Origin of the sequence: Donghicola mangrovi (assembly GCF_013377535.1) — a bacterium.
In the GTDB taxonomy this organism is placed as follows: Bacteria; Pseudomonadota; Alphaproteobacteria; order Rhodobacterales; family Rhodobacteraceae; genus Donghicola; species Donghicola mangrovi.
This window is the reverse complement of sequence record NZ_JABCJE010000002.1, coordinates 170,476-226,089: the sequence shown is the minus strand read 5'-3', so window position 1 is coordinate 226,089 and position 55,614 is coordinate 170,476. Positions and strand designations below refer to the sequence as shown.

Here is a 55,614-nt window from a genome sequence, read left to right as displayed (position 1 = left end):
GTGGCAGTATTTTACCCACAAGCTGGGCAACAGCGAAATTGGCGGACACCGTCAGAGGCAACATGGCAGAGCAGCGTCCCGGTGTCGGGTTTTTGATCTATTTTACCCTTGCGTTTACCGCAGGTTTGTACTTTACCTTTGCAGCAGTGCAAGGCGACTATGGCATTTTTCGCCGCGCCGAGATCGAGGCAGAGACGGATGCATTACGTGCCGAGCTCGCTTCGCTTCAAGCTGAAGTCGACAGGATGGAGAATATGACTCGCCGCCTGTCAGATGGATTTCTGGATCTCGACCTGCTGGACCAGCAGGCCCGCGAGGTTCTGGGGATGGTCCGCGCAGACGAGATCATCATCCGCTAAAGTTTCTTGTCACCACTCACACGACAAGGCCGCTCCCTTCGGGGGGCGGTTTTATTTTGTATACACATTGCCTCAAATCGGGACTCTGCGCATACAGAACCTTACCCCCCCATACACCTTTGGTGAACGCGCACAAATCCGCTCCCGTTTTTCGGGAGCGCACGATTTTCTCTCGCATCGCGCGAAGAGATCGGATATGAATAGTTTAACGCTAAACTATTTGCTTGAAATGGGAGGGGACGGACTATGGCCACCCGCAAAAGTGCAGCAAAACCGAATGTATCGGCAGAAGACCTGCTGAAATACTATCGCGAGATGCTGTTAATCCGCCGGTTCGAGGAAAAGGCCGGCCAACTGTATGGTATGGGTCTGATTGGCGGTTTCTGCCACCTGTACATCGGTCAGGAAGCTGTGGTTGTCGGCCTTGAGGCAGCGACCGAAGAAGGCGACAAGCGCATCACCTCGTACCGTGACCACGGCCACATGCTGGCCTGCGGCATGGACGCCAAGGGCGTGATGGCCGAGCTGACCGGCCGCGAAGGCGGCTATTCGCGCGGCAAAGGCGGCTCGATGCACATGTTCAGCAAAGAGAAGCACTTCTACGGCGGTCACGGCATCGTCGGCGCGCAGGTTCCGCTGGGGGCCGGTCTGGCATTCGCAGACAAATACAAGGGCAACGGCCGCGTGACCTTTGCCTATTTCGGCGACGGCGCTGCCAACCAGGGTCAGGTCTACGAGACCTACAACATGGCGCAGCTGTGGGAACTGCCGGTGATCTTTGTCATCGAGAACAACCAGTACGCCATGGGCACCTCGGTCGCGCGTTCGACCAAATCGCCCGCTCTTTGGAAACGCGGCGAAGCGTACGGCATCGCAGGCGAAGAAGTTGACGGTATGGACGTTCTGGCCGTGAAAGAAGCCGGCGAGAAGGCTGTCGCACACTGCCGCGCAGGCAAAGGCCCCTACATCCTCGAGGTGAAGACCTATCGTTACCGCGGGCACTCCATGTCTGACCCCGCAAAGTACCGTACCCGTGAAGAAGTTCAGAAAATGCGCGAAGAGCGCGACGCCATCGAACACGTGCGCGAACTGCTGCTGAGCGGCGGTCACGCAACCGAAGATGATCTGAAGGCCATCGACAAAGACATCAAAGCGATCGTCAACGAGTCGGCCGAGTTCGCCAAAGAAAGCCCGGAACCCGCGCTTTCGGAACTCTGGACCGATATCTACGCCAAGGCCTAAGGGAGAGGACACACTATTATGGCAACCGAAGTATTGATGCCCGCCCTGTCGCCCACGATGGAAGAGGGCACGCTGGCCAAGTGGCTGGTGAAAGAAGGCGATAAAGTCAGCTCGGGCGACGTGATCGCCGAGATCGAAACCGACAAAGCCACCATGGAATTCGAAGCCGTGGACGAAGGCATCATCGGCAAGATCCTGATCGCCGAAGGCTCCGAAGGCGTGAAGGTCAACACCCCCATCGCCATCATGGTCGAAGAGGGTGAATCCGTTGACGCCGCCCCTGCCCCCGCCGCAGCCCCCGAGGCCGCAGCACCGGCAGCCGCCGCGCCCGCCAGCGTTCCCGCCGCGGCCAAAGGCCCGGTCGAGATCGTGGTTCCCGCAGAGCCCGAAATCCCCGAAGGCACCGAATTCAAGTCGATGACCGTTCGCGAAGCGCTCAACAGCGCCATCGCCGAAGAACTGCGCCGCGACGAAGACGTGTACATCATGGGTGAAGAGGTTGCCGAATACCAAGGCGCCTACAAAATCACCCAAGGTCTCTTGGACGAATTCGGCGCCAAGCGCGTGATCGACACCCCGATCACCGAGCACGGCTTTGCCGGTGTGGCCGTGGGTTCGGCAATGGCCGGCCTGAAGCCGATCGTCGAATTCATGACCTTCAACTTCGCGATGCAGGCGATTGACCACATCATCAACTCGGCCGCGAAGACCCTGTACATGTCCGGTGGCCAGATGGGTTGCCCGATCGTGTTCCGCGGCCCGAACGGCGCAGCGGCCCGCGTTGGCGCGCAGCACAGCCAGGACTATGCGGCTTGGTACGCGCAGATCCCCGGTCTGAAAGTTGTGATGCCCTACTCTGCAGCGGACTACAAAGGCCTGTTCAAGACCGCCGTGCGCGATCCGAACCCGGTCATCTTCCTCGAGAACGAGATCCTGTACGGTAAATCGTTCGAAGTTCCGGTTCTGGACGATTACACCGTGCCCTTCGGCAAAGCCAAAATCTGGCGCGAAGGCACAGATGTGACCATCGTTTCGTTCGGCATCGGCATGACCTATGCTCTGGAAGCGGCGGACAAACTGGCCGCAGAGGGCATCAGCGCCGAAGTCATCGACCTGCGTACCCTGCGTCCGCTGGACAAAGACACCGTAATCAAGTCGGTCATGAAGACCAACCGCTGCGTCACCGTCGAAGAAGGCTTCCCTGTCTGCTCGATCGGTAACCACATCAGCTCGATCCTGATGCAGGAAGCGTTCGACTATCTGGACGCCCCCGTCATCAACCTGACCGGCAAGGACGTTCCGATGCCCTACGCCGCGAACCTCGAAAAGCTGGCGCTTGTGACCACTGACGAAGTGATCGAAGCCGTCAAGCAAGTGACCTACCGCTAAGGAGATCGAAGAATGCCTACCGAAATCCTGATGCCCGCCCTGTCTCCGACTATGGAAGAGGGCACTCTGGCCAAGTGGCTGGTCAAAGAGGGTGACACCGTATCGTCCGGCGACCTGCTGGCCGAGATCGAGACCGACAAAGCGACTATGGAATTCGAAGCCGTGGACGACGGCGTGATCGGCAAACTGCTGATCGCCGAAGGCAGCGAAGGCGTGAAGGTCAACACCCCCATCGCCGTTCTGCTGGCTGATGGCGAAAGCGCAAGCGACATCGGGGCGGCTTCGGCTGCTCCGGCTCCGGCGGCGGCACCTGCTGCGGCCGAAGCGGCTGCACCTGCCGCTGCTGCCGCGCCCGCCCCTGCAGCCCCCGTGGCTGCTTCGGGTGATCGCGTGTTCGCATCGCCGCTGGCCCGCCGTATCGCTGCGGACAAAGGTCTGGATCTGGGTGCCATCGCTGGGTCCGGTCCCCGTGGCCGCATCGTCAAGGCCGACGTTCTGAACGCAACCGCCGCGCCCAAAGCCGCCGCTGCCCCCGCAGCCGCTGCCGAAGCGCCGAAGGCCGCTGCGCCTGCCGCTGCCGTCGCGACCGGTCCTTCGACCGACGCCGTCCTCAAAATGTACGAGGGCCGTCAGTTCGAAGAGAAGAAGCTGGACGGTATGCGCAAGACCATCGCTGCGCGTCTGACCGAAGCCAAGCAGACCATCCCGCACTTCTACCTGCGCCGCGACATCAAGCTGGACGCCCTGCTGAAATTCCGTGGCCAGCTGAACAAGCAGCTCGAAGGCCGCGGCGTGAAGCTGTCGGTGAACGACTTTGTCATCAAGGCCTGTGCGCTGGCGCTGCAAGCCTGCCCCTCGGCGAACGCTGTTTGGGCCGGTGACCGCGTGCTGGAAATGAAGGCATCGGACGTGGCTGTCGCCGTTGCGATCGAAGGCGGTCTGTTCACCCCCGTGCTCAAGGACGCAGAGATGAAGTCCCTGTCCGCTCTGTCGGCAGAGATGAAAGATCTGGCCAAGCGCGCCCGTGACCGCAAGCTGGCACCCCATGAATATCAGGGCGGCAGCTTCGCGATCTCGAACCTGGGGATGTTCGGCATCGACAACTTTGACGCTGTGATCAACCCGCCCCACGGTGCGATCCTGGCAGTCGGCGCTGGCGTCAAGAAGCCGATCATCAACGACGCGGGCGAGATCGAAGTGGCAACCGTCATGTCCGTCACCCTGAGCGTGGATCACCGTGTGATCGACGGCGCACTGGGTGCCGAGCTGCTGACGGCCATCGCATCGAACCTCGAAAACCCGATGTTGATGCTGGCATAAGCAAGCGGACCTATCCTAAAGATATAGCGGTATACCAGAGGACAGTTTGAACTTCATATACGAAGTATCTACGGTCTCCTTAAGGAAGCCGCTCACTTTCTAGGAAAACAGGGGCGAAACGGATGGACCGTTTCGCCCCTTCTGCTTTTAAGACCCCGATCTGTTTGCATTTTTTATTGATCAGTCAATTAATCGCTTCATTCTGCCTTGGTTGAATGTCCTTTGACGGCAGAAAATTGGGACCCCTAAAAACGAAAAAGCGGAGCCGCATTATCGCGACTCCGCTTTTGCATTATTAACCGGAAGTGACCTGCTTATCCGTTAGACGGAAAGCTGTGGTCCATGCTGAGCGCAGGCTGGCTGCATCCCGCTTCGCCGACGATACGGGCGGGAACACCCGCCACGGTCTTGCAGGGCGGAACTTCGTGCAGAACGACGGAACCCGCCGCAATCCGCGAGCAATCGCCAACCTTGATGTTGCCCAGAACCTTGGCACCCGCGCCGATCAGAACGCCGTTGCCAATCTTGGGGTGACGATCCTCTTCCTCTTTGCCAGTCCCGCCAAGGGTGACCGAATGCAGCATCGAGACGTTGTCCCCAACAACAGCGGTTTCCCCGATAACAATCGAGTGCGCGTGGTCAATCATGATGCCACGGCCGATATGGGCCGCCGGATGGACGTCCAGACCGAACTGCTCGGAAATGCGCATCTGAAGGAAATAGGCCAGATCCTTGCGCCCGCTGTTCCACAGCCAATGGGCGACGCGATAGCTTTGGATGGCCTGAAAGCCTTTGAAGAACAGCAAGGGCTGGATGTAACGCAAACATGCGGGGTCACGGTCGTAGACCGCAACAATGTCCGCACGCGCCGATTCCCCCAGCGAAGGCTCGCTGGCATAGGCTTCGTCCGCGATCTCGCGCAGCAACTGCTCGGACATCTCGGGCGAGGACAGCTTCATCGCCATCCGGTAGGTCAGCGCGCGTTCCAGCGACCCGTGGTGCAGGATCGTCGAGTGGATTAGGCCACCCAGAAGCGGCTCGTCCTTGATGGCTTGCTCGGCTTCTTCGACGATGCGGGTCCAGACGGGATCGATCGAAGCAATCTTTGATTGTGTCTCAGGCATTCGGGCTCTCCGCTCTTTCGAGGTACCATAACAGATAGGATTGCTGTGCGAAACACAAGGACGCGATTGTGATCGGGGCGCAAGAAAGTGCTCCTGCGCCCCGAACTGGGTTAATGATCGACGTAAAGGCTGATCGCAGGACCTGCGCCAAACAGGTCTGAAACCTGTGCGATTTCAATGCGATATCCATTCTCAGCGCCGTCTTGGGCACGCATCGCTTGGGTATAGGTAAATGACGGGTCATTTACCGTCGCCTCGCGGACCAGAGTTCCCTGTGCATAGATGCGCAGAAGATATTGCTCTGATGTTTGAGCCAAGGGCACCTCGGGGCGGGACCAGTCATCCCCGCCAAGGCGCGTCCGCCGCACCCACCCGACCAGATGGGCATCCCCGTGCAGCTCGCACACCGGATGGCACGGACGGTAAGGCGCCAGCCCCTGCCCAGAGAACGTCCGTTCTACCGTCTCATAGGATCGGTCGTCATAAGGCCGCCCCACCGGCCCGGTCCGCAGGAACCACGGCTGCCCCAGTGTTTCCGGCGGCAAGTCCATCTGCAGCAATGCGCCATCTATCAGCACAACATAGCTGCCCACCGGCCATTCATCGGGGATCAACCGATCTGTGCCCGCCTGCCCACGCAAGAACCCCGACAACGCATAGCGTCCACCGCCCAAAGGTTCCGCATTCCGGAACTGGAGCAGTTCCCACCCGTCAGGGGTGCCGTCCCCCATCGCAATCAGGTTGCCACCAGCCAGGAATGCCTCCTCTGTCACCGAAGTCAGAACGCCCGACACCAGATCGACCTCCAGCGTCACACCCTTCTGCTCGATCCCAGTCGGAGCGAACGCGAGCGCCGTAGCCAAGGTGCCGATGGTAGCCTGAGCCTCCAGTGTCATTGCCAGTCGATATCCCGCATCGACGCGACTGCGATAGATGTTCACGCCACCGGGCCAAGGGTCCGCAGTTGCGGCCAGATAGGGCGCATGTGGCACCTCGTCCCCGCGCAACAGCGGCAGGTCCAGCGCCATACACAGCGCAGGCATTGGCGGCACGAAGGGCGCTGTGATCGCTTGCTCGGCAACCTCTGGCGCGGGCCGATAGACCGATGGGTCCACGCGCACTGCTTCGATCTCTCGCTCCAGATCCGAGGTCACATGCTCGACCCGATAAATCACCTCTGGCGCGGTCTCGAAGGCGATCAGATCCCCCGCAACCACATCCCCACGGGACGGAGGCAGCGCAAAGCTCACTGTTTCACGTCCCAGACGCAGCTCTGACATCCAGCGATCAAGGGCCTGACGCGCCTCGCCTTTGGTCAGAACCGCCTGAACCTCGGAGGCAGCAGGGCGTTGAACCGACTGCCATGGGGCGCGAACCTCGACCGACACGGGCTCGAACCCCGCATCCGCCTCGGCGAAAGACAATTGCGCCGCATTCGGCAACTCCTGATCCGAGGCGCGATTACGCCGGATATCGCCGTCATCATGGGCCAGAACAACCTCCGGATTGATCAGTTTGACACCAGATACACCGCGCGATCGAAAAACCAGATCGCCCCCTTGTTCCACCGCATCGAACCCGTGGGTCATCATCAGGCCCTGCAAGGCTGCGCGAACACTCTGGGGACCGTCTTCGAGATAGCCGCGCACAACACCATATAATTGCCGCGTATCAACCTCGGTCACCCCCACGGAAGCACACAGTTCAGCCACCACAGATGCCAAGGACCGATGCCCACTGCGGCCCGTCACCCAATGCCCGCGCGTATAGTTGGGGGCGTCTTTCCAGACCGTCCCATGGTTCGGAAATGCCGGATAGGGCCGCGCATCCCAAGCCCAAACGAACATGCGCTCAGCGTCGATCATCGGCCCAGCGTAAACCGGCGAGACGGGGTTATTCCCCGCATCCTGCCAATATTCGCGCATGGCCCGCAGATACTGCATCTGCATGAATTCGTCCCGCTCACCGGTCGAGTAATAGGGCAGCGCAGACTCCGAGGATTTCGGATCGACGAATTTGTTGGGCTGATTGGTCCCCTTGTCCACAGCGGCGCACCCGATTTCGGTGAACCAGATCGGCTTGGAGAATGGCTCCCAAGCCGTCGAGGTCTGACTGCGTTGGCCAGCTATGCGTTCGTGGTGATGACTCGTCCACCAGCTACGGATATCCTTATAGCGATAAACCCAAGGTTCCCCATGGGCGCCATCGGTGATCGGTGCGCGCTGTTGGCGGTCACGAGCGGCCTCACTGGGGTAGTACCAATCGAACCCCTCACCGCCTTCGATGTTCGACTGCAGGTACTCCAGATCATAGATCGAGCCCCAATTTTCATCCGCGTGCCCCTCTTCGTCGCGCCAGTCTGACAGGGGCATGTAGTTGTCGATTCCCACGAAATCGATTTGGGGATGCGCCCAAAGCGGGTCGAGATGGAAATAGCGATCCCCGCTGCCATCCTGAGGCTGATACCCCCAATATTCGCTCCAGTCCGCCGCATAGCCCAGCTTCACATCCGGCCCCAAAATGCAGCGCACGTCATCGGCCAAGGCCATTAAAGCTTCGACCACCGGAAAACCGCTCGCACCCCGTATCTGGGTCAGCCCCCGAAGCTCTGAGCCGATGCAGAACGCGTGCACGCCGCCAGCCGCCTGACACAGCATCGCGTTGTGCAGCACAAAGCGGCGCAGCGACCATTCCTCGGGGCCGGAATACACAACCTGCCCGTCCACAAGCGCGAAATCGGCGACACTGGCCTGCCCCACGAATGCAGAAACTTCATCATCCGCAAGGCTGGTGCCGTCCGGCGATCCTTGTTGGCCCGGTGCAACCGACAGAGTAATCCGTCCCCGCCAAGGCAGAGGTGGTTGATCATCCGCGCCCGTCCAAGGGTCCGTCAGCCCGTTGTCCCCCAGTTGATCCATCAGGATGAACGGATAGAACATCACTTCCTGACCCACCGCATTCAGGTGACGGATCGCCTCGATCACCGACTGATCCGTGGGCGTACCGCCATAAACCGGACCGTCATCCAGTTGTGGAACCGGTTCGGCCAGATCGCGGGTCAATCCGCTGACACGCCAAGGCATTCCAGCGCCCTCGTGCAGGGATTGCTCGACTTTGGGCTGAATCTGGCAGAACCCGCACCGCAAGTCACTGCCGAACCACGAAACCACCAATGAGGTCGCCCGGCAATTCGGCGCCTCCTGCACCAGCGCCTCGACCGAGGTTTCCAGATCACTCACGCCGCTGAAGCTGTTCACATTGGCCGAAATATTGCGCCCTTGCCCCGCCCCGTAATGCACCGGAGTGGTCGCCAAAGCGTACTCTCCGGTGCCGGGGATCATCGCCACGGCAGTCAGATCGCGCGCGATATCGCCATAGTCGCCTGCATCTTCGGACGCAGAGCGCACGACCTCGAAGCTGAATTGGGGAATGCGGTTACCAAAGGGCGCCAGCGCCAGATCTTCAAACACCACATATGCCGTCCCGCGATAGGCCGGAACCGCACCAGAGCCTTCGATCGCCTCGATCAAGGGATCAGGCAGTTGGTCCATAGCCCCGCGATAGACACGGTAGTTCAGCGTAGAGCGGTCCAGCTCTGCCCCATCGGCCCAAATCCGGCCAACACGAGAAACCTCGCCCTCGCACAGGGCGATCGCCAGACTGATCGAATAGGAATACTTGCTGGTCTTGGTCTCATGGCTTGGGCTGGTGCCCTTGCCTCCACCGGATGTTGTGGTCGACGTCCGCACCGTTTCCGTGAACCGCGTGGCCCAGATCACCTGCCCGGCCACGCGGGTGCGGCCATAAACCCGCGCCATACCGGCCCCCTCGGACGAAGAGCCAATGCGCAGACGGTTCATCCGACCAACTTCGACCGGGGCAGAGCCGCCCAGCGCGCGCGAAAACAGTCGTTGATCCAAGGCCCGCCCCAACATAGCGCCCCCCGCACGGCCAAGCGTTGCCATGCCCAGCCCCGCGATGCCTCCACCGATCGCGCCGCCCAGAGCACCACCTGCAGCCGAAAGAATAATCGTCGCCATCACGTTACCTCGTTTGGAAATTCAAAGCGCGCCACCATGCGGCGCGACCAGGGTTCACTAAGGGGGCTTTCGAGAACCGCATGATTGCCGAATGCATGGACAAAGCTTGGTGCCTTACCCACGCGACCTTGCAGCCCGACATGTTTCGCCACAGCGCCCGAGCGCATCCGGAACAGCAGGACATCCCCCGAATCCGCATTAGCCAAAGGCTTCTCGATGAGGTGCCGACGGGCAGCGTGCCACAAGGCCTCTTCCCCTTGGGATTCGGACCAATCAGCGGTGTAGGCCGGGATCATCTCAGGCTCGGCCCCGTAAAGATGCCGCCACACACCCCGCAAAAGGCCAAGGCAATCCGTGCCCGCCCCCTTGCGGCTGGCCTGATGCAGATAGGGCGTGCCGATCCAGTCCCGCGCCTCGGCCAAGGCCTGTTCCGCAATCGACGTCATCGGCGGCTCTTCCCATCCATCGGCTCGGCAGTCCCTGGATAGCGCAACATCCAGTCGTCACCGGGAATATCCGGAAAACCCATGAAGTTCTGCGCGTTTAAAAACTTGTAGCGGCAAGTATCGAACCGCTTGTCACAGCCCGCGAACAGCACCACAACCTCACCGATCACTGGCACACTAGACAGCGGTTCCCACAACTCTATCCGCCGCGCGTCTCCGTTTACCTTGTCCGACTTTATCGCGCCTTTCAGGGGATACCCGCCCGCGCCAATCAGCACTGACCCGCGGGTAAACCAGCCGCTGTCATGCAACCCGTCAGTGGAAACCGTCAAAACACGGGCATCCTCGATACCCGTCAGCGTACCCTCCAGACGGAACAAGGCCTGATCCAGATCCACCCCGCAGCACGCATCCCCGAGCAGCACAGAACACCCCTTCTGGTAGCTGCGCCCTCTGGGTTGGTTCAGAGCATCCGTTAGCCCGCGGATTTCGGTTATAAACTGGCCATCGGCGTATTGGATATCGCCCAGCCTTCCGCGAAAGGTGATTTCGCGCTGTGTCGGGTCTGCCCAATTCACCTGCCACGCGGTGAGACGAGCGCCATCAAAAAGACCTGCGCCTATATCCGCCTCGGTCAAACCTACGTCACTCAGCACACCGACTGCTTCGGCATTGTTCACGGCCAGACCAGTGGTTTGCTCCAGCGCCGTCGCGGTCATCCCGCCCTGAGGGCGAAACGTGATCCCGTCGAATTCCAGCGAACAGTCATGGTCGGTGAAACCGAGTGCCACCCCGTCCAGGCGCTCAATGGCCCAAGCCTGACACACCGTCGTGATCCCGCCCACCAAATGATGTGACAGCGCGCTCATACCCGAACCTCCACCACGGGCACATCTGGCACCTCACCCGCGTTGAAACTGGCCATCGAGATGCTGATCCGTTCCGTGTCGAACCGCACAGGAACGTCGAATTCAAAGCCTGCGGTGATCGTTGCACCAGCCTCGGGCGGGGTCACGAAGGTGATCAATCCCGATCCATACTCAAGAGACCAATCGATGCCTTCGTGCATCTCAACCCCATCAGCGGCGATGCGAACGGTGGCGCGCACCGGCTTGGTGATGGGCCGTAAATAGGTCTGACTGCCCGAGCGATATTCCTTGGCCAGCGCAAACTGGCGGGTCGCACCATCAGCAACGGCGATCTCGACATCCTCGGGGGTCAGCTCACCCTGCCCCATGACCGAGCGATAATCGCTCCAGTCCTTCCAGCGAAACCCGTACAAAGGGCCACGGCGCGCCTCGAAAAAACCGATTAGCGCCTCCAGATCCCCCAGCGAGCGCAACCCAAGACCCGCGTCATAACGGCGGCGCGAATGCTGCCAGGATGTGTTGCGCTCCTCGTACCCGTTGGCCAGCGTCACAATGCGCGTGCGGCGTTCGGGGCCACCGGCGGACCCGAAACTCAGATCAGCGGGAAACCTTACCTCGTGGAAATCCATCCTATCTTCCTTTGCGGTCTTAGCGGTTGCGTTGGGCCTGACCAATGACACGCCCCATACGGGCGGCGATCTGGCTCTGGCTGCGGCGGAACCCTTCGGCGTCGGGCGTCTGGATGTTCATAACCACCTGCACCGAAAGGGCGCCCCCGCTGGCCCGGACCCCCAGCGCGCCATCCGGCCCACGGGTCAGCGGCATGATCGCCTCCGGGCCAGCCTCACCCATCAGGCCAGTCGCGCCTTTCATCGGAAAGCTCGTCGGCGCGCTCACCACGCCCCCCTTGGCAAAGGGCATCACCCGCCCCTGAACAAACGCCCCGCCATTGGCAAAGGGTTTGACGCCGGTCATCAGCGCCCCGATGCCACCCGCCAACAGGCCTCCGACTTGGTCGGTCACAGGTTTCACCGCGCTGGTGTAGGCAGCGTTCACCATGGACTGCCCCAAGCCCGTCAGACTATCGCTCAGCCGGGCGCCATCCAGCACCACCGCGTCAAAGGCCTTTCGCAAACCACTGGACATCCCCCGTTCCATCCGGCGCATATCCAGCGTGGTTTCGCCCAGACCCTCTCGCATACGGGTCAACTCGGCCTCGAAGCCGCGGGTCAGGCTGGCAGCCCCATCAAGGCTTTGTTCCAGCCGATCCAGATCGTCCTGCAAGGCGTCCAAATTCTCAGTCATCGCTCTTCTCCTGCCCATCAGGGAAAGCACGGCCCAATTCCTCGAGCCGCGCGCGGACCATGGGGCGGGACGCTGGGATGCGCCCCGACATGGTCATCAGTTCAAAGGGGGTAAGCGCCCAGAACTCCGCAGGTTTCAGGCGCAATTCGGTCAGGCCGACGCGCAGGAGCCCCGAGTAATCCAGAACCGCCATCAAGCGCCCTCGGGCGGAGCAAAGGCCAAAGCCAGCGCCCTTGCAGCAACAGCCGTCGCATGGGCAAAACCGCCAGCGATTTCGGCCTGCGCCAGTTCGGCCTCGGTCCCGTGCCAACCGCCGCCCTGCAAACCCGCGTGGATCAGCGCCAGCAGATCAGCCGCGCGATAGGCACCGCCCTCGAAGCGCTCGATCAGCCCGACCAGGCTGTCAGCGCCCAACCGCGCCTCCAGCCCCGCCAAGGCCCCAAGGGTCAGCTTCAGCACCACAGGGACACCGTTCACCTGCAGTGTCACCTCTCCGGCCCAAGGGTTCGCCATCATAGCGCCGTGAAGTCCATCGCGCCCGCCGAGGCCAGCGACAGCTCATAGGTCGCCTCGCCGTCATAGGTTCCCGCGTATTCGATCGAGGTGATCTGGAACGCCCCCTGAACCACACCGAAATCTGGGATAATCACCTGAAATGCGGGCGTCTGACCGTCAAAGAAAATCTGGCGCGCGCGTTCGTCACCGGCTGTGTCCTTGAACACACCGGACCCCGAAATCGACGCGGACTTCACCCCGGCGCCCGACAGCAGCTCGCGCCAACCGCCCTCGCTCTCCAAACTGGTGACATCAATGGTTTCTGCGTTGAAAGACAGGCGCGTCGCCCGCAGCCCCGCCAGAGTTTCAAAGACGCCGTCGCCGGTCTGATCGATCTTGATCAACAGATCCTTGCCTGCCTGTGCAGCCATACTTCACCTCTTAGGATTTGGTTATTCAGCCGAGACATGCGCCCGATAGCGCAGGTCGATTTGTCTGTGGGTGTCGGTGCGTTTCGCCTGCGCCTTCTGGAACTTCAGCCAGACGACGCGGCCTTCATTCAGGGTCAGATCACCCGCTTCCAAGGCCCGCCCGATCGCCGCAGCCACCAGCTTGGCCGTCAGAAACCCGCTCGCGGTAGAAACAACCGAAACCGAGAAATCATGCAGCGCCGCTCGGGTCTCGCGGTCGGACAGATCGCGGACAACTTCACTGCCCAAAAGCACATAGGTCTCGGGCAAAGTCCCTGCGGGCACCGCGTCAAAAACCGCATCCCCGATCAGCGCCGCCATCGGCGCATCCCCCGCCAATCGGTCATAGAGCGCGGTCTGTAGTGCCGCCGCCATCACGTAACTCATGGCCCGACCTCCTCGGTGGCGTGGCAGGTCAGGTAGCGGCCATCGGTACCCAGTTCAGTCACTGCTTCGATGTCCCAAACGCGGCCATCCATCGTGAACCGCTGGCCAGCCACGGGCCGCTGAACATCCCCCACCGGGGCCGCACGAACCACAAACTGAAAGCGGCTCAGCGACACCTCCCCCGCGGGGCCCGAGGCCGAACGCCCCGACCCCGCACGCATCTCTGCCCAAAGCTGGCCCAACGCTGTCCAACCAGACTGAAAGCCCCCCGCACCATCAGGCACCTGCGACCGAGCCTCCAGCGTTACCTCATGGGTCAAGCGCGGGCTCATACGCCGATCCTCCCAAGGCTGCGCACCGTGCGGAACCTCTCGATCAACGTGGACACGCCAAAGGGAATGTCGCTTGCACCACCCGCGCTCTGGTGACGGTATTCGTAGTAATGCGCAGCCAGCAGCATCACCGCCTGAGCCAGATCGGCCGGAAGCTCCTCCCACGTCGCGGCATATCCGGCGACAAAGAACACCTCGGCATAGCCACCTGTGGGAATGGTTGGCAGCTGGGTGCCGCGCGGAATAACGCGGGGCCGTTGGTCATCCCCCGCCAAGCGGTACCGATCCGCGGGAACGATGGTCAGATTGTCGTCCACATCGATCAGGCTGAACTCCAGCATCTGACGCACCGGCGCCATCGGCAGGGTCTGGCCACCGCAATCGCGCCATTCTTCGATCCGGCAGGAAAATTCGCGGGCAATCAGCGCCTTGCCGGTGCGCCCTTCGATCGCGGCCAGAGCCGCCCGCAGGTAGCCTTCCAGAACCGCCTCCTGCACGGCATTCTCGCCAAAGCCGGTCCCAAGTCGCAGATGCGCCTTGAACGCCTGCACCGGAAGCGCCGCCAGAGGCACCTTTGTTTCTTCGTTCAGGATCATTTTGTTCTCCGAAATCAGCCCGCCTCGAAATCCGAAAACCCGCGCCACCGCCCTCGTGCGGAGGATTTGGCCAGACAGCAGCAGCGCGGGATCATGCCCGCCCCATCATTCAGGGCGAGCCATCGCGCCGCGCTTAGGCGGTCGCGAATTTCAGCAGCTTGATCGCCGAGAAGTCGCTGACATCACCGCCGACGCGCTTGGTCGCATAGAACAGAACGTGAGGTTTCGCGCTGAAGGGGTCGCGCAGAACGCGCAGATCGGGACGCTCGGCCACGGTGTAACCCGCCTGGAAATCACCGAAGGCAATCGCACAGGAACTGCTGACGATATCGGGCATGTCCTCGGCGATCAGGACGGGATAGCCCAGAAGACGCGCAGGCTCACCCGCCGCCAGACCGTCCGACCACAGGAAGCGGCCATCATTGTCCTTCAGCTTGCGCACCGCGCCTGCGGTCTTGGAGTTCATCACGAACTGCGCACGGGCGCGGTACTGGGCCCCCAGCGCGTACACCAGATCAATCAGGCACTCCGCCCCGCCAAAGGCCGCATCCGCGCCGGTGGTCACATAGCCCAGATTGCCCCAGGTCCAGATTTCGTTGTCGATGCGGTTGTGGGTCAGGAAGCCCTTGGGCTTGTCCACGCCATCACCGTTCACAAAGGCCGCAGCCTCGGCACGGGCGAACTTGTCGGCGATACGGCCCGCCAGCCAGCCCTCGATGTCGAACGCACTGTCGTCCAGCAGACGCTGCGACGCCTTGGGCAGCGCCGACAGTTCGTGCAGCGGGATGGTGATACGGTCGATCTGGGGCGACGCGGTCTCGGCCATGGTCGAGGTTTCGTTCGCCCAGCCGTGGCCCAGTTCGGCGCGGTCGATCAGCACGTCATAGCTGGTCGCCTCAACGCTGACGACATTGGCAATCGCGCGGATCGACGCGGTGCTCGACAGCACGCCCGAAATCCGCTGGCTGGTCTGAGGGTCCACCAAATAGCCACCATCGGCCGCCACTGCGGTGGACATGCCCTTGGCTTCGATATCCAGACCGCGCAGGCCCTCATCGTCGCCGCTGCGCAGATAGGCGTCGAATGCCTTCTTGTGGGGCGCTTCGACGTCATAGGCCATCGACAGAGCGGGACGTTTTGCGGTCAGGGATTTACGGTCAAGCATGGTCAGTCTCTCTTCCTGCTTTTGAAATTTCGAATTCACATCGGCCTTGAACGCTTCAATCGCGCCCAAGAAGTCATTGATTGCGCTGTGCATTTCGCCTAGCTCAGGCATAGCTCCTCCGGTCCGTGGCATGGCCTCGGTCAGATCCATCCGGGTCTCTCCTTGATTGGGGTTACGCTTGGGTCAGCACCTGACCGGCCCGCCGCAGCGCCTGAACAAAGGCCCCCGCGGGATCGTTTGATTTGGCCTGAACGGTCGCGTCAGGCAGCATGGGAAAGGTCACAAGCGACACCTCCCACAGATCGACTTCGTGCAGAATGCGGCGCCCCTTGCCGTCCTTGGCCGCACGCACGGTGCGATAGCCAATCGACAGTCCGTCCAGCGCACCCGCCTTGACCAAGGCCGCAGCCTCGCGTCCCTTGTCGACGCTCTCCAGCAGGCGGCCCTTGACCCATAGACCATGGTCGTCTTCGCGCAGCTCGTCCCATACGCCGATAGGCTGGTTGGGATCGTGCTGCCACAGCATCCGGACGCTGCCGCTCTTGGCCTTTAGACGCTCCAGACAGGCCGCATAGGCGCCCTTGGCCACCACATCACCGCCGCGATCCACCAAACCAAAGACCGAAGCATAACCGCTGATCTCGGCCCCATCGGTGCGCAAACCGGCCTCGGGGCGATGGAATTTACGTTCAAGCATCTGCACTCTCCTCGGGCATGGCGGGGAACCCCAACGCCACGCGCTTTTCCGCATCGGTCAGGAAACCGGCATTGGCCACACGGCGCCACCGGGCCTCGCGTTCCTCGGCCAAGGCGGGGATCTGGTCCATGTCTGGCCCCAAACTCAATTCCTCACCCGACAGCACCGACAGCCAGTTCGACAGCGCCCCCAGCACCTTGCCCGCCAAAGGCAGCACCGTCAGGCGATAGAACGCCCTATGCGCCTCTTGGTAATTGGCATAGGTCGCGTCCCCGGGGATCCCCAGCAGCATCGGCGGCACGCCAAAGGCAATGGCGATGTCCCGCGCGGCGGCCTCTTTGGTCTTCTGGAACTCCATATCGCTGGGGCTGAAGCCCATCGGCTTCCAGTCTAGACCGCCCTCCAGCAGCATCGGACGCCCTGCATTGCGAGCACCGGTGTGGTGGGCCTCCATCTCGGATACCAAACGATCATACTGATCCGCGCTCATGGTGCCTTGCCCTTCGGCCCCGGAATAGACGATTGCCCCCGAGGGCCGCGCCGCATTATCCAGCAACGCCTTGGACCAACGCGCCGCCGAATTGTGCACATCAATCGCGGTTCCCGACGCCTCTAGGGGCGACAGACCATAATGGTCGTCTTGCGGGTGAAAGCTGCGGATATGGCAAACGGGCTGACCGCCGACCATGTCGAACCGGTGCTTTTTCGCCCCGACCACATAGTCATAGGCCACCGGCCAACCATCCGCCCCCGGCACCACATGCATCCGGTCCGAGCGCAGCACATGCAGCTCCTCCGGCACACCCTCGGCACCGACCGCCTCGATATACCCGTTCCCCGAAAGCAGCATCTGGCCATACAGGGTCTCCAGAAACTCGGACCGCCCCTGCGCCCCGTTGGGCCGGTTCAAAAGCGCCAGCCAAGGGTGCTCCGAATACCGCGCCGCGCGATCCTGCAGGATCAGCGGCAAAGAGGCCGCCGCCTCGGCGATCACCTTGACCGCACGAAAGCCCACCGGATTGCCGACAAACCCCGCACGGGTCAGGGAAACCGTATCCCGCGGGGTCCAGGCAATCCGTCCGCCCCCCGACCAGTGCACCACCGGACCGGCCGCGCTGGCCTTGGTCTCTGGCACAGGCTGGGGCTCTGCCCGACCCCGGAAGAGATCGAAAACCGCCATTGTCCCTCCGTTCCGTTCTGGCGAGGGACCATCCCGCGCCGTCTGTGTGACACTTATCCGCCGTAAAAGTTAACCCCCGCTGGGACCACCGTGCGCTGCCCCCTAGAGGCTGCGCACCTGAGGATGCCGGTACCCCGCCGCCGCCTGAATCAGCAGGTCGGTCACCCCCCAAACAAGCGCATCTACACGGTCGGGGCTGCCTTTGCCTTCAAACCCACGCGGCCCCATACGGCACATCTGATCCTCCAGATCGGCGAGCCCGCGCACATGGCGCACCCGCCCTTGTTCGTATAGCGCCGCCACAGGTTCAGCCCGAGCAACCTTCCCGCGCGATGCATGAACCTTGCGATATGCCACCAAAGGGTCCACCTGCCGCAAAACCGTCTCGACCAAATCGCCGCCCTGATTGACCTCGGCCACAATCCGGTCGGCGCTATGCCGACGCATCGCCGCCACCGCCGCCTGCGCCCAAGCCATCGGGCTGGCTGCCGACACCGAGGCATCCTCCAGCACATAGGCCCGCCACGATTGCGGCGGCCCCTGCAACACAGCCCCCACCACGACGATCCCGCAGGTGTCCGACCCCGCGTGCCCCGTCACAGGCGGGTCCACCGCCACCACAACGCGGTCGCACTCGGGCACCCGGTCCACCCGCGCCCGCTCCAAATCCGCCGCCCGCCAAAGCGCCCCTTCGGCCTCTTCCAGCAGCACGCCATCCAATTCCTGCCGCCCCAGCCGCGTCCCCGCATAGCGCGCCTCGACCTCGGCCAGGAACGACCCCGCCAGATAAGCCGAATTGTCTTGCGTCCGCGCATGGGTCACCACCGTGGACGACGCCTTCAGCAAATCCTTCAGCACCCCGACATTCCGCGGCGTCGTCGTAACACAGACCCGCGGGTCATCCCCCAGCCGCAGCGCAAACTGCAGCATGTCCCAAGCCTCCTGTCCGTTCTTCCACTTGGCCAATTCATCGACCCAAGCACCATCGAACTGCGGCCCCCTGAGGCCCTCGAAGTCATGCGCAGAAAAGGCCGCCGCCTCGGCCCCATTGGGCCAAGTCAGCCGCCGCCTAGTCGCACTCCATTCGGGCCGTCTGTCCGGCGGAGAGCAGGCCAAAATCCCGCTCTCTCCGAAAATCATCACCTCGCGCACCTGATCAAAAGTCTCCCCGACCAGCGCGATGCGGGAACACGCGCCCGGATCATGGGGCCTACTGCCCTCGACCCGCGCGCGCACCCATTCGGCACCGGCGCGGGTTTTCCCCGCGCCGCGCCCGCCCATAATGACCCAGCTGCGCCAATCCCCCGAAGGCGGCAACTGGTGTGGCAAAGCCCAGAACTCGAACAGCCACGGCAACGCCGCCAGCTCTCCTTCACTCAGACTGTCCAGAAACTGCTCCTGCACCTCCAGCGGCGCGGAGGCGAGCCAACCGGCCCCCGATCGAAGCGCGTGCTCCGGCAAGGTCCAGTTCTCCGGCGCACCCGCGCACCCGTCCAGTCCGTTCATTATGAAGGTCCTCCAGTTCATAGGCCCGTTTCAACCAGACCCGCAGTTCCGCCAGCTTCTTCTCGCTTTTGGTGGCAGCTCCGGCCTCTTCGGCGCGGATCTCCCGCTGCAACGTCTCGATTTCCGTGATCAGATCGCCAACGATCCCCGCCGTGGTTTCAATACGGCGGAAAATGCGGTCTTCACGGGTCTCTTCGATTGTCATGCTCATTTGGTCTGCCTCTCATGCGTGAGCCCGCACGAGAAAACGCAATCAGGCGGCCGGAACCCTCCAGACCGCCTGACCCATTTCGTCCAGCTTGTCATAACCTATACAGCAGACCGTCCGATCCACCTAGGACCCACCAAAACCCGCGCCCGCACCGGATACCATCCGTTAACGAACCAGCCCCTTCAGCTTGGCCTAAATACCCCCGGGCCGGAGGCCCATTCCCTCAGCTGCCACTGGGATTGCACCCATGAACAGCGCGGTAACTCCGCGCAAAATGCGCGCGTGACGCATAGCCCACCGACAGCGCAACCGCCCCACTGGACATCCCGCCCGCTAGCAGATCACGCGCCACGCCCATCCGCTCGGTCCGCAGCAGATCGCTGAAACCCGCGCCCTGCCCCCGCAATTTCCGGCGCAAAGTCGCATCCGACAGCCCAAGCGACCGCGCCACCTCGGCGCAGCGCCAGTCCCGATCAGGCCGCGCCCGGAACATCCGCCGCAGCCGCTCTTCCAACGGCAACGCAAACAAAGGCGCCGCCGCGGGCTCCTCGGCCAGCAAAGCCAGCAGTTCTGTCATCCGCGCCTGACGCACATGCCCCGATCCCGCGCCGCAGGCCACTTCGGTCGCCGCATGGCGAAAGGCTTCGATCAACGCAGCACTCAAGGGCACCGTATGCCCCGCCCCCTGACGCCGACCCACCGCAGGCAGATCATCGGGCAGACGGTCTGGTGTGATCTCCAGAATCATCGCCTCATAGACGCCAGAGCGACTGTCGGGATCATTCACGATATCCAGATCGACCCCGGCCGGCAGCACGAACACCGCCCCCGTGGTCAGGCGCTCTTGGCGGTCGCCCTGCCAGATCTCTTTGCTGCCCGACAGCACCACCGCCAGCACCGGATGGTCCAGCCGCAACTGCCGGAACCGCTCTCGGTTGACCGTGCAATAGGTGAACAGCCCAGCCCCATGAGGGGACACAGCCTGCCCGCCCGCCTGACGAAAACCAGAGAGCTGCGACAACAGCTCCAACCTTAGGGGATCACCGTAAAAATCTCTCATACCGCTGATCATACCCCACAACCGCCCCACGCCTAGGGCGGGAATGACCGAAACGGGTTCAACCTTGATCAAATCCGGCCCAAGCCGCCGCCCCCGATCCCGCAATCTGCACAGGACATTCCCGTAGACAGGAGATTGAGATGTCCCTTAGCAACTGGCTCACCCTTGGCGCGGTTCTGGCTGGATCGGCCGCCGCCGCCAGCCCCGTCACCATCGAAGGCTTCGCCACCCCCGAAAGCGTCGCGCTGACCGACACCGCCGCCTATGTCTCGAACATCGGGGCACAGCTGGACCCGTTCAGCCATGACGGAGACGGCTTTATCAGCAAGCTCGGCCTTGATGGCACGGTCACCAAGCTGCACGCGATCGACGGCCTCGACTCGCCCAAAGGGCTGACCGTCCTGAACGGCACCCTCTATGTGGCGGATATCGACCGAATTCTCGGGTTCGACCTGACCACGATGGCGCAGGTCTTTAACGCCCAAGTCCCGGGCGATGCCCCCATGCTTCTGAATGCGATCGAACCGATGGGCGACACCTTGCTGGTGTCGGATACCCTGCGCAGCACGCTCTATAGCCTCGCCCCCGACACCGGCACCTATACCGAACTGGCCACCGGCATCGACGGCGCGAACGGCATCACGTGGAACGCCGAGCAGAACGCCGCCACCATCGCCGGAGTCGGCGCCGATTTCGGGGGCAGCACCATGTACCGCTGGTCCCCGACCGAGGGGCTGAGCCAGATCCCCGACGCGCCCTTCGGCTTTTTGGACGGGATTGTGACGCTGGATGACCAGACCGTGCTGGTGTCCGACTGGCACCAGTTCGATCCGGTGCCTGGCGACATCTATGCGGTGAACACCGCGAATGGCGACACGAAACAGCTCGACCTTGGCACCACCGTCCGCGCGCCTGCGGACTTTGCCTATGACGCCGCAAACGGCAAAATCTGGGTCCCGCAAATGCACGATGGCCGCGTGAGCATCATCGACTTACCCACTGAATAAAAACAAAAAAGCGCCCCGCGGGGCGCTTTTGACTTATTGGCTCTTGGCCCGTTCGGCCTCGATCTTGCGCCACTTGGCAACGTTGGCGTTATGCTCGGCCAAGGTCGCCGCAAAGGCATGGCCACCCGTCCCATCCGCCACAAAGAACATATAGTCCGTTTGCGCAGGGTTCACCGCAGCCATCAGGCTTTCCAGACCGGGGTTGGCGATCGGGGTCGGCGGCAGGCCGCGGATCACATAGGTGTTCCACGGGGTCTCGCGGCGCAGCTCGCTCTGACGCAGGCCACGGCCCAGAACGCCCTCGCCCTTGGTGATGCCATAGATCACGGTGGGGTCGGTCTGCAGCGGCACGCCCTGTTTCAGACGGTTGGTGAACACGCTCGACACCCAAGGACGTTCCTGCGCGATGCCGGTTTCCTTTTCGATGATCGAGGCCAGCACCACCATCTCTTCGGGGGTCGAGACCTGAATGTCATCCGCACGGTTCGCCCAAGCTTCGGCCACGCGGGACGCCTGCAAGGTTTCCATGCGGCCCAGAATGGCAGAACGATCCTCGCCCTTGGTCACTTCGTAGCTGTCGGGGGCCAGAGTGCCCTCTGCGGGAACTGCGGCAACCTCGCCTGCCAGAATGTCGACCTTTTTCAGCGAATCCACGATCTGCCAGCTGGTCACACCTTCGGCCAGCGCGATGCGGTAGCGGGTGTCGGACATTTCCTTGACGCGGGTGACCTCGGCGGGAACTTCGGCATCGGTGCCCGGATAGTATTCCGCCACTTCGCTGAACTTGCCGGTCGCTGGGTCCAGCTCGCGAACCTCGCCGACCAAGGCGTTCACGCCCACACGGTAGACCACTTCGGTGCCGCAGGTGCTGGCGCCTCCCTTGGTCACGATATCAACGATCTGCTCCATCGACGCATGGGGCGGCACCAGATAGGCACCCGCCTTCAGATCGGTGGTTTTGTCGCTGTAATCGACGCCCACGCGGAAAATCTGCGCGTTGGTGATCGCACCATCGGCAGCCAGACTTTCGGAAACGCGGCTAAAGTTGCTGCCGCGTTCCACACGAACACAGATTGCCTCGTCCAGCGGACCGGCTTCGGTGTACTGGCGCTGCCCCCAAAGGACGACGCCAGAAACCAGAAAGATCGCCACGATCAGAAAGGTGATCGCGTTCGAGGCAACGCTACGCCACATTACTTCACTTTCCCGAAGATCACGCTCGCGTTGGTCCCGCCAAAGCCAAAGCTGTTGGACAGAGCCACGTCGATCTTGCGCTCGACCTTCTTGTTGGGGGCCAGATCGACCTTGGACTCAACCGCGGGATTGTCGAGGTTGATGGTCGGCGGAGCAACCTGATCGCGGATCGCGAGGATCGAGAAGATCGCCTCAATCGCGCCAGCAGCGCCCAAGAGGTGGCCGGTCATCGACTTGGTCGAGGACATGGTGACATTGGCCGCGTGATCGCCAAGCAGACGCTCGACCGCACCCAGTTCGATCACGTCAGCCATGGTCGAGGTGCCGTGCGCGTTGATGTAGTCGATCGCGCTGGCGTCCAGACCGGCTTTGCCCAAGGCAGCGCGCATCGAACGCTCGCCGCCATCGCCATCCTCGCTCGGAGCGGTGATGTGATAGGCATCGCCCGACAGGCCATAGCCCAGAACTTCGGCATAGATTTTCGCGCCGCGCGCTTTGGCGTGCTCGTATTCTTCCAGAACCACGATGCCTGCGCCCTCGCCCATGACGAAACCGTCACGATCGGCGTCATAGGGGCGGCTTGCGGCCTTGGGATCGTCCGCGCGCTTGGTCGACAGCGCCTTGCAGGCGTTGAAACCGGCAATCCCGATTTCGGAAATCGCGCCCTCGGCGCCACCAGCGATCATCACGTCCGCATCGCCGTCCTTGATCAGACGGGCCGCATCGCCAATGGCGTGCGCGCCGGTCGAACAGGCGGTCACAACAGCGTGGTTCGGCCCTTTGAAGCCGAAACGGATCGACACCTGACCAGAGATCAGGTTGATCAGCGCGCCGGGGATAAAGAACGGCGACACACGGCGCGGGCCCTTTTCCTTGATCAGCACGGCGGTTTCCGCGATCGAGTTCAGACCACCGATGCCAGAGCCGATCATCACGCCAGTACGCTGACGGCTTTCTTCGTCCTCGGGCATCCAGCCCGAATCCTTGACCGCCTGAACCGCTGCGGTGATCCCGTACAGGATAAAGTCGTCGACTTTGCGCTGCTCTTTGGGCTCCATCCACTCATCGGGATTGAAGGTCCCGTTGGTGCCATCACCGTAGGGGATTTCGCAGGCATAGGTGGTGCCCAGTTTGCTGGCATCGAATTTGGTGATCGGACCAGCGCCCGACTCTCCTGCCAGAATACGCGACCAAGTTTCCTCGACCCCGCAAGCCAGCGGAGTTAACAGTCCCAGACCGGTGACGACGACGCGACGCATGCAGCTGCCCTTCCTCGTTAATGCTTTGCCGCTCAATAGCCCGCAATTCGCGTTGGGGGCAAGGGCTTGGCGCATCCGAGGGGGTTTTTGCGCCCTCCTCCGCCGCTCTGCGATGCGGCAATTGACGTTACGCAAGGCAGATCCGACAAGAAACCGCTTTTCCCAAGCGGACAAAGCAAAAGCGGCGCTCCAACCGGAACGCCGCTCTGCATGATTGGTAAATCAGTAATAAATTACTGGTTTGCCGAAATGAAGTTTACCGCGTCGCCGAACGACTGGATCTTCTCGGCTGCGTCGTCGGGGATCTCGATACCGAACTCTTCTTCGAACGCCATTACCAGCTCAACGGTGTCAAGGCTGTCTGCGCCCAGATCGTCGATGAACGAAGCACCTTCGACGACTTTGTCTTCGTCTACGCCGAGGTGCTCTACAACGATCTTCTTCACGCGTTCTGCGACATCGCTCATGTCAATTCCTCATCACTTCTTCTGGGCTCTTGGCCCGTTTACTGCCCGTGCCCCGAGGGCTGGACGTCTTGTTGCCCGAACGGGCGGCTCTTGACCCTACGGAAACCTCCGCAGGCCGAACAGCCGACGCGCCATTGGCACCCTCGGCTAAAATCTGCGCCGCCTATAGCACATCGCTCAGGCAACGCAAACGCTTTCAGCGGTCCCCTTGGGGAACCTTACAGCATTGCCATGCCGCCGTTCACGTGCAGGGTGGTTCCGGTCACATAACCGGCCTCTGCGCTGGCCAGATACAGGGCCGCAGCGGCGATTTCCTCGGGGTTGCCCATGCGGCCCGCGGGGATTTGCGTCAGAATGGCTTCTTTCTGCTTGTCGTTCAGCTTGTCGGTCATTGCGGTGGCAATGAAACCGGGCGCGATCGCGTTCACGGTGATGCCACGGTTCGCAACCTCATAGGCCAGCGATTTGGACATACCGACCAGACCGGCCTTGGCTGCGGCATAGTTGCCCTGACCGGGGTTGCCGGTCGAGCCAACGATCGAACCGACGTTGATGATACGGCCCCAACGCGCCTTCATCATCGGACGCAGAACGCCGCGGCACAGACGGAAGGTCGAGGTCAGGTTGATCTCCAGAACCTGCGCCCACTCTTCGTCCGACATGCGCATGAACAGGTTGTCACGGGTGATGCCCGCGTTGTTCACCAGAATATCGACGGAACCCATGGCCTCGACCGCCTGCTTGGGCAGCGCCTCGACAGCCTCTGCATCGCCAAGGTTACAGGGCAGCACATGCACGCGCTCCCCCAGCTCTGCCGCCAGCGCCTCAAGAGGCTCCACACGGGTGCCGCTCAGACCAACGGTCGCGCCTGCGGCGTGCAGGGTCTTGGCGATCTCGCCACCGATACCACCCGATGCACCGGTTACCAGCGCGTTCTTTCCGGTCAAATCAAACATACCTGTCATCCTTCTGTCGGAACCAATCTTCATCTTGGTCCAAATACCCTGCGGGGGTCCGGGGGCGCAAAGCCCCCGGTGCCTCGGGCAATCACTCGGCCGAAAGGGCCGCTTTTACATCCTCGGGGGTGCCAAAGGCACGGGTCGCCACAGCCTTGTCGATACGTTTCACCATACCGCTCAAGGCCTTACCGGCGCCGATTTCCCACACTTCGGTCACGCCATTGACCGCCATCCACTGCACGCTCTCGCGCCAGCGCACGCTGCCGGTCACCTGCTCGACCAGCAGGTCGCGGATCAGCGCCCCATCGGTCACGGCCTCGGCGCGGACGTTGGCCACCAGCGGAACCGCGGGGTCCTTGATCTCGACCGCGGCCAGTGCTTCGGCCATCTTGTCCGCCGCCGGCTGCATCAGAGCACAATGGAAAGGGGCGCTCACGGGCAGCAGCAGCGCGCGCTTGGCGCCCTTGGCTTTGGCGATCTCGCAGGCGCGTTCCACGGCGGCTTTCGCGCCGGAAATCACGACCTGGCTCGGATCGTTGTCGTTGGCCGCCTGACAAACCTGATCGCCTGCCGCCTCGGCCGCGACCGCCGCAGCGGTTTCAAAGTCCAGACCCAGCAGAGCCGCCATCGCGCCCTCGCCCACAGGAACCGCCGCCTGCATTGCCTGACCGCGCAGACGCAGCAGCCGCGCACAATCGGCAATGGTCAGCGAACCGGCAGCCGCCAGCGCAGAATACTCACCCAGCGAATGACCGGCCACAAAAGCCGCATCGGTCACCGACACGCCCTCGGCCTCCAGCGCACGCATCGCCGCCAGCGAGGTCGCCATCAGCGCAGGCTGTGCGTTCTGGGTCAGGGTCAGGGTCTCAATGTCGCCTTCCCAGATCAGTGCGGACAGGCTCTCGCCCAAAGCCTCGTCAACTTCGTCGAAAACGGCTTTTGCCGCCGGATAAGCCTCGGCCAATGCCTTACCCATCCCGATGGTCTGGGCCCCCTGTCCCGGAAACACGAAAGCGCGTGTCATGGAGTTCTCCGTTTTTACAATTTTGCAGATGGTCTAGACGGATCGGCCCCGCGCCACAAGCTATGGCACAAACTCTGTGCATCGGCGCGAATTGTGGCAAACTGCCTTTACGTTACTTTGACCCGTGAAAACCCTCCTCTTTTTTCCCGTAGCCGGAGCCATTGATGCCCCTTACCAATAACGCCACCCATTACGGCGGGATCGCCAAGACCCTGCACTGGCTGACCGCCCTATTGATCCTGACACTGATTCCCCTTGGGATTATTGCCACCGACGCGCCGTTCTCCTCCTCCGAAGAGCTGGCGCAGAAGGCGTGGCTGTTCTCGCTGCACAAAACCCTTGGGGTGACCGTCTTTTTCGTCGGTCTGATCCGTATTCTGTGGGCCCTGACCCAGCCCAAACCCGCGCTTCTGAACGTGGACAAGCCCGTTGAATCGCTGCTGGCCGAAACCGCGCACTGGCTGCTTTATGGCTCGCTGGTGCTGGTGCCCCTGACCGGCTGGATCCACCACGCCGCCGCCGAAGGCTATGCGCCCATCTGGTGGCCCTTTGGCCAGAACCTGCCCTTCGTGCCCAAATCGCCGGAGCTGTCGCACACCTTCTCGGCGCTGCACGGAATTCTGGAAAAGGTGCTGATGTTCACGATCATCGCCCACGTCCTTGGCGCGATCAAACACCACTTTATCGACCGTGACGCGACGCTTCTGCGGATGCTGCCCGGGTATCCCGCAACCGGCCCCTTGGACAAACCGCGCCACAGCTTTGCCCCCTTGGGCGTTGCGCTGGTAATTTGGGCGGCAGCATTAGGCGCTGGCGCGGGCCTTGGCCTGTTCAAAACCCCCGAAGGCGCGGCACCTGCCCCCGAACTGGCCGCAGTGGCCTCGGACTGGACCGTGACCGGCGGCGACATCAAGATCAGCATCAAACAGATGGGATCGACCGTCGAAGGCCATTTCGCTGATTGGACCGCCGCCATCACCTATGATGAGGCCGCCGAGAGCGAAGTCAAAGGCAACACCGAGGTCACGATCTCGATCCCGTCGCTGACCCTTGGGACCGTGTCGGATCAGGCCATGGGCCCCGACTATTTCGACGCCACCACTCACCCGACCGCCGTGTTCAAGGCCGATCTGGTGCAGACCGACGCGGGCAACCAAGCCGTCGGCACCCTGTCGATCAAAGGCTACGAGCAGCCGATCACCCTGCCGTTCGACCTGACCATCGAGGGCGACACCGCCACCGCGAATGGCACCGTCACGCTGGACCGCCGCAATTACCACGTTGGGGACGCGCAGTCCGACGAAGGCACCTTGGGCTTCTCGGTGGACGTGGCGATTAGCCTGACCGCAACCCGCTGACCCAACCGCCCCTTCGGGGGCCAACCACCACACACAGAAAAGCGGCCAGAGGAAGTCCTCTGGCCGCTTTATCTTTTCCCGATAGGTCTCAGAAATTATTCAGCTTTCATCGCTTCGATCGAGATGAAGACTTTGACTTCGTCGCTGACGTAGGGCGCGTACTGGCCCATGTCAAAGTCGCTGCGTACAACGGTGGTGGTTGCTTCGAAACCAACCCAAGGCTTGCCCGCCATCGGGTGGTCACCCATCTGGGTCATGGTCGCTTCCAGAGTGATCGGCTTGGTCACGCCGTTGATGGTCAGATCACCGGTGATGTTGCCGGTCTTTTCGCCGGTCACTTCGATTGCGGTCGATTTGAACGAAATCTCGGGGGCTGCTTCGGCATCAAAGAAGTCAGCGGTCAGGAAGTGCGCGGTACGCTCGTCCCAGCCGGTGTACAGGCTGGCGGTCGGGAACGACACGGTGACCGAGCTGTCAGCAGGCGCTTCGGCGTCGAACATGATCTCGCCTTCAAAGCCCGAGTACATGCCATAGGTGGTCGAGAAACCAAGGTGGTTGTAGTTGAACACGATCTGGCTGTGGCTCGAGTCCAGAGTGTACTTCTCGGGGGCAGCGTAAGCGGTGGTTGCGGCGGTGCCAGCGATAAGTGCGGCGATAATGGTCTTGTTCATGTCGAACTCCTGCGAAAGGGGTTGGCGTTACAAGACACTAAATTGTCCGAAGCGGGGCTCCGGACAATTCACGTTGGTTCAACATGTTCTGTTCGCAATCGAACAACTCGCGGGAAATTCGGCGCAATTCCGCGCAAATCATCCTTAGCGGCGGCCGAAAACCTCGGTCCGCAGGCGGCGCTCGATATGGGCGCGATCCTGCACGGGGTTCAGGCGGACGCGCAGCACTTCTTCTCCGGCGCGGTCAACGGCCACCAACTCACCGTTCTGGATGCGGATATCGGTCAGGGTCGAAAACCCGTGACAAGCCAACAGGCGCGTTGCCCCGCGGCGCGACCGCTCGATCATGCGGACTTCGCGGCGCTGCATGTCCAGCTGAACTTCGGGGCGGCCTTGGGCCTGCCCTGCCTGAATCAGCATCATGCCGCCATAGAACCCCATAGAAGAGGTCACCAGTTTGACCAAAAAGGTCTCGGCCCCCAAATAGGCCGACGGCAGGAACCACAGGCCAATGGCCATCGTGATCACCACGATCCCCGCCAATACTGCGCCCATGCGCACCATCGGCATCAATCTCTCACCCGCCGAGACGCAATGGACGATGTAGCCCCATATTGTCGGCTCGACGTGAACATCTCCTGGATCCCAGGTTTTGCTGGGGCCAGTCCCCAGCGGTTTATCATTCAGTGCTACCATGTTCCCTATCCCTTAGAAATCTGGTGCGTTAATAAAGACTTAATCCTCTGGGCAAGAATTGGGCACCGCCGGGGTATTTTCGGGCGGATCGCGCCCCATTGTTGCCCATTTGGTTACCATCCATAACAGGCGCGAAATCCGCCCCTGCCGGGTTGCTTTTCCACAGGATTGCTGTATAGGGACGCTTCCTTCGCAAAGAACTTGAACCGCGTGTCCTCTCGTGGGTGGGGCGAAGGAGTAACCCGCCCTATGAAGCTCGCTGATATAAATGGAGATAAACATGGCTCTGTACGAGCACGTATTTATCGCGCGTCAGGACCTTTCCGGCGCACAGGCCGAAGGTCTGATCGAACACTTCTCGACCGTCTTGACCGACAATGGTGGTGCGATCGTTGCCAGTGAATACTGGGGCGTCAAAACCATGGCGTACAAGATCAACAAAAACCGCAAGGGCCACTACGCCTTCCTGCGCACCAACGCCCCCTCGGCAGCGGTTCAGGAAATGGAACGCCTGATGCGTCTGCACGATGACGTTATGCGCGTCATGACCGTCAAGGTCGACGAGCACGACGAAGGTGCTTCGGTCCAGATGCAGAAGCGTGAAGAACGCGGCGAGCGCTCCGAGCGCCGTGAGCGTCGCTAAGCGGTTCAGGAAAGGGAAGTAAACCATGGCTACCAAACCGTTTTTCCGTCGTCGCAAAGTGTGCCCCTTCTCCGGCGAGAACGCACCCAAGATCGACTACAAGGACACCCGTCTGCTGCAGCGCTACATCTCTGAGCGTGGCAAGATCGTTCCTTCGCGCATCACCGCCGTCTCGGCAAAGAAGCAGCGTGAACTGGCTCGCGCCATCAAACGCGCCCGCTTCCTCGCCCTGCTGCCCTACGCTGTGAAATAAGGAGATACTACAATGCAAGTTATCCTTCTTGAGCGCGTAGCCAAGCTCGGCCAGATGGGCCAGGTCGTGGACGTAAAGCCCGGCTATGCCCGTAACTACCTGCTGCCCCAGAAAAAGGCTCTGACCGCGTCGAAAGCAAACATTGCTGCCTTCGAAGCACAGAAAGCCCAGCTGGAAGTTCGCAACCTCGAAACCAAAAAAGAAGCAGAAGCACTGGCAGAACAGCTGAACGGTCAGCAGTTCGTCGTGATTCGCGCAGCGTCGGACGCTGGCTCGCTCTACGGTTCGGTCACCACCCGTGACGCAGCCGAAGCAGCCACCGAAGCTGGTTTCACCGTTGACCGCAAGCAGGTTGTCCTGACCGCTCCGATCAAAGATCTGGGCCTGCACGACGTACTGGTTGTTCTGCACCCCGAAGTGACCGCCACCGTTCAGCTGAACGTTGCGCGTTCGCCCGAAGAAGCAGAAATCCAGGCATCGGGCAAATCGATCCAGGAACTGGCCGCAGAAGAAGAAGCCGCAGGCGACTTCGAAGTATCGCAGCTGTTCGACGATCTGGGCTCGGCCGCTTCGGACGAAGAAGATTCGGAATAAGGCACGCGCCTTATCCAATCCCGAACGCCGCGCAGCCCACCTGCGCGGCGTTTTTCATTTCAGGCTCCCTGCCAACACGCGCAGATCAGGCCAGCCATAGGCCACAGAGTGCAGAACCGCCCCATCGCGGTCTTCCTGCTTCTCGCCGCAAAGCTCCCCGCCCAAATGCGCATAAAACGCCCGCGCCGGCGCATTCTCCCGCAGCGCCCATAGCGCGCCTGCACCGATGCCCGCCGCCAGCAACCCGTCCGCACACCAGCCCATCAGCAAACGCCCCGCGCCCTGCCCCTGACAGGCCCTCCGGACATACATCGCGGTAATCTCTCCGCCATATCCCGCGGCCCTCAACGCCGCATTCCGCTGCGCACAATACCCCACAAAGCCGACAGCCAAGCTGTCCTGCTCCAGCACAGCGGTCGCCCCGAACGCCCCCTCCTCGAACGCCGCAAAAACACCGCGCCACATCTCGGCGCGCCCCATAACCGTCATCTGGTCAATCAGAAAATCCGGCACCATCCCGCGATAGGTCTCGCGCCAGCAAGCCACATGCACTCCGGCGATCCGATCCGCATCTGCGCCCGTCCCCGCGCGCACTGAAAATCCCCCCATAACCGCACCCCTGCTTCTTTTTTGCCAAAAATACTCAAATCCCGACCTAAGCCACTCGCATGACGCCCGCGCAAAAGAAAAGGCCGCCCCAAACGGGACGGCCCTGAAATCAGTCAGAAGATCCGCAGATTATGCGATTTCTTCTTCCAGTGCTTCGACAGCTGCTTTCAGCTCGTCTTTGCTGATCTCTTTTTCGGTGACTTCGGCCTGAGCCACGATGTGGTCAACAACCTTGTCTTCGAAGATCGGCGCGCGCAGCTGCTGCTGCATCTGCGGGTTCTTCTGGATGAATTCAAAGAACTGACGCTCCTGACCGGGGTACTGACGCGCCTGCATCATAACGGCCTGAGTCATTTCCTGATCGGTGACTTCGATCTCGGCTTGGTTGCCGATTTCTGCCAGCAGCAGGCCCAGACGCACGCGGCGCTCGGCCAGCTTGTTGTGCTCTTCGGTGGGCTCGATCGAACCGTGGTTGTGGTCGTGAACCTCGGGGTTCTCTTCGTGCCACAGCTGGTGTGCGATCTGCGCGGCTTCTGCTTCAACCAGGCTGGTGGGCAGTTCGAACGACACGATCGCGTCCAGAGCGTCCAGCAGCTTGCGCTTGGTCACCTGACGGGCGGTCGATGCGAAGTCTGCTTCCAGACGCTCGCGGATCTGGCCCTTCAGGGTTTCCAGATCTTCCGAGCCGTATTTCTTGGCCAGCTCGTCGTCGATCTCGGCAGCTTTGGGCGCCTTCACTTCTTTGATCTTGCACTCGAACACGGCTTCTTTGCCAGCCAGGTGCGCTGCGCCGTACTCTTCGGGGAAGGTCACGGTCACGTCTTTTTCTTCACCGGCTTTCGCGCCGATCAGCTGATCCTCGAAACCGGGGATGAAGCTGTTCGAGCCCAGAACCAGCGGGTAGTCTTCTGCTGCGCCGCCGTCAAAGGCTTCGCCGTCAACTTTGCCCAGGAAGTCGAATACGATCTGGTCGCCGTTTTCAGCCGCTGCGCCCTCTTCACGAGCTTCGAAGTCCTGTGCGTTCTTCGCCAGGCTTTCCAGAGTCTCGGTGATTTGCGCGTCGTCAGCTTTGACAACCAGCTTCTCGAGTTTCACAACCGACAGGTCGACTGCGGGGATCTCGGGCAGCTTTTCGTAGGTCATCTCGACGTTTACGTCGTCGCCTTCTTTCCAGTCCTCGTTGGTCATTTTGACCTGAGGCTGTGCGGCGGGACGGTCGCCCGACTGCTCGAAGTGGTCGCTCATCGCGGTGTCGATGGCTTCCTGCATCGCTTCGCCCAGAACGCGCTGGCCGTACTGCTTTTTCAGCAGCGCCATCGGCACTTTGCCCTTACGGAAGCCTTTGACTTCGATCTCGGGCTGCGCTTCGGCCAGCTTCTCGTTGACCTTGGCATCAAGTTCGGCTGCGGTGACGGTGATCGCATAACCGCGCTTCAGACCTTCGTTCAGCGTCTCAGTGACCTGCATTCGTTTCCCCATAGAAATTAAGGCAGGCCCATGCCCGCCGGAAAGGTTTCGGGCCTTCTAAGGCCCTGCGGCCATGCGTGCAAGGCGTATTTGCGAGCCAAGCGCGCGGACCCGCCCTTAAGTCGGGGGAAACAGACCTTTACGCAGGGGATTTCGCCCCTATTCGGCCTCTGGCACGGGGGCATTGCGGATGGTGATTTCCCGCTGCGGAAAGGGAATTTCGATGTCATTGGCGCGGTAAAGCTTCCAGATCTGCAACAGGATGTCGCTGCTGATATTGGCCACGCCTTCTTCGGGGTCCGCGATCCAGAAACGCAGCTCCAGATCGACACTGGATTCGCCAAAGCCCCGCACCAGACAGACCGGACGCGGATCGCGCAGCACACGGCGACAGGCCAGCGCGCCGTGCACCGTCAGATCCATCGCCTTTTCCACGTCACTGTTATAGCCGACCCCGATGACCAACGACCGCCGCACCCGCTTGTCCGAGAACGTCCAGTTCGTCACAGGGTTCGAGATCAGGATTTCATTGGGGATCAGCGTTTCCGTCCCCGACCGTGTCCGCACCGAGACGTATCGCGCGGCCAGCGCCTTGACCACGCCATAGGTCGGCCCGTCGCCGGTCTGGATTTCGATCACATCACCGGGTTTGATGGACCGGTCCGCCAGCATGGTGAACCCCGCCACCAAATTGGCCACCGTCCGCTGCATGCCCAGACCGACGCCCAAGCCCAAAGCCCCCGAAAACACCGCAAAGGCCGTCAGGTCGATCCCCACGATCTGCATCCCGACCAGCACCGCCACCACCATCAGTACGATGCCGAGCACCTTGGACAGCAGCACTTGGGCCGTGGGCGACAGAGACGTCGCCTTCTCCAAACGGTGCGCAATCAGCCCCGAGGAATGATAGGCCGCCCATAGCAGGATCGAACTGCTGATCAGCCCCTGAATAGCCGTCCAGAGCGAGATATTCACCTGCCCCGACGAGAATTTGATCCCGTCCAGCCACAGGATCGTCGGGTCCAGCAGCCCCACCGCATTCAGCGCCGCAAAGCCCCAGATCGTCCAACTGACCCAGTTCGCATAAGAGCTTGTGGGCAGCAGAGTCGTCAGGATGCGGATAATGACCCAAGCGTTAATCAGGTTGGCGAACAGCCGCACCATCGCCGTGGGCTCGTGAAAGAATGTCAGCAGCCCCAGCGACACCCACAACCCGATCACCCAGCCAATCGGCAGACTGATCGCCCCCGCGGTTGCCAGCGCGCGGCGCACCAACTTGCCCTCGGTGTTGTTGGCCAAGGTCCGGATCACCCGCCGCACCAGCCGATGCAACACAAGCGCCGCTGCCAAAGCGACAAAAATTGCCACAAATTGCAGCGGAGAAAACAGCAGCAGCCCGAAGGTCCATAAATAGTCGAGCAGCCCCGTGACCGCGTCCATCAAGGGCGTGACATACTTGGATTCCAGCTGCTCCATCCGGTCCCTCCTGTGCCGTTATCCATTTGTAACGGTTTCAGAGCGTACCAAGCAAAGAAAAGCGCACCCCGTGGGGGCGGTCTTTATCATATTGGTCTGTCAGGGAATTTTCCCGGTGGTGCGCGTGGAGGGACTTGAACCCCCACGCCTCGCGGCGCCAGAACCTAAATCTGGTGCGTCTACCAATTTCGCCACACGCGCATCCGGACCTGCTCTCTAGCAAAGGCGTTCGCCCATGGCGAGAGGCAAAATGAACTTTTTTCACCCTCGCCTTATTTTCGCCCCGTTTGGACGATTTCTTAATGTTTGTCGCGGACTGTCGTTCGTGGTGGGGTACGAGGGTGACATGTTCCAGACAACTGCTGACGCGCAAATCACAGACCAAATGGGCAAAGTGAACTGGGGAATTACCTCGGGAACTCAGGTGCTGACTGCAATGGGCGCCATCGCCGTCGAGGCGCTGAGCGAAGGCGCACGCATCATCACCCGCGACGCCGGAATGGTGGTTCTGCGCCGAATCGAGCGTGTCGAGATCGAGTGCGAGATCGTTCGCATCCGCGCTGGCAGTCTGGGCCACGACCGCCCCGAACATGACACTGATCTTCCCATCAACCAGAAAATCCTGATTCGTGACTGGCGCGCTCAGGCGCTGACCGGTCAGAAACATGCGCTGATGCGTGCGGGCCGTTTGTCGGACGGGGAATTCCTGCGCACTCTGCCCGCGCAGAAACGGGTGATCTATCGCCTGAAGTTCGATCAGGATCACATCATCTATGCCGACGGGCTGGAGCTGCTGTGCCCCGTCATGTGACAGGGCACCCGATCAAAACCCTAAATTCCTGAAAACGGCCGGAAGTTGCTCTGGCAAATCCTCGGCGATAAGGCCGGGGCCGAACTGCCGCGCGCACTCCACATGCAGCCAAGCCGCAGCCCCCGACAGATCAATCGGAGCGTGAGTCTGCGCCTGTGCACCCGCCGACAATCCGGCGATCAAGCCCGCCAGCACATCCCCCGCACCTGCCGTCCCCAGCCAAGGCGCCGCCCGATCATAAAGGGCAGCGTGGATCATCGAGCGCCCCTCGGGATCGGCCAGCACAGTGGCCTCTCCCTTTAGTAACACCGTTCCCCCCAGCCGTTCGGCGGCACATAGGGTGGCTTCGACCTTACTCAGACCGGTCGCGGCGGGATCGGGATGGCGGGTACGTTCCGCCAGATCGGGGAAGAGGCGCGCGAACTCGCCTTCGTGCGGGGTGATCACGACGCCCGCGTGGCAAGCCTCGAACAGCCTATGCGGATCTTCGGCAAAGCTGCCCAAAGCATCCGCATCCAGCACCACCCTGCGCCCGTCCTGCGCGGTCTCCTCCAATGTGGCCAGCACCAAGACCCGCGTTCGGTCGCCCACCCCAAGACCCGGCCCCAGACAGACGGAACTCAGCCGTTTGTCCGCCAACATCTCGCGCAGGGCATCGGCCCCATCCAAAGGCCGCAGCATAATGGCATTCAGCTGCGCGGCATTCTCGGGGATCGCCTCGGGCGGCACGGCCAAGGTCACCAGCCCCGCCCCTACCCGCAACGCAGATCGCGCCGCCATACGGGCCGCGCCGCCTTTGCCGACACCGCCCCCCAGCACCAGCACGTGCCCTCGGTCGTATTTATGCCCACCGGCGCCCAAGGCGGTCACCGACTGGAGCCACGCTTTGGCCGATCCACCGCTAGGGCCGACCAACTGCGTGACGACATCATCCTCGGGGCGCAGGCCGATATCGACCACCACGGGGCGCTGCCGCCCCACCTCTGTCAGATAATGTCCCAGCTTCGGCGCATGGAAGGTGACGCATAGGTCGGTGCGCTCCAGCAGCGTGCTCGCGCCATCCGGCCCGACCAGCACCGCCCCCGTGTCCACGTCCATCCCCGAGGGGCAATCCACGGCGACCACAAAGCACTCCGGCCCTGTCGCCCGCGCACAAATGGTCTTGAACGCCTGCGCGCAGACCGCAGGAATCGGACGGTTGATCCCGATCCCGAACATCGCGTCAAACAGCAGCGCCGGACGGTCACCCTGCCCCGACACCGCGTCCTTGATCGGGAAAACCGGGCCGATCGCCACCCAACGATCGTACATGGTGCGCGCATCGGGGGGCAGCCGCCCCGCATCGCCATAAAGGTACACCTGCACCTGCCAGCCCATCTCATGCAGCACACGGGCGATCACGAATCCGTCGCCGCCGTTATTGCCGGGCCCGCACAGCACAACCGCTGACATAAATCCGTCACGCGCTTCACCTATGACGTGAAAAGTGGCATCCACGACCCCCTGACCGGCCCGCTCCAACAAGGTCAACCCATGGGCGAAACCGCCCTGAATCGCCTTATTCTCTTTGGCGCGCATTTGTGCAGCGGTCAGAATTTCGCCCATCAATTTACCCCAGAGTTTTTAAACTGCCCATTTTTCGTGCAACTTGCACAATTTTTGAACCCGCCAATAAATTCGGCGCGGGCGCTCTTGACTAGAATAATCTATCCGATTGTGGTCCCCATACGAAAATGATCTGAAGTGACGCAACCCGACACGAGGAGGCCGGCCATGAAAAAAATCGAAGCGATCATCAAACCCTTCAAACTCGACGAAGTGAAAGAAGCTCTTCAAGAGGTTGGTGTTCAGGGTCTCTCGGTGATCGAGGTCAAGGGTTTCGGCCGTCAGAAAGGTCACACCGAACTGTACCGCGGTGCAGAATACGTTGTGGACTTCCTGCCCAAGGTAAAAATCGAAGTTGTTCTGCCCTCTGATCAGGTAGACGCCGCGATCGAAGCCATCATCAACGCCGCCAAAACCGACAAGATCGGCGACGGCAAGATTTTCGTCAGCCCCGTAGAGCACGCAATCCGTATCCGGACCGGCGAAACGAACGAAGACGCGCTGTAATTTCCAGCCGCGTTTAGAATCTATCCACTACTAGAGAGGAAGAGGGAACATGAGCAAAGATGCTGTTCTCAAGCTGATCGCAGATGAAGGCATTGAATATGTCGACATCCGATTCACCGACACCCGCGGCAAGCTGCAGCACGTGACTGTGGTTTCGGACCTCGTTGACGAAGACTTCCTGGAAGAAGGCTTCATGTTCGACGGTTCGTCCATCGCTGGCTGGAAGTCGATCGAAGCATCGGACATGAAACTGATGCCCGACACCGAGTCGGTCTACATCGACCCCTTCTACGCAGAGAAAACCCTCTGCATCCACTGCTCGATCGTTGAACCCGACACCGGCGAATCGTACGAGCGTGACCCGCGCGGTACCGCACAGAAAGCAGAAGCCTACCTGAAATCGTCGGGTATCGGTGACGTTGCTTACTTCGGCCCCGAAGCAGAATTCTTCCTGTTCGACGACGTTCGCTACTCGGTCAAGCCCTCGAAAGTTGGCTACTCGATCGACGCGGAAGCCGCTGCATGGAACACCGATGCCGAATTCGAAACCGGCAACCTGGCACACCGCGCAGACCACAAGGGTGGCTACTTCCCCGTCAACCCCGTTGACGAGGCACAGGACATCCGTGGCGAAATGCTGTCGACCATGAAGGCGATCGGCATGAAAGTTGACAAGCACCACCACGAAGTGGCGACCTGTCAGCACGAGCTGGGTCTGATCTTCGGTGGTCTGACCGAGCAGGCAGACAACATCCAGAAGTACAAGTACGTCATCCACAACGTGGCGCACGCTTACGGCAAAACCGCAACCTTCATGCCCAAGCCGATGGCGGGCGACAACGGTTCGGGTATGCACGTGAACATGTCGATCTGGAAAGACGGCAAGCCCCTGTTCGCTGGCGACCAGTACGCTGACCTGTCGGAAGAAGCTCTGTTCTTCATCGGCGGCATCCTGAAGCACGCGAAATCGCTGAACGCCTTCACCAACCCCTCGACCAACTCGTACAAGCGTCTGGTCCCCGGTTTCGAAGCACCCGTTCTGCGCGCGTACTCGGCACGCAACCGCTCGGGCTGCGTCCGTATTCCGTGGACCGAATCGCCCAAGGCAAAGCGCGTCGAAGCTCGCTTCCCCGATCCCGCGGCAAACCCCTACCTGGCATTCGCAGCTCTGCTGATGGCTGGCCTCGATGGCATCAAGAACAAGATCCATCCCGGCGAAGCATCGGACAAGAACCTGTACGACCTGCCCGCAGAAGAACTGGCCGGTATCCCCACCGTCTGTGGTTCGCTGCGCGAAGCACTGGACGAACTGAAGGCCGATATGGACTACCTGCTGGCCGGTGACGTGTTCACCAAAGACCAGATTGAAGGCTACATCGACCTGAAGATGGAAGAAGTGTACACCTACGAGCACACTCCTCACCCCGTCGAGTACAAGATGTACTACAGCTGCTAATTTCCCATTCGGGATTTTGCACAGAAGGGCGCCCCGCAACGGGCGCCCTTTTTCTTTGGCCTGAATGGTTTGGAACGCTTGGAGCCTGCGGCATTAGCGATTAGCCTGCCCTTGTTTCAACACCATCAGGTTTCATCATGCGATTTTCTACACCGGCCGTTCTGGCCCTGATCGGCGTATTGTGTGGCTCGGCCGCAGGGGCGGCCTGCGGGAACAACGCCAGCGGTTTCAACCAGTGGAAGGCCGACTTTGCCCGCACAGCCCAGCGCAATGGCGTGGGCGCGGCAGGTCTGCAAGCCCTTGCCAATGCACAATATTCCCAGACCACGATCAACGCGGACCGCAACCAGAAGAGCTTCAAGTACAGCCTTGATAAGTTCATGCAGGTGCGCGGCAGCGCCACCATCATCGCGCAGGGCCGCAAACGTCTGGCCCGCGACCGCGCCTTCTATAACGCGCTAGAGCAGCGTTACGGCGTGCCTGCGGGCGTGATCATCGCGATCCACGGGATGGAGACCGGCTTTGGCGGCTTTATGGGCGATACGCCTGTGGTCTCGGCGATCACCACGCTGGCCTATGACTGCCGCCGCAGTGATTTCTTTGTCCCCCACGCCCTTGGCGCACTGAAACTGGTGGACATGGGCTCCATCACCAACGCCACCAAAGGCGCCAAACACGGAGAGCTTGGGCACACCCAGTTCCTGCCGGGCAACGCCCTGCGCTACGGGGTGGATGTGGATGGCAACGGGCGTGTGGACTTTTACAACCAGTCCGATGCGCTGGCCTCGACCGCGAATTTCCTGGCCTCCAAGGGCTGGCGCGCGGGGGCGGGCTTTCTGGAAGGTCAGCCCAACTTTGCGGTCATCAAGGAATGGAACGCCGCCAAGGTCTATCAGCAGGCCATCGCCATCATGGGCAGCGAGATTATGCGCTAACCGCTCCGGGATTGCGGGTCACAAAGGTGTGGATCGAAAACACCACGGCCCGCGTTTCCGGCAACCGCATGATCACCTGACGCTCTGACCGGAAATAGGGGGCGTCAGGGCCATAGCTTCGGCGTGGCAGGCTCTCGGATTTGGGTTGATGCAGGTCGGGAAACCCGTGCCAGAGGCTGTTGGCCCGCCACAGGGGCCGCCCCACCTGAACCCCGTCAAACAGCCTCTGCACGCGGCGTGCGATCCCCTCGTCATACTGGGGCACGGGGATGTGGATCGCGGTCAGGGGACGCCCCGCTTTTTCCGCCAGCATCCAGCTGGAGGGAAAGCACAGAATGGCCGCTGTCAGCAGGTGTTCGTCGCTGCCTTCGGGCCGCTGAAGGATGCAGTAATCCGCCTGAGCGATCCGCCCCAAAGTCACCAAGGGCTGCTCGGGATCAATGGGAACGGCCACTCCGTCGGGCCGCACCACCTGCCCCGCAGATACAGAAAAATCATTTCTGTTCCGTAGCTTATCAAGCGACATTGACAGCAGCTCTTGCGCCGCATCCTCGCTGCCTGCGCCCATCCGGTGGACCACATCGGGCCGGTCCGCGATCAGCCAATCGCGGTAAGCCATCTGGGGCGCGTACATCTCGTCGACCCACAGCCAGTCGTCGTCCGCAACGGGCTGGGTGCCGGGCAGGCTGTGGCGGATTTCGTAGGGAATCGCGGAATGAAGGATCGGCTCTGACATGCCTGTTACGCTAGCGCAGCCTGTCCCCATGTGCATCCGTTTCAGTGCCAAACGATCACCCTTGCGATAGGCGTGTGTCAAAGCCCTTGCCCGTCCGCCCGTTTTGCCACAGCTACAGGGAAACACTTGGGGATGATCAATGCCAACCGAACGCATCACATTCGCCGGACACGGGGGAAACACCCTAGCCGCGCGACTGGAGCAACCGGGTGGACCAGTGCTGGCGACTGCCGTTTTTGCCCACTGCTTCACCTGCACCAAAGACAGTCTGGCCGCGACGCGGATTTCCCGCCGTCTGGCCGCCGCGGGGATTGCCGTCCTGCGGTTCGATTTCACCGGTCTGGGTGGGTCCGAAGGCGACTTTGCCGAGACCACCTTTTCCAGCAATACCGATGATCTGGTTGCCGCCTGCGAATTCCTGACCGAACGCGGCATGGCCCCCAGCCTGCTGGTTGGTCACTCGCTGGGGGGCACCGCGGTTTTGGCCGCTGCGAACCGCGTCCCTTCGGTCAAGGCGATTGCCACCATCGGGGCGCCTGCCAGCCCCCACATGGTGGTCGAACAGTTCGCCGACGCCCTGCCCGCCATCTCTGCCGATGGTGCCGCCGAGGTGCTGATCGGGGACCGCGCGGTGCGAATCGGCGCGGATTTCGTGCGCGATGTGTCGGGCACCAGCCTGACCGACCGGATCGCCAATCTGGACAAGGCGCTGCTGGTTCTGCACGCACCCCGCGACGAAGTGGTCGCCCTGTCGAACGCCACCGAGATTTTCAAGCACGCCAAGCACCCCAAAAGCTATGTCACCCTCGACACCGCCGACCACCTGCTGACCGATCCCCGTGACGCCGAATACGCGGCAGGCATGATCACCGCTTGGGCCGAACGCTATCTGGAACTGCGCCCGCCCGCGCCGCCCATTGGCGCCCCCGAAGGGATCATCCGCGTCTCCGAAGCCGATCCCAGCGGCTTTCTGAACGATGTGCAGGCTGGCCCCCGCCACCACGTTCTGGCAGATGAGCCAGAGGCTTATGGCGGCACCGATCAGGGCATGTCGCCCTATGGCTTCCTGTCGGCGGGTCTGGGAGCTTGTACCTCCATGACCATCCGCATGTACGCGCGGCGCAAGAACTGGCCCCTGCGCCACATCCGCGTCGATGTGCGCCACGACAAGGTGCACGCGCAGGACGCCTCGATGCCGACGATGCCGCACAAGGGCGTGGACCGCTTTATCCGCGAGATCACCCTATTGGGCGACCTGACCGAGGAACAGCGCGACCGCCTGCTGCAGATTGCGGACAAATGCCCCGTGCATGACACCTTGAAGCAGACCTCGGTGGTGGAAACCCATCTGATGGAGAAATAGCGTCAAACGCTGGCTGACTTGTCCATTTGCGCGCATCCGTCTATGACGCGCGCAACTGACACACTTAGACAAAGGGCCAGCCGATGATCCCCCGCTATTCCCGCCCCGAGATGACCCAGATCTGGGAGCCCGCAACCAAGTTCAAAATCTGGTACGAGATCGAGGCCCACGCCTGTGACGCACAGGCCGCTCTGGGTGTGATCCCGCAGGAAAACGCCGACGCCGTCTGGAAAGCCAAAGACGTCGAGTTCGACGTAGCCCGCATCGACGAGATCGAAGCCGTCACCAAGCACGACGTCATCGCGTTCCTGACCCACCTGGCCGAGCATGTCGGTTCCGAAGAGGCCCGCTTTGTTCACCAGGGCATGACCTCGTCCGACGTTCTGGACACCTGCCTGAACGTGCAGCTGGTGCGCGCGTCCGACATCCTGATCGCCGACATGGAAGGCCTGCTGGCCGCCCTGAAAAAACGCGCGATGGAGCACAAGAACACCGTGCGCGTCGGCCGCAGCCACGGCATCCACGCAGAGCCCACCACCATGGGTCTGACCTTTGCCCGCTTCTACGCGGAAATGGACCGCAACCTGACCCGTCTGAAAGCCGCCCGCGAAGAAATCGCAACCGGCGCGATCTCGGGCGCGGTTGGCACCTTTGCCAACATCGACCCCCGCGTCGAAGAGCATGTCTGTGAAAAGCTGGGCCTCAAGCCCGAGCCCATCAGCACTCAGGTCATCCCCCGCGACCGTCACGCGATGTTCTTTGCGACCCTCGGCGTCATCGCCTCGTCGATCGAGAACGTCGCCATCGAAATCCGCCACATGCAGCGTACCGAAGTGCTGGAAGGCGCGGAATTCTTCTCGATGGGCCAGAAGGGCTCGTCGGCGATGCCCCACAAGAAGAACCCCGTTCTGACCGAGAACCTGACCGGTCTGGCCCGTCTGGTGCGCATGGCCGTTGTCCCCGCGATGGAAAACGTCGCTCTGTGGCACGAGCGTGACATTTCGCACTCGTCGGTCGAGCGCGCGATTGGCCCCGATGTGACCATCACTCTCGACTTCGCTCTGGCCCGTCTGACCAGCGTGATCGACAAGATGCTCGTGTTCCCCCAGAACATGCTGGACAACATGAACAAGTTCCCCGGTCTGGTCATGTCGCAGCGCGTTCTGCTGGCTCTGACCCAAGCTGGTGTTTCGCGTGAAGACGCGTACTCGATGGTTCAGCGCAATGCCCTGAAGGTATGGGAAGACCGCGTTGACTTCCGCGAACTGCTCCTGTCGGACGCAGAGGTGGTTGCGGCCCTTGGCGAAGACGGCATTAACGCCAAATTCGACATGGAGTACCACACCAAGCACGTGGACACCATCTTCCGCCGCGTGTTCGGCGAGGCATAAGTCCCCGCCATCACTGGTAAAATTCCAAATCCGCCGCAGCCAGCCTGCGGCGGATTTTTTAATGCATGGTCAACTAATATTTTGCTGCAGGTGCAAAAGCACTCTTGCCCGACTCGGTAATGCTTCGTTAACCTTTCGTGTAGGAAGCCATACTTTTTTGTGACGATTAGGGCCTGTTTCCCCCTTGCCCTGTCGCAGCTGGAGCAACCGGCATGGGCTATCGAATTCACATTACCGGCGCGGCCGGTGCAGGTGTCTCGACCCTCGGGCAGAAACTGGCCCGGGAACTCGATCTGCCCCTGCTGGACACCGACGACTATTATTGGAAACCCACCAAGGTTCCCTTTACCGAAAAGCGCACCGTCCCCGAACGGCTGGATATGATGCGTGCCGCGCAGCCCGCGGGTGGCTGGATCGTGGCGGGCAGCCTGATGGGCTGGGGCGAGGAGTTGGTGCAGGACGCCGATCTGGTGATCTTTGTCTACACGCCCCACGACCTGCGGATGCACCGGCTGAAGGCCCGCGAAACCCGCCGCTATGGCAGCCGCATCGCCGAGGGCGGCGATATGTACCTGATCCACGAATGCTTTATGGGTTGGGCCAGCCGCTATGATGATCCCTGTTCCAAGGGCCGCAGCCTGACGTGCCACAATAACTGGCTGGATCAGATGGGCCTGCCCGTGCTGCGGCTCGACGGTCAGCGCGGCGTGTCCCACATGGCGCGCCAGACCCTGTCCGCGCTGATCCCGCCGATCCGGTCGTCCGGGCACAAGCCCTTGGCGCCGAACCTGCCCTAATCCGGTATTTTCCCTGTCAGGGTAAATGTTTCTTCACCTCTGCCTGTCTAGTCTGCCCCTGCCAAAGAGGAAGACATGACCAGCCAGCCCCTTGCCCGTATCACCCCTGTCCAACGCCCCGCTGCCGCGCCCCTGATGCGTCGGCACAAGGCCGCGATCATCGTGCGTTTCCTGCTGTCCGAGGGGGCCGACATCCCCCTGACCGACCTGCCAGAGGAATTGCAGCAGGATCTGACGCAGGCCATGGGGCAACTGCGGTATATCGACAGAGACACCTTGGCGGATGTTCTGGGGGAGTTCGCGTCCGAGTTGGAGCAGGTCGGACTGGCCTTTCCCGACGGGTTGGCCGGTGCGCTGGAAACGCTGGACGGACGGCTCAGCCCCGAAACCGCCGCCCGCCTGCGCCGAGAGGCCGGCGTTCGGCAAAAGGGTGACGCATGGGCGCGCTTGGCCGCGCTGGATTCGGACACCCTGCTGGGGTTCTTTGAACGCGAAAGTCTGGAGGTGTCCGCAGTGCTGCTGTCCAAGCTGCCCACGGACAAGGCCGCCAGCCTACTGGCGCGAATGCCGGGGGATCAGGCCCGCCGCGTGGCCTTTGCCGTGTCACGCACCGAACAAGTCACGCCAGAGGCCGTTTACCGCATAGGTGTCTCCCTTGCGACGCAGATCGATCAGGCCCCGCCCCGCGAATTCGTCAAACCGCCTGCGAACCGTCTGGGGGAAATTCTGGACATTTCGAACGCCCTGACCCGCGACACGGTGTTGACGGGCATCGATCAGGATGACGCCGATTTTGCCCGAGCCCTGCGCGGGGTCATCCTGACCTTTGCAGACCTGCGCCACAGGCTCAAACCGCTGGATGCGCCGACGCTGGTCCGCACCGTCGGGGACGAGGATATCACCGCCATCATCTCTGGCGCCACGGCCGAGGGCGACATCGCCACGTGGGAATTCCTGCTGTCGAACATGTCCAAACGCCTGTCCGACCAGCTGCGCACCGCCGCCCGCGAACGCACCACCGCCGACACCTCCACGACCGAGGCCGCGATGTCCAATGTCATCCGCACCGTCCGCCAGATGCAATCCGAGGACACGCTGGAGTTGCTGCCTATCCCCACCCCCGAGGACTAGCGCTTTTGCAGCCCTGCCGTGTAAGGGCGCTGGACAGACTCGCGGACTGGTCATACCACTTGGCCCATGAACACACTTTCGCAGACCACACGGGGCATCCTGTGTATGATCCTGACGGTCATGTGCTTTTCCTCGATGGATGCGCTGGCCAAGTTGCTGACCCCCGAACTGGGCACCGTTCAGGTGGTCTGGAGCCGTTACGTTGGCCAGACCCTGATCGTACTGGCGATCACATGGCCGAACCGGCGCACGATCCTGCGGTCGAAGTACCCTAAGATTCAGGCGATGCGGTCGGTGATGCAGCTATGCTCGACCGGGCTGTTCTTCTCCAGCCTCGCCTATATCGGGCTGGCCGAGGCGACCGCGCTGATGGACCTGAACCCTGTGCTGATCACCCTTGGGGCCGCGCTGTTCCTGCGCGAAAGCATCGGACCGCGCCGGATGATGGGCATTCTGGTCGCACTGGCTGGCGCGCTGATCGTGATCCGTCCGGGGGCTGCGGTCTTTACCCCTGCGGCGCTGCTGCCCTTGATGGGCGCGTTTTCGTTCGCGGGCTATGCGCTGGCGACCCGTTTCGTGGGCTCCAGCGAAAGCATCTGGACAACAATGACTTACACCGGTCTTTTCGGCACCTCGGTCATGACCTGCCTGATCCCGTTCAACTGGACCACCCCCACGGCGCTGCAGCTGGTGGGCATGGCGGGCGTCGCCATTCTGGGAACTGGCGGGCAGCTCTTGATCATCAAGGCCTTCACCTTAGCCGAGGCCGCCGTGGTCGCCCCCTTCGTATATGTAGGGATTATTTTCGCAACCTTTTGGGGAATCGTGATTTTCGGAGAGTATCCGGACACCACAACTGTCATCGGTGCGCTTGTGATCGTGACCGCCGGACTTTATGTCTGGTACCGCGAGAACAAGGCCACGCACCAGACAACATGACCACCGACAGCACCGACACCCCAACTGGAACCCGCGCCCAATGGCTCGAGGATCGCGCCCTGCGGACCATCATCGGCACGGCGCTGGCCCTGCCGTACAAGCGGCGCGTGGCCCTGATGGGTTGGCTTGTGCGCAAGGTCATCGCCCCCCGCGTCGGCTATCGCAAGCGGGCGCTGGACAATCTTGCTTACATCTGGCCCGACATGCCCGAGGCCGAAAAGGCGCGGATCGCCGACGGGGTCTGTGACAACTTTGGCCGCGCCTTCATCGAGAATTACTCGGTCCGCGATCTGCTGGCCCGCGCTGACCAGACCATGCTGACCGGAGACGGTCTGCCCGCCATCGAAGCCGCCCGCGCCGAGGGCCGCCCCGTTCTGTTCGTCACCGGCCATTTCGGGAATTTCGAAGCCCCCCGCGCCGCGCTGGTGCGGCAGGGCTATCAGATCGGCGGGCTCTATCGCCCCATCGCGAACCCCTATTTCAACCAGCACTACGCGCAGAACATGCATGACCTAAGCGGGCCGGTCTTTGAACAGGGGCGCCGCGGGACCATGGGTCTGTACAAACACCTGAAACAGGGCGGCATGGCCGTGCTGCTGTTCGACATCTACGACAGCGGCGGCGTGCCGATTGATTTTCTGGGGAAACCCGCACCCACGCTGACCTCGGCGGCCGAGATTGCCGCAAAGACCGGTGCGCTGTTGGTGCCGTTCTTTGGCGTGCGTCAGGCGGACGGTCTGGGCTTTGTGGCCGAGTTCGACGCGCCCCTCACCCATGACGATATCGTGGATCAGACCCGCGCAATGACGGCGGCGCTAGAGGCGCGGATTGCCCGCCACCCTGAACAATGGTTCTGGATTCACCGCCGCTGGAAGCCCAAGCGTCAGCGCAGACGGGCCGCAGCCACCACAGCGCCCTGATTTTCCTGCTGGACGATCACGGCGTGCTCGTCCTCGGGGGCGGTGGGGGTAACGACGGCGCTGAACACGCCCTGCCCGTCCCATTCGCCCAAGTGGTTCCAGCCGCTGACCACGTTCACATAAGTGACTTCCTTGCCCGCGTTTTCACCGCGCATGATCTGCACGGTCTGCTGGGGCACATAGGTGATGAACTGGACGATATAGGGGCCCGCCGCAGGGTCGATCTGCTGCCCCTTGAGGCTCAGGGCCGCGCCCACCAGCGTCGCATCAATCCGGCCGGGACCGGCACTGTCCTGCGCGGTGTTCAGGGCGTCGGCCACATCCATGGGACGGTTGCCAACCACATGGGTCGTGCCGTTCACGATCATCTGCGGGGTATAGATCATCCGCTCGCCGATGTTGCGCGCGTAAATCTTCTGGCGCTCGGTAAAGGCGGGGTGGGCAAAGGTATCGACCCAGCCGATGTAATCCCAATAGTCCACGTGCAGAGACAGGGGCAGAACATCCTCGCGACCCGCGAGCTTTTCCAGAAGTTTATCGGCCGACGGACAGGACGAGCAGCCCTGCGAGGTATAAAGCTCAATGACCACGGGTTGCGGCGCGGATTGCGCCATTGCCATCGTCCCCAAGCCCATACAGGCGAGCGTTGCCCAAATCCGTCCCATTCCCGACCCGTCTTTTGTTATCCTGTTCGGTCAATTAAGCCAAATCGACAAAAAAAACCAATCAACGAAATGCGATGTGTACGCGACCTGACAGCATCGTGAAATGTGCTGCATACCGATGTATACAGTTTCGTGATTATTCCTTGATTGGCAGGAAGATCGACCCAAATACAAAGCATAACGTTACCCCTCTTTATTGAAAGGCAAGCGATTATGCCCATCACAACCGGTACCGACAGCGCCAAGACGCGCCGCACTCTGACGGTCGGTGAACAATCTGTTTCCTATTACTCGATCAACGCGGCCCAAGAGGCAGGGCTCGGGGATTTCTCGAAACTGCCCGCATCGCTCAAAGTCGTTCTGGAAAATCTGCTGCGCTTCGAAGACGCCGGATTTTCCGTATCCACCGATGATATCAAGGCTTTTGGCGAATGGGCCAGCGCGGGCGGCAAGAACCCCCGCGAGATCGCCTATCGCCCTGCCCGCGTTTTGATGCAGGATTTCACCGGCGTGCCTGCGGTGGTCGATCTGGCCGCCATGCGCGACGGGATCAAGGCGCTTGGCGGCGACGCGCAAAAGATTAACCCTCTGAACCCCGTGGATCTGGTCATCGACCACTCGGTCATGATCGACGAATTCGGCAATCCGCGCGCGTTCCAGATGAACGTGGACCGTGAATATGAACGCAACATGGAGCGTTACCAGTTCCTGAAATGGGGTCAGTCGGCGTTCCAGAACTTCCGCGTTGTGCCTCCGGGAACGGGGATTTGTCACCAGGTGAACCTAGAATATCTGGCGCAAACCGTCTGGACCGACGTGGACCAGAACGGCGAAACCGTAGCTTATCCTGACACGCTGGTCGGCACCGACAGCCATACCACGATGGTGAACGGTCTGGCGGTTCTGGGCTGGGGTGTCGGCGGGATCGAGGCCGAAGCCGCCATGCTGGGTCAGCCGATTTCCATGCTCATCCCCGAGGTCGTGGGCTTCAAACTGACCGGCGAGATGGTCGAAGGCACCACTGGCACCGACCTTGTGCTCAAGGTCGTCGAGATGCTGCGCAAACATGGCGTGGTTAACAAGTTCGTCGAATTCTATGGCGAAGGTCTGGACAACCTGCCGCTCGCGCAGCGTGCCACCATCGCCAACATGGCCCCCGAATATGGCGCGACCTGCGGCTTCTTTCCGATCGACGCCGAGACCCTGCGCTACTTGCGCCAGACCGGCCGTGACGAAGACCGGATCGCGCTGGTCGAGGCCTATGCCAAGGAGAACGGCTTCTGGCGCGGTGCGGACTATGCGCCGATCTACAGCTCGACGCTGGAGCTGGACATGGGCACCATCGTGCCCGCGATTTCCGGCCCCAAGCGCCCGCAGGATTACATCCCGCTGACCAATGCCGGCACCGAGTTCGGCAAGTTCGTCCAAGGCATCCGCGACGGCAAAGACGCCAGCAAGAAAGAAGAAATCCGCTGGGAGGCCGAAGGCGGCGCGCCTGAGCCCCGCGACATCCCCGGCGATCAGGGCCACCACAAGAAAGGCTGGTACGCCACCGACGACGGCGCCTATCAGCTGCATGACGGGTCCATCGTGATCGCCTCGATCACGTCCTGTACCAACACCTCGAACCCCTATGTGATGATCGGGGCCGGTCTGGTGGCACGCAAAGCGCGGGCCTTGGGGCTGAACCGCAAGCCTTGGGTCAAAACCTCGCTCGCGCCGGGGTCGAAGGTTGTGTCCGATTATCTCGAGGCCGCTGGCCTGCAAGAGGATCTGGACGCCATCGGCTTTAACCTTGTTGGCTATGGCTGCACGACCTGTATCGGTAACTCTGGCCCGCTAGAGGCGCCGATTTCCAAGGCGATCAACGATTACGATCTGATCGCGACCTCGGTTCTGTCGGGCAACCGCAACTTCGAAGGGCGGATCAGCCCCGATGTGCGCGCGAACTATCTGGCCTCGCCGCCGCTGGTCGTGGCCTATGCGCTGGTCGGTGACATGAACGTCAACATTGCGACCTATCCCATCGGCACCGACAAGGACGGCAATGACGTGTACCTGCGGGACATCTGGCCCTCGAACGCGGAGATTGCCGAGTTGGTCGAAAAGACCGTGACCCGCGAAAGCTTCCAGTCGAAATACGCGGATGTCTTCAAGGGCGACGAGAAATGGCAGGGCGTCGAGGTGTCGGGTGGCGAGACCTATGATTGGCCGCCGACCTCGACCTACATCCAGAACCCGCCCTATTTCCAAGGCATGTCGCCCGAGAAAGGCACCATCCAGAACATCGAGAACGCCCGCGTTCTGGCGGTTCTGGGGGACATGATCACCACCGACCACATCAGCCCCGCCGGTTCGTTCAAGGACACCACCCCTGCGGGCAAGTACCTGCTGGACCATCAGGTGCCGGTGCGTGAGTTCAACTCCTATGGCTCGCGCCGCGGCAACCACGAGGTCATGATGCGCGGCACTTTCGCCAACATCCGCATCAAGAACGAGATGCTGGACGGTGTCGAAGGCGGCTACACCAAGGGGCCGGACGGGCAACAAACCTCGATCTACGAGGCGTCGATGGCCTATCAAGAGGCTGGCACCCCACTGGTGATCTTTGCCGGTGTGGAATATGGCGCGGGTTCGTCGCGGGACTGGGCTGCCAAAGGGACCGCTCTTCTGGGGGTCAAGGCGGTGATCGCGCAGTCCTTTGAGCGAATTCACCGGTCGAACCTGGTGGGCATGGGCGTTGTGCCGTTCGAGTTCACGGGCGGCGATGACCGCAAATCGCTGGGTCTAACCGGCGACGAGACTGTGACCATCGAGGGTCTGGACAGCGTGAAGCCGCTGCAGGTTCTGCCTTGCCACATCACCTATGCGGATGGCACCACCAAGACCATCCAGATCAAGTGCCGGATCGATACCGCGCCCGAGATCGAATACGTCGAGAATGGCGGCGTTCTGCACTATGTGCTGCGGAACTTGGCCAAGTAAGGGCGGAATGCAAACGGGGCGCCTTTGGGTAGGCGCCCCGATTTGAGTATTTAGAGCAAAAAGAAGCAGCGGGCGTTTTCCATGTGGGAAGCGCCCGTTTGTCTTAGTCGCCGATGTTGTCGAGGGCGGGACGCAGGGTGTCCTCGATATTGCGCTGGACCAGAGGGCCGGCGATGCGGGTGACGATGCGCCCTTCGCCGTCGATCAAGTAGGTTTCCGGAACGCCGTAGACGCCCCATTCGATCGCCATACGGCCAGCCTCATCGGCGCCGATGGCGGTATAGGGGTTGCCCAGTTCATCAAGGAATTTCAGCGCCGCGTCGGGCTTGTCCTTGTAGTTCACGCCGTAGATCGGGATCCCTTCGGCGGCTAGGGCGCTGAGGTTCGGATGCTCGACCCGGCAAGGGGCGCACCAGCTGGCCCAGAAGTTCACCAGCTTGATCTGGCCATCCTTTAGGTCCTCGATGGTAAAGGTGTCGTGGCCCGTCAGCGGGGTCACCTCGACCATGGGCACCTCGCGCCCGATCTGGGCACTGGGCAGGCTTTCGGGGTCTTCGCGCATCATGCCCACGTAGAACATCCCTGCCAGACCGGCGAAAATCACCGGCGGCAGGATCATCAGCGGCGACAGTTTAGCCACGGTTCTTGATCCTTTGTTCGGTTTCTTCCAGTGCGGCGCGGGCCTTGCGAGAGCGCACAACGGCCCACCCCACCAGAGCGAAAATCAGCAGAAGCGACAGCGCATAGGACGACAGGACCGCGTCCGCGTATTTCCCCAGATCAGGCATCAGGACATCCTTTCACGGGCCAGAAGCGCGCGCGTGCGGCGGGCGCGGATTTCGGTATGGGTGCCCAGGAACACAAGGAACACGAACAGCAGGATGAAGCCCCCGATCGACACCAGCAGCGGATAGTAGAAGACGTCGGAAACGTTCTCTTCTTTGTCGAGGCTCAGGGACGCGCCCTGATGCAGCCCCTGGTTCCAGAAGTTCACCGCATAGCGCGACAGCACCGCAAAGACCGAGCCCACAAGGCACAGAATGCTGGTCAGGTCGGCGGCGGTGTCGTCGTTCTCAATCGCGCCCCAGAGCGCCATGTAGCCCAGATAGAACAGGAAAAGCACGAGGAACGAGGTCAGGCGCGGGTCCCATGCCCACCACGTGCCCCACATGGGCTGGCCCCAGATCGCGCCGGTGATCAGGGCGATTACGGTCATGGTCGCGCCCACGGGGGCCGCGGCCTTGGCGGCCAGTGCGCTGACATGGTGGCGGCGGATCAGCCAGATCAGGCTGGCGACCAGCATCATGAACCACGCGTTAATCGCCATCAGCGCCGAGGGGACGTGCAGGTAAATGATCTTGACCGTGGAGCCTTGGCGATAGTCATCGGGCGTAAAGAAAAAGCCCCAGACCAGCCCCGTCACGATACAGGTCAACGAGGCAGCGCCGATCCACGGCAGCAGCGGCCCTGTGGTCTCCATGAATTTTTTCGGGTTGGCGTATTGCCAGATCGACATGGATTTTCCCTTTCAGATCAGTGGCTCAGACGAGCTACCTCAAGTTAATTCTCAAGACGGCGGCGCTGGCAAAGGGCAAGAGCGCCAGCGCGCCAAAGGTGATCCCACCCAGCATCAACAGCGGGGTCATCACCTCGAACCCTTCGGCGCCGCGGCGGGCAACCTCGGCCCCGAAGATCAGCGTTGGCACATAGAGCGGCAGCACCAAGAGCGACAACAACAGACCGCCGCGCTTGATCCCAACAGTCAGCGCCGCGCCAAAAGTGCCGATCACGCTCAGCGCCGGGGTCCCCAGTGCCAAGGACACCACCAGCCACAGATAGCCCCCTTGCGGCAGGCTCAGCAGAATACCCAAGGCCGGCGCGGCCAGCACCAGCGGCAGCCCCGTGGTCAGCCAGTGGGCCAAGGCCTTGACCGTCACGATCCCTTCCAGCGGCACCGGTGCGGTCGCCAGCAGATCGAGCGAGCCATCTTCCCAGTCCAGCGCGAAAATCCGGTCCAGCGACAACAGGCACGCCAGCAAGGCCCCGATCCACAGCACCCCCGGCGCGATTACCGAAAGCAGCCCGCTTTCCGGCCCCACACCGAACGGCACCAGCACCACGACGATCAGAAAGAATGCCAGCCCGAGGCCAAAGCCCCCACCGGCCCGCACCGCCAGCCGCAAATCCCGTAGCAACAGAGCAATCACAGAAAGGCCTCGTCGAAATCTTCGAGCGCGTTCGTCAGCACCGCCTTATGCGGGGTCACGTCCAGCACCTCGGCCTCAAGGCCCAAATCGATATGGGTGGCCATCAGCGCACTGCCGCCCCCCGCCAGATGCAGCCGCACCGCATCGGCAAACAGCGCCACGGATGCCACGTCCAGCGACACCGTCGGCTCATCCAGAACCCAAACGGGACGCCCCGTCACCATCAGGCGCGCCAGCCCCAAGCGGCGCTTTTGCCCCGCCGACAGACTGCCCGCCGCACGGTCGCGCAGTTCCACCAGATTGAATGCCTCCAGCGCGGGCTGGATATCCGCCTGCCCGAACACATCTGCCCACAGGCGCAGGTTCTCGGCCACGGTCAGCACTTGCTTGATCCCGTCCGCATGGGCGGCATAGGCGATCCGGTCCTCGGCCCCGCTCACGGAGCCCTTCAGCGCCGGCTGAAGGCCCGCAATGGTCCGCAGCAGCGTGGTCTTGCCCGCGCCATTCGGCCCGCGCAGCACCAACGCCTGTCCAGGGCGCAGAACAAAGCCTACCCCCTCCAGCACGGGCACTCCGCCGCGCGTTACCGTAAGATCAGATACAATCAGGTCCATTGGCCCAGACCTACCCCAGCCCCGCCTTCAGGAAAAGCGCAACCTTATGCGCATTCCGCCGCATCCTTTTGATGCCTGCCGAAAACGGGAACCGCCCCCTGCTTCTTCTTTGCAAAAATACTCACGGCACCAACAGCCGCCAGACAGACCGCCCTCAGACGGCCAGCAAAGCCGCCGCAATCCGGCGCCCTTCGCTCAGCAGGACGTTATAGGTCCGGCACGCCGCGGGCGAGGTCATCGACTCAACCCCCAGACCGGCCGCTTCCAGCTGGTCGCGCAGCGCCACAGGGATATGGGCCACATCCGCCCCCGTCCCCACGAAGAGCACGTCCACGCGGCCCACCAGCGCCAGCAGACGCTCGGCATCCGCATACCCGCCCCAAGGCTCGACGCCCTTGTCGCTCAGCAGAATGTTACCCTCGACCACTTGGCCACCCACACGGAAAAAACCGGGGCCATAGCCAACCACAGGCACAGCATCGGTATAGGTCACTTCGTTCATCCGCATGGGGCACTCCGGCAGGTCTGTAAAAGTAAAAAGGCGCGGGGGTCACCCGCGCCTCGTATTTTGCACTCAGGCGTCCGGCTTGGCAAACTGGTTGCCTTCCTGGACCCCCTTGTCCTTGGACCAGTCGCGCTTGACCCCCATCAGCAACAGCAGGGTCGAGGCCACAAAGACCGAACTATAGGTGCCCACGAAAATGCCCCAAGTCATCGCAAAGACGAACCCGCGGATCACGTCGCCCCCCAGAACCAGCAGCGCGATCAGCGCCACCAGCGTGGTGAACGAGGTCATGAACGTCCGGCTCAGGGTCTCGTTGATGGACAGGTTCAGCAGCTCCTTGAGCGGCATCTTCTTGTACTTGCGCAGGTTCTCGCGGACGCGGTCGAACACAACCACGGTGTCGTTCAGCGAATAGCCCACGATGGTCAGAAGCGCCGCGATGATCGCAAGGTCAAAGCGGATCTGGAACTCCGAGAAAATCCCGATGGTCAGGATCACATCGTGCACCAGCGCCACAACCGCACCCACAGCGAACTGCCATTCGAACCGCAGCCAGATGTAGAACAGCACCACAGCAATTGCGCCCACAACCGCCAGAACAGCGGTCTGGATCAGCTCGCCCGAGACCTTGGGACCGACGCTCTCGACTGACACGAATTTGATGTCAGGCGACACGGCGGACAGGGTCTGTTCGACGGTTTTGATCATCTCGGCGCTCATCGCCTCGTCTTCGCTCTGGGCCTGAATGCGAATCATCGCCACGTTCTTGTCCGGCCCGAAGCTGGGGTCGAACACTTCGGTGATGGTGATATCGCCAAGGTCCAAGGGCGCCAGCGCACCGCGATAGGCGCCGACATCAACGGTCTGCGCGCTCTCGGTGCGGATGGTGGTGCCGCCGCGGAAGTCGATGCCGTAGTTCAGCCCCTGATACAGGAAGCTGGCAAAGGACACGACGATCAAGGTCAGAGAGATCCCCAGCCACAGCTTGGCGCGGCCGAAGAAATCCCAGTTGGTATTGTCGGGAATGATTTTCAGACGCATCTCAGACCTCGATGGTTTTCGGACGGCGACGGTCGAACCACAGGATGATCAACAGTCGGGTGACGTAGATCGCGGTAAAGACCGAAGTAATGATCCCCAGACCCAGCGTCACGGCAAAGCCGCGCACGGGGCCAGAGCCCACCAGGAACAGGATCACAGCGGTGATCAGCGTGGTGATGTTGGCGTCAACGATCGCGCTCAAGGCCTTTTCAAAGCCCAGAGAGATCGCCCGCGCCGGACCTTTGGCCACACGCAGTTCTTCGCGGATACGTTCAAAGATCAGCACGTTCGCGTCCACCGCCATACCAATCGTCAGAACGATACCGGCGATACCGGGCAGCGTCAGAGTGGCCCCCAGCATGGACAGAACGCCGAACATCATGGCGACGTTGATCACCAGCGCGATGTTCGCGAAAATGCCGAACAGGCCATAGCTGGCCCACATGAACACAACCACCGCAATCGCACCAACAGCCGACGCCAGCGCGCCCGCGTCGATGCTGTCCTGCCCCAGTTCCGGACCAATGGTCCGTTCCTCGAGGAAGTTCAGACCCGCAGGCAAGGCACCGGCACGCAGCAGGACCGCCAGATTGGTCGACTCTTCGATGGTGAAGTTGCCGGTGATGATGCCGCTACCGCCCGGAATGTGGCTCTGAATGGTGGGGGCGCTGATGACCTCGCCATCCAGAACGATCGCAAAGGGGCTGCCGATATTGGCTGCGGTATAGTCACCGAACTTGCGCGCGCCTTGGGGGTTGAACCGGAAGTTCACCGCAGGACGGCCATTCTGGTCAAAGCTGGGCTGCGCGTCGGTCAGTTGTTCGCCGGTCACAACGGGGGCCTGCTCCAGCACGTAGTACACGCCCTTTTCGTCGGCGGCGGGCAGAAGTTCGTTGCCGATGCCGGGGCTGGTTTCCGCGTTGGTGGTACGGCTGATCACAGGCTGGAAGGTCAGCTGCGCGGTGGTGCCGATGATGGCCTTCACCTCGTCGGCAGAGCCGATGCCGGGCACCTGGATCAGAATACGGTCGGTGCCCTGACGCAGGATGGTGGGCTCGCGGGTGCCGACCTCGTCGATCCGGCGGCGGATGATCTCCAGCGCCTGACGCAGGGTGCGGTCATCGGTGGCCAGCTTT

59 protein-coding genes and 1 tRNA gene (1 of these 60 only partly in view) are annotated in these 55,614 nt (G+C 61.7%); 20 read left to right on the top strand and 40 right to left on the bottom strand.

What is annotated here, in order from left to right; genetic code table 11:
• Positions 1–62: 62 nt before the first annotated feature.
• The 4 genes from HJ536_RS05630 (at position 63) to HJ536_RS05615 (ending at position 4,310) form a co-directional block, all read left to right on the top strand.
• Positions 63–359, top strand: a complete 297-nt coding sequence (locus HJ536_RS05630) for an FtsB family cell division protein (RefSeq protein WP_176854188.1) — start codon at positions 63–65, stop codon at positions 357–359.
• Positions 360–605: 246 nt separating this feature from the next.
• On the top strand, positions 606–1,601 hold the full coding sequence (gene pdhA, locus HJ536_RS05625; protein WP_176854187.1) for a pyruvate dehydrogenase (acetyl-transferring) E1 component subunit alpha: 996 nt from the start codon (positions 606–608) through the stop codon (positions 1,599–1,601).
• A gap of 18 nt (positions 1,602–1,619) precedes the next feature.
• Entirely contained in the window at positions 1,620–2,990 is a 1,371-nt protein-coding gene (locus tag HJ536_RS05620; RefSeq protein ID WP_176854186.1) for a pyruvate dehydrogenase complex E1 component subunit beta, read from the top strand.
• Positions 2,991–3,002: 12 nt separating this feature from the next.
• Positions 3,003–4,310, top strand: coding sequence for a pyruvate dehydrogenase complex dihydrolipoamide acetyltransferase (locus tag HJ536_RS05615; RefSeq protein ID WP_177156980.1), 1,308 nt, complete (start codon positions 3,003–3,005; stop codon positions 4,308–4,310).
• A gap of 314 nt (positions 4,311–4,624) precedes the next feature.
• Here the strand turns inward: HJ536_RS05615 and cysE are convergent, their stop codons facing one another.
• From cysE to HJ536_RS05530, 18 genes are all read right to left on the bottom strand, one after another.
• Positions 4,625–5,434 (bottom strand): serine O-acetyltransferase, encoded by an 810-nt coding sequence (gene cysE / locus HJ536_RS05610; RefSeq protein WP_177156979.1) that lies wholly within the window; start codon positions 5,432–5,434, stop codon positions 4,625–4,627.
• A 110-nt stretch (positions 5,435–5,544) separates the two neighbouring features.
• The gene (locus HJ536_RS05605; protein WP_177156978.1) at positions 5,545–9,474 is read right to left on the bottom strand and encodes a baseplate multidomain protein megatron; all 3,930 of its coding nucleotides are present in this window, start codon (positions 9,472–9,474) and stop codon (positions 5,545–5,547) included.
• Positions 9,474–9,920, bottom strand: a complete 447-nt coding sequence (locus HJ536_RS05600) for an NlpC/P60 family protein (RefSeq protein ID WP_177156977.1) — start codon at positions 9,918–9,920, stop codon at positions 9,474–9,476. The genes HJ536_RS05605 and HJ536_RS05600 overlap by 1 nt, the downstream gene beginning before the upstream one ends.
• Positions 9,917–10,789, bottom strand: a complete 873-nt coding sequence (locus HJ536_RS05595; protein WP_177156976.1) for a DUF2163 domain-containing protein — start codon at positions 10,787–10,789, stop codon at positions 9,917–9,919. The genes HJ536_RS05600 and HJ536_RS05595 overlap by 4 nt, the downstream gene beginning before the upstream one ends.
• Positions 10,786–11,418, bottom strand: a complete 633-nt coding sequence (locus HJ536_RS05590) for a DUF2460 domain-containing protein (RefSeq protein WP_177156975.1) — start codon at positions 11,416–11,418, stop codon at positions 10,786–10,788. Before HJ536_RS05590 ends, HJ536_RS05595 begins: the two co-directional genes overlap by 4 nt.
• A 19-nt stretch (positions 11,419–11,437) precedes the next feature.
• On the bottom strand, positions 11,438–12,094 hold the full coding sequence (locus tag HJ536_RS05585) for a phage tail tape measure protein (protein ID WP_177156974.1): 657 nt from the start codon (positions 12,092–12,094) through the stop codon (positions 11,438–11,440).
• A complete protein-coding gene (locus HJ536_RS05580; RefSeq protein ID WP_177156973.1) occupies positions 12,087–12,287 on the bottom strand; it encodes a phage tail assembly chaperone in 201 nt (66 codons plus the stop codon). Before HJ536_RS05580 ends, HJ536_RS05585 begins: the two co-directional genes overlap by 8 nt.
• The gene (locus HJ536_RS05575) at positions 12,287–12,610 is read right to left on the bottom strand and encodes a gene transfer agent family protein (RefSeq protein WP_420811082.1); all 324 of its coding nucleotides are present in this window, start codon (positions 12,608–12,610) and stop codon (positions 12,287–12,289) included. Before HJ536_RS05575 ends, HJ536_RS05580 begins: the two co-directional genes overlap by 1 nt.
• On the bottom strand, positions 12,607–13,020 hold the full coding sequence (locus tag HJ536_RS05570) for a phage major tail protein, TP901-1 family (RefSeq protein WP_177156972.1): 414 nt from the start codon (positions 13,018–13,020) through the stop codon (positions 12,607–12,609). Before HJ536_RS05570 ends, HJ536_RS05575 begins: the two co-directional genes overlap by 4 nt.
• A 21-nt stretch (positions 13,021–13,041) precedes the next feature.
• Entirely contained in the window at positions 13,042–13,446 is a 405-nt protein-coding gene (locus HJ536_RS05565; RefSeq protein WP_177156971.1) for a DUF3168 domain-containing protein, read from the bottom strand.
• Positions 13,443–13,778, bottom strand: a complete 336-nt coding sequence (locus tag HJ536_RS05560) for a head-tail adaptor protein (protein WP_177156970.1) — start codon at positions 13,776–13,778, stop codon at positions 13,443–13,445. Before HJ536_RS05560 ends, HJ536_RS05565 begins: the two co-directional genes overlap by 4 nt.
• Entirely contained in the window at positions 13,775–14,374 is a 600-nt protein-coding gene (locus HJ536_RS05555; protein ID WP_177156969.1) for a head-tail connector protein, read from the bottom strand. Before HJ536_RS05555 ends, HJ536_RS05560 begins: the two co-directional genes overlap by 4 nt.
• Positions 14,375–14,507: 133 nt before the next feature.
• The gene (locus tag HJ536_RS05550) at positions 14,508–15,650 is read right to left on the bottom strand and encodes a phage major capsid protein (protein ID WP_228028646.1); all 1,143 of its coding nucleotides are present in this window, start codon (positions 15,648–15,650) and stop codon (positions 14,508–14,510) included.
• Positions 15,651–15,711: 61 nt separating this feature from the next.
• Positions 15,712–16,236 carry an HK97 family phage prohead protease gene (locus HJ536_RS05545; protein WP_177156967.1) on the bottom strand — a complete coding sequence of 175 codons (525 nt, stop codon included), beginning with the start codon at positions 16,234–16,236 and terminating at the stop codon, positions 15,712–15,714.
• On the bottom strand, positions 16,229–17,416 hold the full coding sequence (locus HJ536_RS05540) for a phage portal protein (protein WP_177156966.1): 1,188 nt from the start codon (positions 17,414–17,416) through the stop codon (positions 16,229–16,231). The genes HJ536_RS05545 and HJ536_RS05540 overlap by 8 nt, the downstream gene beginning before the upstream one ends.
• Positions 17,417–17,518: 102 nt before the next feature.
• Positions 17,519–18,877, bottom strand: a complete 1,359-nt coding sequence (locus HJ536_RS05535; RefSeq protein WP_228028665.1) for a DNA-packaging protein — start codon at positions 18,875–18,877, stop codon at positions 17,519–17,521.
• Positions 18,789–19,133, bottom strand: a complete 345-nt coding sequence (locus HJ536_RS20825; protein WP_228028432.1) for a hypothetical protein — start codon at positions 19,131–19,133, stop codon at positions 18,789–18,791. The genes HJ536_RS05535 and HJ536_RS20825 overlap by 89 nt, the downstream gene beginning before the upstream one ends.
• Positions 19,134–19,356: 223 nt before the next feature.
• Positions 19,357–20,193, bottom strand: coding sequence for a helix-turn-helix transcriptional regulator (locus HJ536_RS05530; RefSeq protein WP_177156964.1), 837 nt, complete (start codon positions 20,191–20,193; stop codon positions 19,357–19,359).
• 140 nt (positions 20,194–20,333) lie between these two features.
• On the opposite strand from HJ536_RS05530, the gene HJ536_RS05525 reads away from it, so the two are divergent.
• The gene (locus HJ536_RS05525; protein ID WP_177156963.1) at positions 20,334–21,200 is read left to right on the top strand and encodes an NHL repeat-containing protein; all 867 of its coding nucleotides are present in this window, start codon (positions 20,334–20,336) and stop codon (positions 21,198–21,200) included.
• A 33-nt stretch (positions 21,201–21,233) separates the two neighbouring features.
• On the opposite strand, the gene mltG is transcribed toward HJ536_RS05525, so the two are convergent.
• The 5 genes from mltG to fabD form a co-directional block, all read right to left on the bottom strand.
• The gene (gene mltG, locus HJ536_RS05520; protein WP_176854167.1) at positions 21,234–22,394 is read right to left on the bottom strand and encodes an endolytic transglycosylase MltG; all 1,161 of its coding nucleotides are present in this window, start codon (positions 22,392–22,394) and stop codon (positions 21,234–21,236) included.
• Positions 22,394–23,653 carry a beta-ketoacyl-ACP synthase II gene (gene fabF, locus HJ536_RS05515; RefSeq protein ID WP_176854166.1) on the bottom strand — a complete coding sequence of 420 codons (1,260 nt, stop codon included), beginning with the start codon at positions 23,651–23,653 and terminating at the stop codon, positions 22,394–22,396. The genes mltG and fabF overlap by 1 nt, the downstream gene beginning before the upstream one ends.
• 233 nt (positions 23,654–23,886) lie before the next feature.
• Positions 23,887–24,120 carry an acyl carrier protein gene (locus HJ536_RS05510; RefSeq protein WP_176854165.1) on the bottom strand — a complete coding sequence of 78 codons (234 nt, stop codon included), beginning with the start codon at positions 24,118–24,120 and terminating at the stop codon, positions 23,887–23,889.
• Positions 24,121–24,338: 218 nt separating this feature from the next.
• Positions 24,339–25,076 carry a 3-oxoacyl-ACP reductase FabG gene (fabG, locus tag HJ536_RS05505; RefSeq protein WP_176854164.1) on the bottom strand — a complete coding sequence of 246 codons (738 nt, stop codon included), beginning with the start codon at positions 25,074–25,076 and terminating at the stop codon, positions 24,339–24,341.
• Between the two features lie 91 nt (positions 25,077–25,167).
• Positions 25,168–26,103 (bottom strand): ACP S-malonyltransferase, encoded by a 936-nt coding sequence (gene fabD / locus HJ536_RS05500; RefSeq protein WP_177156962.1) that lies wholly within the window; start codon positions 26,101–26,103, stop codon positions 25,168–25,170.
• Between the two features lie 164 nt (positions 26,104–26,267).
• Between fabD and HJ536_RS05495 the strand changes: the two genes are divergently transcribed.
• The gene (locus tag HJ536_RS05495) at positions 26,268–27,461 is read left to right on the top strand and encodes a cytochrome b/b6 domain-containing protein (protein WP_177156961.1); all 1,194 of its coding nucleotides are present in this window, start codon (positions 26,268–26,270) and stop codon (positions 27,459–27,461) included.
• Between the two features lie 95 nt (positions 27,462–27,556).
• On the opposite strand, the gene HJ536_RS05490 is transcribed toward HJ536_RS05495, so the two are convergent.
• Both HJ536_RS05490 and HJ536_RS05485 read right to left on the bottom strand, forming a co-directional pair.
• A complete protein-coding gene (locus tag HJ536_RS05490; protein ID WP_176854161.1) occupies positions 27,557–28,132 on the bottom strand; it encodes a YceI family protein in 576 nt (191 codons plus the stop codon).
• Between the two features lie 144 nt (positions 28,133–28,276).
• Positions 28,277–28,828, bottom strand: a complete 552-nt coding sequence (locus tag HJ536_RS05485) for a hypothetical protein (RefSeq protein WP_176854160.1) — start codon at positions 28,826–28,828, stop codon at positions 28,277–28,279.
• A 280-nt stretch (positions 28,829–29,108) separates the two neighbouring features.
• On the opposite strand from HJ536_RS05485, the gene rpsF reads away from it, so the two are divergent.
• The 3 genes from rpsF to rplI are packed head-to-tail and all read left to right on the top strand — an operon-like array spanning position 29,109 to position 30,318.
• The gene (gene rpsF / locus HJ536_RS05480; protein ID WP_176854159.1) at positions 29,109–29,471 is read left to right on the top strand and encodes a 30S ribosomal protein S6; all 363 of its coding nucleotides are present in this window, start codon (positions 29,109–29,111) and stop codon (positions 29,469–29,471) included.
• Positions 29,472–29,496: 25 nt separating this feature from the next.
• A complete protein-coding gene (gene rpsR / locus HJ536_RS05475; protein ID WP_093361330.1) occupies positions 29,497–29,724 on the top strand; it encodes a 30S ribosomal protein S18 in 228 nt (75 codons plus the stop codon).
• 12 nt (positions 29,725–29,736) lie between these two features.
• Positions 29,737–30,318 carry a 50S ribosomal protein L9 gene (gene rplI / locus HJ536_RS05470; protein ID WP_177156960.1) on the top strand — a complete coding sequence of 194 codons (582 nt, stop codon included), beginning with the start codon at positions 29,737–29,739 and terminating at the stop codon, positions 30,316–30,318.
• A 54-nt stretch (positions 30,319–30,372) separates the two neighbouring features.
• Here rplI and HJ536_RS05465 read toward each other — a convergent pair whose 3' ends face one another.
• The 4 genes from HJ536_RS05465 to HJ536_RS05450 all read right to left on the bottom strand — a co-directional run bounded on the left by HJ536_RS05465 (position 30,373) and on the right by HJ536_RS05450 (position 34,071).
• Complete coding sequence (locus HJ536_RS05465) at positions 30,373–30,927, bottom strand: GNAT family N-acetyltransferase (RefSeq protein ID WP_177156959.1); 555 nt, start codon at positions 30,925–30,927, stop codon at positions 30,373–30,375.
• 129 nt (positions 30,928–31,056) lie between these two features.
• A complete protein-coding gene (gene tig / locus HJ536_RS05460) occupies positions 31,057–32,394 on the bottom strand; it encodes a trigger factor (protein ID WP_176854156.1) in 1,338 nt (445 codons plus the stop codon).
• A gap of 159 nt (positions 32,395–32,553) precedes the next feature.
• On the bottom strand, positions 32,554–33,870 hold the full coding sequence (locus HJ536_RS05455) for a mechanosensitive ion channel family protein (protein ID WP_177156958.1): 1,317 nt from the start codon (positions 33,868–33,870) through the stop codon (positions 32,554–32,556).
• A 116-nt stretch (positions 33,871–33,986) separates the two neighbouring features.
• A tRNA-Leu gene (locus HJ536_RS05450) sits at positions 33,987–34,071 on the bottom strand.
• Between the two features lie 145 nt (positions 34,072–34,216).
• On the opposite strand from HJ536_RS05450, the gene HJ536_RS05445 reads away from it, so the two are divergent.
• Entirely contained in the window at positions 34,217–34,681 is a 465-nt protein-coding gene (locus HJ536_RS05445) for a Hint domain-containing protein (protein WP_228028645.1), read from the top strand.
• A gap of 12 nt (positions 34,682–34,693) precedes the next feature.
• Here the strand turns inward: HJ536_RS05445 and HJ536_RS05440 are convergent, their stop codons facing one another.
• A complete protein-coding gene (locus HJ536_RS05440) occupies positions 34,694–36,286 on the bottom strand; it encodes an NAD(P)H-hydrate dehydratase (protein ID WP_177156957.1) in 1,593 nt (530 codons plus the stop codon).
• Between the two features lie 168 nt (positions 36,287–36,454).
• Between HJ536_RS05440 and HJ536_RS05435 the strand changes: the two genes are divergently transcribed.
• The 3 genes from HJ536_RS05435 (at position 36,455) to HJ536_RS05425 (ending at position 39,184) form a co-directional block, all read left to right on the top strand.
• Entirely contained in the window at positions 36,455–36,793 is a 339-nt protein-coding gene (locus HJ536_RS05435) for a P-II family nitrogen regulator (RefSeq protein ID WP_176854152.1), read from the top strand.
• Between the two features lie 49 nt (positions 36,794–36,842).
• On the top strand, positions 36,843–38,249 hold the full coding sequence (gene glnA, locus HJ536_RS05430; protein ID WP_176854151.1) for a type I glutamate--ammonia ligase: 1,407 nt from the start codon (positions 36,843–36,845) through the stop codon (positions 38,247–38,249).
• A 137-nt stretch (positions 38,250–38,386) separates the two neighbouring features.
• Positions 38,387–39,184, top strand: coding sequence for a lytic murein transglycosylase (locus HJ536_RS05425; RefSeq protein ID WP_176854150.1), 798 nt, complete (start codon positions 38,387–38,389; stop codon positions 39,182–39,184).
• Here HJ536_RS05425 and HJ536_RS05420 read toward each other — a convergent pair.
• The gene (locus HJ536_RS05420; RefSeq protein ID WP_177156956.1) at positions 39,174–39,920 is read right to left on the bottom strand and encodes a heme-dependent oxidative N-demethylase family protein; all 747 of its coding nucleotides are present in this window, start codon (positions 39,918–39,920) and stop codon (positions 39,174–39,176) included. The genes HJ536_RS05425 and HJ536_RS05420 overlap by 11 nt on opposite strands.
• 139 nt (positions 39,921–40,059) lie before the next feature.
• Here HJ536_RS05420 and HJ536_RS05415 point away from each other — a divergent pair, with 139 nt between their 5' ends.
• The 6 genes from HJ536_RS05415 (at position 40,060) to HJ536_RS05390 (ending at position 46,461) form a co-directional block, all read left to right on the top strand.
• Positions 40,060–41,283 carry a bifunctional alpha/beta hydrolase/OsmC family protein gene (locus HJ536_RS05415; protein ID WP_177156955.1) on the top strand — a complete coding sequence of 408 codons (1,224 nt, stop codon included), beginning with the start codon at positions 40,060–40,062 and terminating at the stop codon, positions 41,281–41,283.
• Between the two features lie 83 nt (positions 41,284–41,366).
• Positions 41,367–42,674 (top strand): adenylosuccinate lyase, encoded by a 1,308-nt coding sequence (gene purB, locus HJ536_RS05410; RefSeq protein WP_176854147.1) that lies wholly within the window; start codon positions 41,367–41,369, stop codon positions 42,672–42,674.
• A gap of 212 nt (positions 42,675–42,886) precedes the next feature.
• Entirely contained in the window at positions 42,887–43,471 is a 585-nt protein-coding gene (locus HJ536_RS05405) for a P-loop NTPase family protein (protein WP_177156954.1), read from the top strand.
• A gap of 75 nt (positions 43,472–43,546) precedes the next feature.
• Entirely contained in the window at positions 43,547–44,602 is a 1,056-nt protein-coding gene (locus tag HJ536_RS05400; protein ID WP_177156953.1) for a FliG C-terminal domain-containing protein, read from the top strand.
• 66 nt (positions 44,603–44,668) lie between these two features.
• The gene (locus HJ536_RS05395) at positions 44,669–45,541 is read left to right on the top strand and encodes a DMT family transporter (RefSeq protein ID WP_177156952.1); all 873 of its coding nucleotides are present in this window, start codon (positions 44,669–44,671) and stop codon (positions 45,539–45,541) included.
• Positions 45,538–46,461: a lysophospholipid acyltransferase family protein gene (locus HJ536_RS05390; RefSeq protein ID WP_177156951.1), complete on the top strand. Its 924-nt coding sequence runs from the start codon at positions 45,538–45,540 to the stop codon at positions 46,459–46,461. Before HJ536_RS05395 ends, HJ536_RS05390 begins: the two co-directional genes overlap by 4 nt.
• On the opposite strand, the gene HJ536_RS05385 is transcribed toward HJ536_RS05390, so the two are convergent.
• Positions 46,425–47,126 carry a DUF1223 domain-containing protein gene (locus tag HJ536_RS05385; RefSeq protein WP_177156950.1) on the bottom strand — a complete coding sequence of 234 codons (702 nt, stop codon included), beginning with the start codon at positions 47,124–47,126 and terminating at the stop codon, positions 46,425–46,427. The genes HJ536_RS05390 and HJ536_RS05385 overlap by 37 nt on opposite strands.
• A gap of 213 nt (positions 47,127–47,339) precedes the next feature.
• Between HJ536_RS05385 and acnA the strand changes: the two genes are divergently transcribed.
• The gene (gene acnA / locus HJ536_RS05380) at positions 47,340–50,111 is read left to right on the top strand and encodes an aconitate hydratase AcnA (protein WP_177156949.1); all 2,772 of its coding nucleotides are present in this window, start codon (positions 47,340–47,342) and stop codon (positions 50,109–50,111) included.
• 103 nt (positions 50,112–50,214) lie between these two features.
• On the opposite strand, the gene HJ536_RS05375 is transcribed toward acnA, so the two are convergent.
• From HJ536_RS05375 to secD, 8 genes are all read right to left on the bottom strand, one after another.
• Positions 50,215–50,751, bottom strand: a complete 537-nt coding sequence (locus tag HJ536_RS05375; RefSeq protein ID WP_338082409.1) for a DsbE family thiol:disulfide interchange protein — start codon at positions 50,749–50,751, stop codon at positions 50,215–50,217.
• A complete protein-coding gene (gene ccmD, locus HJ536_RS05370; RefSeq protein ID WP_176854140.1) occupies positions 50,744–50,899 on the bottom strand; it encodes a heme exporter protein CcmD in 156 nt (51 codons plus the stop codon). Before ccmD ends, HJ536_RS05375 begins: the two co-directional genes overlap by 8 nt.
• Positions 50,899–51,627, bottom strand: a complete 729-nt coding sequence (locus HJ536_RS05365) for a heme ABC transporter permease (RefSeq protein WP_176854139.1) — start codon at positions 51,625–51,627, stop codon at positions 50,899–50,901. The genes ccmD and HJ536_RS05365 overlap by 1 nt, the downstream gene beginning before the upstream one ends.
• A gap of 34 nt (positions 51,628–51,661) precedes the next feature.
• Positions 51,662–52,318 (bottom strand): heme exporter protein CcmB, encoded by a 657-nt coding sequence (gene ccmB / locus HJ536_RS05360; protein ID WP_176854138.1) that lies wholly within the window; start codon positions 52,316–52,318, stop codon positions 51,662–51,664.
• Positions 52,315–52,932 carry a heme ABC exporter ATP-binding protein CcmA gene (gene ccmA / locus HJ536_RS05355; RefSeq protein WP_176854137.1) on the bottom strand — a complete coding sequence of 206 codons (618 nt, stop codon included), beginning with the start codon at positions 52,930–52,932 and terminating at the stop codon, positions 52,315–52,317. The genes ccmB and ccmA overlap by 4 nt, the downstream gene beginning before the upstream one ends.
• Before the next feature lie 154 nt (positions 52,933–53,086).
• Entirely contained in the window at positions 53,087–53,440 is a 354-nt protein-coding gene (locus tag HJ536_RS05350; RefSeq protein WP_177156948.1) for an Mth938-like domain-containing protein, read from the bottom strand.
• A 66-nt stretch (positions 53,441–53,506) separates the two neighbouring features.
• Complete coding sequence (gene secF / locus HJ536_RS05345) at positions 53,507–54,478, bottom strand: protein translocase subunit SecF (protein ID WP_177156947.1); 972 nt, start codon at positions 54,476–54,478, stop codon at positions 53,507–53,509.
• A gap of 1 nt (position 54,479) precedes the next feature.
• Positions 54,480–55,614 carry the 3' portion of a protein translocase subunit SecD gene (gene secD, locus HJ536_RS05340; protein ID WP_176854134.1) on the bottom strand. It continues 527 nt past the right edge of the window, so 1,135 of the gene's 1,662 nt are visible here — the last part of the coding sequence; its start codon lies beyond the right edge, outside the window; the stop codon is at positions 54,480–54,482.

Coding starts and splice junctions, on each gene's coding strand:
- HJ536_RS05630 (WP_176854188.1), top strand. CDS start 63: ATGGCAGAGCAGCGTCCCGGTGTCGGGTTTTTGATCTATTTTACCCTT.
- pdhA (WP_176854187.1), top strand. CDS start 606: ATGGCCACCCGCAAAAGTGCAGCAAAACCGAATGTATCGGCAGAAGAC.
- HJ536_RS05620 (WP_176854186.1), top strand. CDS start 1,620: ATGGCAACCGAAGTATTGATGCCCGCCCTGTCGCCCACGATGGAAGAG.
- HJ536_RS05615 (WP_177156980.1), top strand. CDS start 3,003: ATGCCTACCGAAATCCTGATGCCCGCCCTGTCTCCGACTATGGAAGAG.
- cysE (WP_177156979.1), bottom strand. CDS start 5,434: ATGCCTGAGACACAATCAAAGATTGCTTCGATCGATCCCGTCTGGACC.
- HJ536_RS05605 (WP_177156978.1), bottom strand. CDS start 9,474: ATGGCGACGATTATTCTTTCGGCTGCAGGTGGTGCTCTGGGCGGCGCG.
- HJ536_RS05600 (WP_177156977.1), bottom strand. CDS start 9,920: ATGACGTCGATTGCGGAACAGGCCTTGGCCGAGGCGCGGGACTGGATC.
- HJ536_RS05595 (WP_177156976.1), bottom strand. CDS start 10,789: ATGAGCGCGCTGTCACATCATTTGGTGGGCGGGATCACGACGGTGTGT.
- HJ536_RS05590 (WP_177156975.1), bottom strand. CDS start 11,418: ATGGATTTCCACGAGGTAAGGTTTCCCGCTGATCTGAGTTTCGGGTCC.
- HJ536_RS05585 (WP_177156974.1), bottom strand. CDS start 12,094: ATGACTGAGAATTTGGACGCCTTGCAGGACGATCTGGATCGGCTGGAA.
- HJ536_RS05580 (WP_177156973.1), bottom strand. CDS start 12,287: ATGGCGGTTCTGGATTACTCGGGGCTCCTGCGCGTCGGCCTGACCGAA.
- HJ536_RS05575 (WP_420811082.1), bottom strand. CDS start 12,610: ATGATGGCGAACCCTTGGGCCGGAGAGGTGACACTGCAGGTGAACGGT.
- HJ536_RS05570 (WP_177156972.1), bottom strand. CDS start 13,020: ATGGCTGCACAGGCAGGCAAGGATCTGTTGATCAAGATCGATCAGACC.
- HJ536_RS05565 (WP_177156971.1), bottom strand. CDS start 13,446: ATGAGTTACGTGATGGCGGCGGCACTACAGACCGCGCTCTATGACCGA.
- HJ536_RS05560 (WP_177156970.1), bottom strand. CDS start 13,778: ATGAGCCCGCGCTTGACCCATGAGGTAACGCTGGAGGCTCGGTCGCAG.
- HJ536_RS05555 (WP_177156969.1), bottom strand. CDS start 14,374: ATGATCCTGAACGAAGAAACAAAGGTGCCTCTGGCGGCGCTTCCGGTG.
- HJ536_RS05550 (WP_228028646.1), bottom strand. CDS start 15,650: ATGCCTGAGCTAGGCGAAATGCACAGCGCAATCAATGACTTCTTGGGC.
- HJ536_RS05545 (WP_177156967.1), bottom strand. CDS start 16,236: ATGCTTGAACGTAAATTCCATCGCCCCGAGGCCGGTTTGCGCACCGAT.
- HJ536_RS05540 (WP_177156966.1), bottom strand. CDS start 17,416: ATGGCGGTTTTCGATCTCTTCCGGGGTCGGGCAGAGCCCCAGCCTGTG.
- HJ536_RS20825 (WP_228028432.1), bottom strand. CDS start 19,133: ATGAGCATGACAATCGAAGAGACCCGTGAAGACCGCATTTTCCGCCGT.
- HJ536_RS05530 (WP_177156964.1), bottom strand. CDS start 20,193: ATGAGAGATTTTTACGGTGATCCCCTAAGGTTGGAGCTGTTGTCGCAG.
- HJ536_RS05525 (WP_177156963.1), top strand. CDS start 20,334: ATGTCCCTTAGCAACTGGCTCACCCTTGGCGCGGTTCTGGCTGGATCG.
- mltG (WP_176854167.1), bottom strand. CDS start 22,394: ATGTGGCGTAGCGTTGCCTCGAACGCGATCACCTTTCTGATCGTGGCG.
- fabF (WP_176854166.1), bottom strand. CDS start 23,653: ATGCGTCGCGTCGTCGTCACCGGTCTGGGACTGTTAACTCCGCTGGCT.
- HJ536_RS05510 (WP_176854165.1), bottom strand. CDS start 24,120: ATGAGCGATGTCGCAGAACGCGTGAAGAAGATCGTTGTAGAGCACCTC.
- fabG (WP_176854164.1), bottom strand. CDS start 25,076: ATGTTTGATTTGACCGGAAAGAACGCGCTGGTAACCGGTGCATCGGGT.
- fabD (WP_177156962.1), bottom strand. CDS start 26,103: ATGACACGCGCTTTCGTGTTTCCGGGACAGGGGGCCCAGACCATCGGG.
- HJ536_RS05495 (WP_177156961.1), top strand. CDS start 26,268: ATGCCCCTTACCAATAACGCCACCCATTACGGCGGGATCGCCAAGACC.
- HJ536_RS05490 (WP_176854161.1), bottom strand. CDS start 28,132: ATGAACAAGACCATTATCGCCGCACTTATCGCTGGCACCGCCGCAACC.
- HJ536_RS05485 (WP_176854160.1), bottom strand. CDS start 28,828: ATGGTAGCACTGAATGATAAACCGCTGGGGACTGGCCCCAGCAAAACC.
- rpsF (WP_176854159.1), top strand. CDS start 29,109: ATGGCTCTGTACGAGCACGTATTTATCGCGCGTCAGGACCTTTCCGGC.
- rpsR (WP_093361330.1), top strand. CDS start 29,497: ATGGCTACCAAACCGTTTTTCCGTCGTCGCAAAGTGTGCCCCTTCTCC.
- rplI (WP_177156960.1), top strand. CDS start 29,737: ATGCAAGTTATCCTTCTTGAGCGCGTAGCCAAGCTCGGCCAGATGGGC.
- HJ536_RS05465 (WP_177156959.1), bottom strand. CDS start 30,927: ATGGGGGGATTTTCAGTGCGCGCGGGGACGGGCGCAGATGCGGATCGG.
- tig (WP_176854156.1), bottom strand. CDS start 32,394: ATGCAGGTCACTGAGACGCTGAACGAAGGTCTGAAGCGCGGTTATGCG.
- HJ536_RS05455 (WP_177156958.1), bottom strand. CDS start 33,870: ATGGAGCAGCTGGAATCCAAGTATGTCACGCCCTTGATGGACGCGGTC.
- HJ536_RS05445 (WP_228028645.1), top strand. CDS start 34,217: ATGTTCCAGACAACTGCTGACGCGCAAATCACAGACCAAATGGGCAAA.
- HJ536_RS05440 (WP_177156957.1), bottom strand. CDS start 36,286: ATGGGCGAAATTCTGACCGCTGCACAAATGCGCGCCAAAGAGAATAAG.
- HJ536_RS05435 (WP_176854152.1), top strand. CDS start 36,455: ATGAAAAAAATCGAAGCGATCATCAAACCCTTCAAACTCGACGAAGTG.
- glnA (WP_176854151.1), top strand. CDS start 36,843: ATGAGCAAAGATGCTGTTCTCAAGCTGATCGCAGATGAAGGCATTGAA.
- HJ536_RS05425 (WP_176854150.1), top strand. CDS start 38,387: ATGCGATTTTCTACACCGGCCGTTCTGGCCCTGATCGGCGTATTGTGT.
- HJ536_RS05420 (WP_177156956.1), bottom strand. CDS start 39,920: ATGTCAGAGCCGATCCTTCATTCCGCGATTCCCTACGAAATCCGCCAC.
- HJ536_RS05415 (WP_177156955.1), top strand. CDS start 40,060: ATGCCAACCGAACGCATCACATTCGCCGGACACGGGGGAAACACCCTA.
- purB (WP_176854147.1), top strand. CDS start 41,367: ATGATCCCCCGCTATTCCCGCCCCGAGATGACCCAGATCTGGGAGCCC.
- HJ536_RS05405 (WP_177156954.1), top strand. CDS start 42,887: ATGGGCTATCGAATTCACATTACCGGCGCGGCCGGTGCAGGTGTCTCG.
- HJ536_RS05400 (WP_177156953.1), top strand. CDS start 43,547: ATGACCAGCCAGCCCCTTGCCCGTATCACCCCTGTCCAACGCCCCGCT.
- HJ536_RS05395 (WP_177156952.1), top strand. CDS start 44,669: ATGAACACACTTTCGCAGACCACACGGGGCATCCTGTGTATGATCCTG.
- HJ536_RS05390 (WP_177156951.1), top strand. CDS start 45,538: ATGACCACCGACAGCACCGACACCCCAACTGGAACCCGCGCCCAATGG.
- HJ536_RS05385 (WP_177156950.1), bottom strand. CDS start 47,126: ATGGGACGGATTTGGGCAACGCTCGCCTGTATGGGCTTGGGGACGATG.
- acnA (WP_177156949.1), top strand. CDS start 47,340: ATGCCCATCACAACCGGTACCGACAGCGCCAAGACGCGCCGCACTCTG.
- ccmD (WP_176854140.1), bottom strand. CDS start 50,899: ATGCCTGATCTGGGGAAATACGCGGACGCGGTCCTGTCGTCCTATGCG.
- HJ536_RS05365 (WP_176854139.1), bottom strand. CDS start 51,627: ATGTCGATCTGGCAATACGCCAACCCGAAAAAATTCATGGAGACCACA.
- ccmA (WP_176854137.1), bottom strand. CDS start 52,932: ATGGACCTGATTGTATCTGATCTTACGGTAACGCGCGGCGGAGTGCCC.
- HJ536_RS05350 (WP_177156948.1), bottom strand. CDS start 53,440: ATGCGGATGAACGAAGTGACCTATACCGATGCTGTGCCTGTGGTTGGC.
- secF (WP_177156947.1), bottom strand. CDS start 54,478: ATGCGTCTGAAAATCATTCCCGACAATACCAACTGGGATTTCTTCGGC.